56 protein-coding genes and 3 tRNA genes (1 of these 59 running past the window's edge) are annotated in these 55793 nt (G+C 70.8%); 20 read left to right on the forward strand and 39 right to left on the reverse strand.

The features are described 5' to 3' along the window. The 9 genes from G6G98_RS11145 to hpt form a co-directional block, all read right to left on the reverse strand. Positions 1-1969: PH domain-containing protein (locus G6G98_RS11145; protein ID WP_208321475.1), on the reverse strand; the 1969-nt coding region annotated here is incomplete at its 3' end. Continuing rightward, positions 1966-2571, reverse strand: coding sequence for a PH domain-containing protein (locus G6G98_RS11150; RefSeq protein WP_164234277.1), 606 nt, complete (start codon positions 2569-2571; stop codon positions 1966-1968). The genes G6G98_RS11145 and G6G98_RS11150, both read right to left, overlap by 4 nt. Beyond that, positions 2510-3004: a DUF3180 domain-containing protein gene (locus G6G98_RS11155; RefSeq protein ID WP_164234276.1), complete on the reverse strand. Its 495-nt coding sequence runs from the start codon at positions 3002-3004 to the stop codon at positions 2510-2512. Before G6G98_RS11155 ends, G6G98_RS11150 begins: the two co-directional genes overlap by 62 nt. Beyond that, positions 3001-3540, reverse strand: a complete 540-nt coding sequence (gene folK, locus G6G98_RS11160) for a 2-amino-4-hydroxy-6-hydroxymethyldihydropteridine diphosphokinase (protein WP_164234275.1) — start codon at positions 3538-3540, stop codon at positions 3001-3003. Before folK ends, G6G98_RS11155 begins: the two co-directional genes overlap by 4 nt. Further along, positions 3537-3932, reverse strand: a complete 396-nt coding sequence (gene folB, locus G6G98_RS11165) for a dihydroneopterin aldolase (protein ID WP_164234274.1) — start codon at positions 3930-3932, stop codon at positions 3537-3539. Before folB ends, folK begins: the two co-directional genes overlap by 4 nt. A 4-nt stretch (positions 3933-3936) precedes the next feature. Then, positions 3937-4731: a dihydropteroate synthase gene (gene folP, locus G6G98_RS11170; RefSeq protein WP_164234273.1), complete on the reverse strand. Its 795-nt coding sequence runs from the start codon at positions 4729-4731 to the stop codon at positions 3937-3939. Then, positions 4728-5336 (reverse strand): GTP cyclohydrolase I, encoded by a 609-nt coding sequence (folE, locus tag G6G98_RS11175; protein ID WP_164234272.1) that lies wholly within the window; start codon positions 5334-5336, stop codon positions 4728-4730. Before folE ends, folP begins: the two co-directional genes overlap by 4 nt. A gap of 2 nt (positions 5337-5338) precedes the next feature. Then, positions 5339-7339 (reverse strand): ATP-dependent zinc metalloprotease FtsH, encoded by a 2001-nt coding sequence (gene ftsH, locus G6G98_RS11180; protein ID WP_164234271.1) that lies wholly within the window; start codon positions 7337-7339, stop codon positions 5339-5341. Positions 7340-7416: 77 nt separating this feature from the next. Next, complete coding sequence (hpt, locus tag G6G98_RS11185) at positions 7417-7968, reverse strand: hypoxanthine phosphoribosyltransferase (RefSeq protein ID WP_067355838.1); 552 nt, start codon at positions 7966-7968, stop codon at positions 7417-7419. Between the two features lie 70 nt (positions 7969-8038). Here hpt and G6G98_RS11190 point away from each other — a divergent pair, with 70 nt between their 5' ends. Continuing rightward, positions 8039-8632, forward strand: coding sequence for a DUF937 domain-containing protein (locus tag G6G98_RS11190; RefSeq protein WP_164234270.1), 594 nt, complete (start codon positions 8039-8041; stop codon positions 8630-8632). Positions 8633-8746: 114 nt separating this feature from the next. On the opposite strand, the gene tilS is transcribed toward G6G98_RS11190, so the two are convergent. The 3 genes from tilS to G6G98_RS11205 are packed head-to-tail and all read right to left on the reverse strand — an operon-like array spanning position 8747 to position 11914. Continuing rightward, positions 8747-9739, reverse strand: coding sequence for a tRNA lysidine(34) synthetase TilS (tilS, locus tag G6G98_RS11195; protein WP_164234269.1), 993 nt, complete (start codon positions 9737-9739; stop codon positions 8747-8749). Between the two features lie 34 nt (positions 9740-9773). Beyond that, positions 9774-10547: a 3-hydroxybutyrate dehydrogenase gene (locus tag G6G98_RS11200; RefSeq protein ID WP_067355848.1), complete on the reverse strand. Its 774-nt coding sequence runs from the start codon at positions 10545-10547 to the stop codon at positions 9774-9776. Next, positions 10544-11914, reverse strand: coding sequence for an MFS transporter (locus G6G98_RS11205; protein WP_164234268.1), 1371 nt, complete (start codon positions 11912-11914; stop codon positions 10544-10546). The genes G6G98_RS11200 and G6G98_RS11205 overlap by 4 nt, the downstream gene beginning before the upstream one ends. A gap of 164 nt (positions 11915-12078) precedes the next feature. On the opposite strand from G6G98_RS11205, the gene G6G98_RS11210 reads away from it, so the two are divergent. Beyond that, complete coding sequence (locus tag G6G98_RS11210; protein WP_243842099.1) at positions 12079-13011, forward strand: LysR family transcriptional regulator; 933 nt, start codon at positions 12079-12081, stop codon at positions 13009-13011. Between the two features lie 82 nt (positions 13012-13093). After that, on the forward strand, positions 13094-13585 hold the full coding sequence (locus tag G6G98_RS11215) for an inorganic diphosphatase (protein ID WP_164234266.1): 492 nt from the start codon (positions 13094-13096) through the stop codon (positions 13583-13585). A gap of 93 nt (positions 13586-13678) precedes the next feature. On the opposite strand, the gene G6G98_RS11220 is transcribed toward G6G98_RS11215, so the two are convergent. Continuing rightward, complete coding sequence (locus tag G6G98_RS11220; protein ID WP_243842100.1) at positions 13679-15025, reverse strand: M23 family metallopeptidase; 1347 nt, start codon at positions 15023-15025, stop codon at positions 13679-13681. Positions 15026-15236: 211 nt separating this feature from the next. Between G6G98_RS11220 and G6G98_RS11225 the strand changes: the two genes are divergently transcribed. From G6G98_RS11225 to G6G98_RS11235, 3 genes are all read left to right on the forward strand, one after another. Next, positions 15237-15309, forward strand: a tRNA-Glu gene (locus G6G98_RS11225). 29 nt (positions 15310-15338) lie between these two features. Continuing rightward, positions 15339-15412 (forward strand) — tRNA-Asp (locus G6G98_RS11230). A gap of 66 nt (positions 15413-15478) precedes the next feature. Continuing rightward, positions 15479-15551, forward strand: a tRNA-Phe gene (locus G6G98_RS11235). 128 nt (positions 15552-15679) lie between these two features. Here G6G98_RS11235 and G6G98_RS11240 read toward each other — a convergent pair. Next, positions 15680-17044: a VCBS repeat domain-containing M23 family metallopeptidase gene (locus G6G98_RS11240; RefSeq protein WP_164234265.1), complete on the reverse strand. Its 1365-nt coding sequence runs from the start codon at positions 17042-17044 to the stop codon at positions 15680-15682. Between the two features lie 48 nt (positions 17045-17092). On the opposite strand from G6G98_RS11240, the gene G6G98_RS11245 reads away from it, so the two are divergent. From G6G98_RS11245 to G6G98_RS11265, 5 genes are all read left to right on the forward strand, one after another. Beyond that, positions 17093-18013 carry an AEC family transporter gene (locus tag G6G98_RS11245; RefSeq protein ID WP_164234264.1) on the forward strand — a complete coding sequence of 307 codons (921 nt, stop codon included), beginning with the start codon at positions 17093-17095 and terminating at the stop codon, positions 18011-18013. A 49-nt stretch (positions 18014-18062) separates the two neighbouring features. Next, positions 18063-18464: a VOC family protein gene (locus tag G6G98_RS11250; RefSeq protein WP_164234263.1), complete on the forward strand. Its 402-nt coding sequence runs from the start codon at positions 18063-18065 to the stop codon at positions 18462-18464. 9 nt (positions 18465-18473) lie between these two features. Beyond that, positions 18474-18989, forward strand: a complete 516-nt coding sequence (locus G6G98_RS11255) for a hypothetical protein (protein ID WP_164234262.1) — start codon at positions 18474-18476, stop codon at positions 18987-18989. 161 nt (positions 18990-19150) lie between these two features. Next, positions 19151-20620, forward strand: coding sequence for a DivIVA domain-containing protein (locus G6G98_RS11260; protein ID WP_164234261.1), 1470 nt, complete (start codon positions 19151-19153; stop codon positions 20618-20620). 194 nt (positions 20621-20814) lie between these two features. Beyond that, entirely contained in the window at positions 20815-21279 is a 465-nt protein-coding gene (locus G6G98_RS11265; protein ID WP_067355876.1) for a hypothetical protein, read from the forward strand. A 9-nt stretch (positions 21280-21288) separates the two neighbouring features. Here the strand turns inward: G6G98_RS11265 and G6G98_RS11270 are convergent, their stop codons facing one another. The 4 genes from G6G98_RS11270 to G6G98_RS11285 form a co-directional block, all read right to left on the reverse strand. Further along, complete coding sequence (locus tag G6G98_RS11270) at positions 21289-22359, reverse strand: fatty acid desaturase family protein (protein WP_432207072.1); 1071 nt, start codon at positions 22357-22359, stop codon at positions 21289-21291. 189 nt (positions 22360-22548) lie between these two features. Beyond that, positions 22549-22833 (reverse strand): hypothetical protein, encoded by a 285-nt coding sequence (locus G6G98_RS11275; protein WP_067355883.1) that lies wholly within the window; start codon positions 22831-22833, stop codon positions 22549-22551. A gap of 232 nt (positions 22834-23065) precedes the next feature. Continuing rightward, on the reverse strand, positions 23066-23971 hold the full coding sequence (locus G6G98_RS11280) for an intradiol ring-cleavage dioxygenase (protein ID WP_067355886.1): 906 nt from the start codon (positions 23969-23971) through the stop codon (positions 23066-23068). 94 nt (positions 23972-24065) lie between these two features. Beyond that, the gene (locus tag G6G98_RS11285; protein WP_243842129.1) at positions 24066-25250 is read right to left on the reverse strand and encodes a low temperature requirement protein A; all 1185 of its coding nucleotides are present in this window, start codon (positions 25248-25250) and stop codon (positions 24066-24068) included. A gap of 72 nt (positions 25251-25322) precedes the next feature. Here G6G98_RS11285 and rfbA point away from each other — a divergent pair, with 72 nt between their 5' ends. From rfbA to G6G98_RS11300, 3 genes are read left to right on the forward strand one after another with little or no spacing between them, the layout of a single operon-like run. Continuing rightward, entirely contained in the window at positions 25323-26195 is an 873-nt protein-coding gene (gene rfbA / locus G6G98_RS11290; protein ID WP_164234260.1) for a glucose-1-phosphate thymidylyltransferase RfbA, read from the forward strand. Next, complete coding sequence (gene rfbB / locus G6G98_RS11295; RefSeq protein WP_067355892.1) at positions 26192-27190, forward strand: dTDP-glucose 4,6-dehydratase; 999 nt, start codon at positions 26192-26194, stop codon at positions 27188-27190. The genes rfbA and rfbB overlap by 4 nt, the downstream gene beginning before the upstream one ends. Beyond that, positions 27190-28614 (forward strand): sugar nucleotide-binding protein, encoded by a 1425-nt coding sequence (locus G6G98_RS11300; RefSeq protein ID WP_067357169.1) that lies wholly within the window; start codon positions 27190-27192, stop codon positions 28612-28614. Before rfbB ends, G6G98_RS11300 begins: the two co-directional genes overlap by 1 nt. Here G6G98_RS11300 and G6G98_RS11305 read toward each other — a convergent pair. Next, on the reverse strand, positions 28611-29786 hold the full coding sequence (locus G6G98_RS11305; RefSeq protein ID WP_243842101.1) for a glycosyltransferase: 1176 nt from the start codon (positions 29784-29786) through the stop codon (positions 28611-28613). The two genes, G6G98_RS11300 and G6G98_RS11305, sit on opposite strands and share 4 nt — an antisense overlap. Positions 29787-29926: 140 nt before the next feature. Here G6G98_RS11305 and G6G98_RS11310 point away from each other — a divergent pair, with 140 nt between their 5' ends. Both G6G98_RS11310 and G6G98_RS11315 read left to right on the forward strand, forming a co-directional pair. Next, positions 29927-30187, forward strand: coding sequence for a glutaredoxin domain-containing protein (locus G6G98_RS11310; RefSeq protein WP_067355898.1), 261 nt, complete (start codon positions 29927-29929; stop codon positions 30185-30187). 58 nt (positions 30188-30245) lie between these two features. Further along, positions 30246-32018, forward strand: coding sequence for an aldehyde dehydrogenase family protein (locus tag G6G98_RS11315; RefSeq protein WP_164234259.1), 1773 nt, complete (start codon positions 30246-30248; stop codon positions 32016-32018). A 149-nt stretch (positions 32019-32167) separates the two neighbouring features. Here G6G98_RS11315 and pip read toward each other — a convergent pair whose 3' ends face one another. Both pip and ypfJ read right to left on the reverse strand, forming a co-directional pair. After that, on the reverse strand, positions 32168-33136 hold the full coding sequence (gene pip, locus G6G98_RS11320) for a prolyl aminopeptidase (RefSeq protein WP_067355902.1): 969 nt from the start codon (positions 33134-33136) through the stop codon (positions 32168-32170). 73 nt (positions 33137-33209) lie between these two features. Beyond that, positions 33210-34085 carry a KPN_02809 family neutral zinc metallopeptidase gene (gene ypfJ / locus G6G98_RS11325; protein ID WP_067355905.1) on the reverse strand — a complete coding sequence of 292 codons (876 nt, stop codon included), beginning with the start codon at positions 34083-34085 and terminating at the stop codon, positions 33210-33212. A gap of 82 nt (positions 34086-34167) precedes the next feature. Between ypfJ and G6G98_RS11330 the strand changes: the two genes are divergently transcribed. Continuing rightward, a complete protein-coding gene (locus tag G6G98_RS11330; RefSeq protein ID WP_067355908.1) occupies positions 34168-35157 on the forward strand; it encodes a malate dehydrogenase in 990 nt (329 codons plus the stop codon). A gap of 53 nt (positions 35158-35210) precedes the next feature. Further along, complete coding sequence (locus tag G6G98_RS11335; protein WP_166706096.1) at positions 35211-35681, forward strand: recombinase family protein; 471 nt, start codon at positions 35211-35213, stop codon at positions 35679-35681. A gap of 26 nt (positions 35682-35707) precedes the next feature. Here G6G98_RS11335 and G6G98_RS11340 read toward each other — a convergent pair whose 3' ends face one another. The 13 genes from G6G98_RS11340 to G6G98_RS11400 form a co-directional block, all read right to left on the reverse strand. Beyond that, positions 35708-36202, reverse strand: a complete 495-nt coding sequence (locus tag G6G98_RS11340) for a DUF6630 family protein (RefSeq protein ID WP_164234257.1) — start codon at positions 36200-36202, stop codon at positions 35708-35710. A 7-nt stretch (positions 36203-36209) separates the two neighbouring features. Then, a complete protein-coding gene (locus G6G98_RS11345) occupies positions 36210-37130 on the reverse strand; it encodes a hypothetical protein (protein ID WP_164234256.1) in 921 nt (306 codons plus the stop codon). 33 nt (positions 37131-37163) lie between these two features. Beyond that, positions 37164-37922, reverse strand: coding sequence for a PoNe immunity protein domain-containing protein (locus tag G6G98_RS11350; protein ID WP_067355919.1), 759 nt, complete (start codon positions 37920-37922; stop codon positions 37164-37166). A 98-nt stretch (positions 37923-38020) separates the two neighbouring features. After that, the gene (locus G6G98_RS11355; protein ID WP_067355922.1) at positions 38021-38503 is read right to left on the reverse strand and encodes a hypothetical protein; all 483 of its coding nucleotides are present in this window, start codon (positions 38501-38503) and stop codon (positions 38021-38023) included. After that, positions 38487-38810, reverse strand: coding sequence for a glycohydrolase toxin TNT-related protein (locus G6G98_RS11360; protein ID WP_164234254.1), 324 nt, complete (start codon positions 38808-38810; stop codon positions 38487-38489). Before G6G98_RS11360 ends, G6G98_RS11355 begins: the two co-directional genes overlap by 17 nt. Positions 38811-38961: 151 nt before the next feature. Beyond that, the gene (locus tag G6G98_RS11365; RefSeq protein ID WP_164234253.1) at positions 38962-39558 is read right to left on the reverse strand and encodes a hypothetical protein; all 597 of its coding nucleotides are present in this window, start codon (positions 39556-39558) and stop codon (positions 38962-38964) included. Continuing rightward, the gene (locus tag G6G98_RS11370) at positions 39558-43118 is read right to left on the reverse strand and encodes a glycohydrolase toxin TNT-related protein (protein ID WP_164234252.1); all 3561 of its coding nucleotides are present in this window, start codon (positions 43116-43118) and stop codon (positions 39558-39560) included. Before G6G98_RS11370 ends, G6G98_RS11365 begins: the two co-directional genes overlap by 1 nt. 4 nt (positions 43119-43122) lie before the next feature. Beyond that, positions 43123-43413, reverse strand: coding sequence for a hypothetical protein (locus tag G6G98_RS11375; protein WP_067355934.1), 291 nt, complete (start codon positions 43411-43413; stop codon positions 43123-43125). Next, positions 43410-43880 (reverse strand): WXG100 family type VII secretion target, encoded by a 471-nt coding sequence (locus tag G6G98_RS11380; RefSeq protein ID WP_067355938.1) that lies wholly within the window; start codon positions 43878-43880, stop codon positions 43410-43412. The genes G6G98_RS11375 and G6G98_RS11380 overlap by 4 nt, the downstream gene beginning before the upstream one ends. Positions 43881-43933: 53 nt before the next feature. Further along, on the reverse strand, positions 43934-44227 hold the full coding sequence (locus G6G98_RS11385) for a WXG100 family type VII secretion target (RefSeq protein WP_067355941.1): 294 nt from the start codon (positions 44225-44227) through the stop codon (positions 43934-43936). A 139-nt stretch (positions 44228-44366) separates the two neighbouring features. Beyond that, the gene (locus G6G98_RS11390; protein ID WP_164234251.1) at positions 44367-45032 is read right to left on the reverse strand and encodes an FHA domain-containing protein; all 666 of its coding nucleotides are present in this window, start codon (positions 45030-45032) and stop codon (positions 44367-44369) included. 77 nt (positions 45033-45109) lie between these two features. Beyond that, positions 45110-49450, reverse strand: a complete 4341-nt coding sequence (locus tag G6G98_RS11395; RefSeq protein WP_164234250.1) for an FtsK/SpoIIIE domain-containing protein — start codon at positions 49448-49450, stop codon at positions 45110-45112. Next, on the reverse strand, positions 49447-50481 hold the full coding sequence (locus G6G98_RS11400) for a hypothetical protein (protein ID WP_164234249.1): 1035 nt from the start codon (positions 50479-50481) through the stop codon (positions 49447-49449). Before G6G98_RS11400 ends, G6G98_RS11395 begins: the two co-directional genes overlap by 4 nt. A 76-nt stretch (positions 50482-50557) precedes the next feature. Here G6G98_RS11400 and G6G98_RS11405 point away from each other — a divergent pair, with 76 nt between their 5' ends. Together G6G98_RS11405 and G6G98_RS11410 are read left to right on the forward strand one after the other, a co-directional pair. Next, positions 50558-51223 (forward strand): hypothetical protein, encoded by a 666-nt coding sequence (locus G6G98_RS11405; RefSeq protein ID WP_067355954.1) that lies wholly within the window; start codon positions 50558-50560, stop codon positions 51221-51223. After that, complete coding sequence (locus G6G98_RS11410) at positions 51207-51920, forward strand: hypothetical protein (RefSeq protein ID WP_164234248.1); 714 nt, start codon at positions 51207-51209, stop codon at positions 51918-51920. Before G6G98_RS11405 ends, G6G98_RS11410 begins: the two co-directional genes overlap by 17 nt. 14 nt (positions 51921-51934) lie before the next feature. On the opposite strand, the gene G6G98_RS11415 is transcribed toward G6G98_RS11410, so the two are convergent. The 5 genes in view from G6G98_RS11415 to G6G98_RS11435 are tightly spaced (each overlapping or abutting the next) and all read right to left on the reverse strand, a layout consistent with a single transcriptional unit that may run on beyond the window. Beyond that, the gene (locus G6G98_RS11415; RefSeq protein ID WP_067355960.1) at positions 51935-52267 is read right to left on the reverse strand and encodes a hypothetical protein; all 333 of its coding nucleotides are present in this window, start codon (positions 52265-52267) and stop codon (positions 51935-51937) included. Further along, positions 52264-53055, reverse strand: a complete 792-nt coding sequence (locus G6G98_RS11420; RefSeq protein WP_164234247.1) for a hypothetical protein — start codon at positions 53053-53055, stop codon at positions 52264-52266. The genes G6G98_RS11415 and G6G98_RS11420 overlap by 4 nt, the downstream gene beginning before the upstream one ends. Continuing rightward, the gene (locus tag G6G98_RS11425; protein WP_067355965.1) at positions 53048-53767 is read right to left on the reverse strand and encodes a hypothetical protein; all 720 of its coding nucleotides are present in this window, start codon (positions 53765-53767) and stop codon (positions 53048-53050) included. The genes G6G98_RS11420 and G6G98_RS11425 overlap by 8 nt, the downstream gene beginning before the upstream one ends. Then, a complete protein-coding gene (locus tag G6G98_RS11430; RefSeq protein ID WP_164234245.1) occupies positions 53764-55389 on the reverse strand; it encodes a serine/threonine-protein kinase in 1626 nt (541 codons plus the stop codon). The genes G6G98_RS11425 and G6G98_RS11430 overlap by 4 nt, the downstream gene beginning before the upstream one ends. Then, a protein-coding gene (locus G6G98_RS11435; RefSeq protein WP_164234244.1) for an FHA domain-containing protein crosses the window boundary here: on the reverse strand, positions 55386-55793 show its 3' portion. The gene runs 1071 nt beyond the window's last position; 408 of the gene's 1479 nt are visible here — the last part of the coding sequence; its start codon lies off the right edge, out of view — the gene reads right to left on this strand; the stop codon is at positions 55386-55388. Before G6G98_RS11435 ends, G6G98_RS11430 begins: the two co-directional genes overlap by 4 nt.

Consider the following 55793-nt stretch of genomic DNA (forward strand, 5'->3'; position numbering starts at 1 on the left):
CTGCGGGCGGGGCCGGGGGCACGGCGGGCTGCGCCGGCGGCACTACCGGCGCTGCCGGCGGGACCGGCGCCCCGACCGGCGGCGCCGGAGGCGCCCCGACCGGCGGAACCGGAGCAGAGACCGGCGGCACCGGAGGCGGCCCGACCGGAGCGGCGGGCGGCGCCGGCGGCGGGAACGCGGCAGGAGCCGAGCCGGGCACGGGAGGCGGCGAGACCGCCGGGTACCCTGCGGGCGGAGCGAGCGGCACGGCCGGACCGGAGGGCGGCGCGACCGGGTTGCCCGAGGAGCCGGCTGCGACGGCATCCGCCTCGTGCTCACCCCAGCGGTGCGTGTGGTCGCGTGCGGCGGCGAGCACCGCGGCGCGGCTCACGCCGTCGAGGAGCTGCAGTGCATCGGCTCGCTCGAGCCCCGAGAGGTTGCCCGTGATCGGCCCCTGCACCGAGTGCACCTGGGCCCCGGAGACGCGCTGGGCGCGGTCGATCGGCCCCTGCGACAGCGAGACGCCCTGCAGGCGGGCGAGCGGGAAGATCGCGAGCTTGCGCCAGATCGTGCCACGGCGCAGCAGCAGCCCGAAGTCGGTGACCGCGTAGCCGTGGCGCTTCCACGACAGCGGGCGACGCCACCACGCACGCGCGGGGATCGTGCGGTACGGGTCGCCTGCCACCGGTCCGAGGATCCCGTGCTCCCAGACGAGCGGGATGTCGGATGCCGGGGCGTCAGGCAGGATCAGGCCGAGCACGCGCTCGACGTCGGCGCGCTTGCCGACGGGCAGCACGACGTTGAACTGCTGGGCGTTGCCGTTCTGCTGCTGCGCGGCGCTCTTGCCGCCCATGCGGTTGATCCGGATGGTCCACCAGCCGAAGGGCCGCCACAGCAGCGACTGCGACACCTCGACGGCGAAGATCCGCCCGGGCGGCAGCGTCTCCGTCACGGTGGTGAGCAGTCCGTACGTGATGCGCACGCCGTCCGGCGTGGGGGCGATGGAGTAGCGCAGCGACTTGGAGATCTGCGCCCAGGTGATGCCGACCACGGCGATGACGATCGGGATGCCCATGCCGAGCCCCAGGCCGACGCCGATGATGCCGAGCTCGGGCTCGTCGTCGAGGATCGCGCCGATCAGCACGCCGCCCATCGCGAGGAGGAAGATCGCACCGAAGAACACGATCCACAGCACGCTCGCGATGAGCTGAGATCCGATGAGACGTCCGGTCGGGATCTTCACGACGCTCTCCGGCGCGACATCGGCGAGGTCGACGCCGGCGATCAGGCCGTTGACGCCGTCGTTCACGGAGCCGACGAGCTGCGCGCGGGCGGATGCGGGTGCGCCGGGGACCACCGGCGCCCCCTGGGGCTCGCCGATCGCCGCCTGCCGCGCCGCCCTGGCGCCGGAGGCGAGCCGCAGGATGTCGGCGCGCACGGATTCGGCGCGGCCGGTCGCGAGGTACTCGAGCTCGACGTTCGCGTCGTTGCCGGCGCCGACGACCTCGAGCTTCGCGAGGCCGATCAGGCGGGCGGGGAACGGGCGGGTGAGGTTCACGCCCTGCACCCGGTCGAGCGGGGCGCGCCGGTGCGAGCGGAACACGATGCCCTTGCGCACCTCGACGTGATCGCCGGTGATCCGGAACTGCTGGAAGCGCCAGACGAACCAGAAGATCACGACCAGCACGACGACGAGCACGAGCACGCCGATCAGCGCGACCAGGGCGAAGTTGTTGCTGATCACCCAGTCCACGGGATCGCCGCCGTACTCGTCGTAGCCCACCCCTGGCTCGAAGAGGGCGACGAACCAGGCGATCAGGCGATCGCGCATGTTGGCGATGAGGAAGCCGCCGATGATGATCAGCGCCAGCCCGCCCTTGAAGAGCGGGGTGAGCGGATGCATCCGATGCCACTCGCCGTCGGCGAGCGTGTCGGAAGCGGATGACTGCGGCGGGGCGCTCGGCGCCGGCGGGAGCTGCTGGTCGCTCACAGGCCGGTCCGGCGGGTCTCGGCCACCTCGATGAGCCGGTCGCGCAGCGCCTCGGCCGCATCCTGGCTGAGACCGGGGATCTGCACGCCGGTGGTGGCGGCCGCGGTGACCATCTTCAGCTGGGAGATGCCGAAGGCCCGGTCGAGCGGGCCCTGGGTGATGTCCACGAGCTGCATGCGGCCGTAGGGAACGGCGATCATCCGCTGCCAGAGGATGCCCTTGCGGAAGACGATGTCGTCGGCGCGGAGCATGTACCCGATCGCCCGCGCCTGACGCGGCAGGATGATGAGCGTGATCAGGGTGAGCACCGTGATGACGCCCGCCGGGATCCACGCCCAGGTCTGCTCCGCGACGATGCTGATCACCAGCGCGACGACGAGGATGAACGCGATGAAGAGCAGGTTCTGCACGAACTGGGACGCCACGTAGCGCGGCGAGATCTGGTGCCACACTCCGTCGAGCTCGAGTCGCGCGTCGCTGCGGACGGTGCGCAGCTGCGTGTACGTCCCCTGATCGAGCGGGTCTGCGCCCTGGATCCGGTCAGGAAGGGCCGAACTCGGGTTCGCCGGGTTCAGGGGATCGATCTCGGGGTGCTGAGTCATCAGGATCCTTCGGAAGGGTGCAGAACTGTTCGGCGACGAGGGCGGCGATCACGAGCACCACAGAGCTCCCGATCAGGGCCAGCATCGCCACAGTCGACCCTACCTGGGGATCGATCGGGCGGGAGAGGAGGAACGCGAGGAGGCCGGCGCCGACGCCGGCCATGATCGCGCCGAGCAGGCTCGAGGCCCGCGCCAGCGTCGCGGCGCGCAGCGCGCGGAACGGATCGATGCGGATGCCGCTGCGCACGCTTCGTCGCACCGGCCAGGCCAGCGCGAGGGCGGCCGCGGCGATCAGGAGCAGCAGGACCGGCAGGAGCAGCGACGGGGTGAAGGTCGCCCGGCCGGTGGCGGTGAGCACCTGGTCCAGCAGGAATCCCGCCCCCGCGCCGAGCAGCGCGAGGACGGCGAGGAGGCCGCCCGAGGTGCGCTTCATCCTTCTCCTCGCGCACGCAGGTCGGCGACGAGGTCGGCGACGCGGCCGTGACCGGGGAGCACCGCGTCGGGGTCGAGGTCCAGCCAGGGCTCGAGCACGAAGAGACGCTCGGCGGCACGCGGATGCGGGAGCTGCAGCCGCGGATCGTCGGAGGCCTCCTCCCCGTAGACGATGAGGTCGAGGTCGAGGGTGCGGTCGCCCCAGCGCTCGTGCCGCTCGCGGCCGTTCTCGTCCTCGATCGCGTGCAGCATGCCGAGGAGGATCTGCGGTGCCAGCCTGGTCGTGACGAACGCCACGGCGTTGACGTAGCCGGGCGCGTCCGGGTCGTACCCGTCGATGCGCAGCGCGACGGTCTCGAACAGGCGCGAGAGTCGCACGTCGCTCACCAGCGGCAGCCGCGCGATGCGCTCGGCGGCGTGCCGGATGGTCTCCGCGCGGTCGCCGAGGTTGGCCCCGAAGGCGACGACGGCCACGGCATCCTCCCGTCCGGTCTTGGACGGCGGGACGTCGGGCGGGATCGTGAGATTGCGGCTCATGGTGCCGAGAACTCCACCGGCGGATGCGGACGGCCCCGGTTCACGGTCACGGCCACGTCGGCGAACGTCAGCGGGATCGGCGCGTGCGGCTTGTGCACGGTGACGCTGACGTGCAGCACTCGCTCGTCCTCGAGGACGACGTCGGCGATCCGCTCCGCGAGAGTCTCGATGAGGTTCACCGGCTCGCCTGCGACGACGGCGGCGACGCGCTCGGCGAGCTCGCCGTAGTGCACGGTGTCGGCGACGTCGTCGGATGCCGCGGCCTCCCGCAGCGGAAGCCCGAGGCGCAGGTCGATGGTGAACTCCTGGCCGTTCTCGCGCTCGTGGTCGAACACGCCGTGGCGGCCGAAGACGGTGAGCCCGGTGAGGGCGATCTGGTCCATGAAGTCCATGTCTCTATCCTTCCCAGGCGCGGGCGATGGCGATGGCATCCCGGGTGGCGGCGACGTCGTGCACGCGCACGGCCCAGACCCCGGCCCTGACGGCGAGGGCGCTGGTGACCGCGGTCGCGAGGTCGCGACGGGCCTCGGACACGTCCTCCCCGGGGAGGGTCTCGGCGAGGAACCTCTTGCGCGAGGTGCCGATCAGCACCCGCGGACCGAGGGCCACGATCTCGTCGAGGCCGCGCAGCACGTCCCAGTTCTGCGCCCCCGCCTTCGCGAACCCGATGCCGGGGTCCACGATGAGACGCGAAGGGGCGATGCCGGATGCCGCGGCCTCGCCGATGCGGTCCTGCAGCTCCCCCGCGACCTCCCGGGCGGCACGACGATACTCGGCGTGCGCGTACATGTCGGCGGAGAAGCCGCGCCAGTGCCCGACGGCGTAGTCGGCGCCGGACTCGGCCACGGCCGCGCGCATCTCGGGGTCGGCGAGGCCGCCGGAGACGTCGTTCACGATGCGGGCGCCGGCGCGCACGGCGGCGGCCGCCGTGGACGCGTTGAGGGTGTCGATGCTCACCGGGGCGCCGGCGGCGGCGAGCTGCTCGATGACGGGGATCACGCGCTGCTGCTCGACGTCCGCACCGACCCGCTCGGCGCCGGGGCGGGTGGACTCGCCGCCCACGTCGAGCACCGTGGCCCCGTCGGCGCGCAGCCGAAGGCCGTGCGCGACGGCGCTGTCGACGTCGAGGTACCGCCCGCCGTCGCTGAACGAGTCGGGCGTGACGTTCACGATGCCCCAGATGCCGGTCATCGGTTCGCGGTCCCGGTGCTCGTCGAGGCGCCGATCAGGGCGATGAGCTCGGTGCGGGCGACGGCATCCGCGTACTCGCCGCGCGCCGCGATCGTGAGGGTGGACGCCTCGGGCTGCCGGCCGCCGCGCATCGTGACGCAGCCGTGGCTCGCGTCCAGCACGACCAGCACACCGCGGGTGTCGAGGTTCTCTGCGATCGTGTCGGCGATCTGCTCGCCGAGCCGCTCCTGCACCTGCGGGCGGGCCGCGAGGATCTCCACGACCTTCACGAGGGCGCCCAGGCCCACGACCTGCTCCCCCGGCAGGTACGCGATGTGCGCGTGGCCGGCGAACGGCAGCAGATGGTGCTCGCAGACGGAGCGGAAGCGGATGTCGCGCAGCAGCACCGCCCCGGAGGGGAGCGTGTCCGGTGCCGGTCCGCGGGTGACGCTGATGGTGTGCGCGAGAGGCGCCGCGGCATCCTCCCCCACCCCGGAGAAGAACTCCGAGTACAGGTCGCCCATGCGGGTCGGGGTCTGCCTCAGACCCGGGCGGTCGGGGTCCTCTCCGATGGCCTCGAGCAGCTCGCGGGTGAGCCGTTCGACGCGCGCGCGGTCGACGGCCACGGTCACGCCGTCGCGGGACGGGGGTGACCGGCGCCGGCCGATCCCTGTTGCGCCCGCGGGGACGCGGAGGGAGCCTCGACGGATGCCGCGAGCGAGACGTCCTTCTTGGGCACCTCGATCGGCGGGCGCTCCGAGACCGGCCGGTCCTCGCTGGAGAGCCAGAGCGGACGCTCGGGGAGCTTCTTCACCTCGGTGAAGATCTCGGCGATGCGGTTGTGGTCGAGGGTCTCCTCCTCGAGCAGCGCGAGCGCGAGCTTGTCGAGGATGTCGCGGTTCTCGCTGATCACCTTGTAGGCCTCGTTGTGCGCCTGCTCGATGAGGGCGCGGACCTCGGCGTCGACGCGCTCGGCGACGCGCTCGGAGTACTCGCGGCCGCGGCCCATGTCGCGACCGGCGAAGGGCTCGCCGCCCTCGGAGCCGAGCTTCACCGGGCCGACCTCGGTCGTCATGCCGTACTCGATGACCATCTTGCGGGCGATCGAGGTCGCCTTCTCGATGTCGTTCGAGGCGCCGGTGGTCGGGTCGTGGAAGACGATCTCCTCGGCGACGCGGCCGCCCATGGCGTAGGTGAGCTGGTCCTGCAGCTCGTTGCGTGTCACGGAGTACTTGTCGTCCAGCGGCAGCACCATCGTGTAGCCGAGGGCCCGGCCGCGCGGGAGGATCGTGATCTTGGTGACCGGGTCGGTGTAGTTCATCGCCGCCGCGGCGAGGGCGTGACCGCCCTCGTGGTACGCGGTGATGAGCTTCTCCTTGTCCTTCATCACGCGTGTGCGGCGCTGCGGGCCGGCGATCACGCGGTCGATGGCCTCGTCGAGGGCGCGGTTGTCGATGAGCTGCGCGTTCGACCGCGCGGTGAGCAGGGCGGCCTCGTTGAGGACGTTCGCGAGGTCGGCGCCGGTGAAGCCGGGGGTCTTGCGGGCGACGACCTCGAGGTCGACGCTCTTCGACAGCGGCTTGCCCTTCGCGTGCACCTCGAGGATGCGCTGGCGGCCCTTGAGGTCGGGGGCGTCGACGCCGATCTGACGGTCGAAGCGACCGGGGCGCAGCAGTGCCGGGTCGAGGATGTCGGGACGGTTGGTCGCCGCGATCACGATGACGTTCGCGTTCGGGTCGAAGCCGTCCATCTCGACGAGCATCTGGTTGAGGGTCTGCTCGCGCTCGTCGTTGCCGCCACCGAGGCCGGCGCCGCGGTGACGGCCGACGGCGTCGATCTCGTCGATGAAGATGATCGCGGGGGCGTTCTCCTTGGCCTGGTTGAACAGGTCGCGCACGCGGGAGGCGCCGACGCCGACGAACATCTCGACGAAGTCGGAGCCGGAGATCGAGTAGAAGGGGGCGCCTGCCTCGCCGGCGACCGCGCGGGCGAGGAGGGTCTTGCCGGTTCCGGGAGGGCCGTACAGCAGCACGCCCTTCGGGATGCGGGCGCCGATGGCCTGGAACTTGGCGGGGTCCTGCAGGAACTCCTTGATCTCGTGGAGCTCCTCGATGGCCTCGTCGGCACCGGCGACGTCGCCGAAGGTGACCGTGGGGGTCTCCTTGTTGACGAGCTTCGCCTTGGACTTGCCGAACTGCATGACCTTGCCGCCGCCGCCCTGCATCGAGGAGAGCAGCCACCAGAACAGCAGGCCGAGCAGCACGAGCGGGAGCAGGAGCGAGAGGAAGCCGTCGAACCAGGTCGCTCGCGGGACGGCATCGTTGTAGCCGTCCTTCGGCTCGGCGGCGTTGATCGCCTTCACGACCTCGGCAGCGCGCGCCTCGACGTAGTAGAACTGGACGGACTCGGATCCCTCGAACGGCTTCGACAGCTTCATGTCGACGCGCTGGTCGCCGTCGGTGTTCACGACCTCGGTCACCGTGCTGCCGGACAGCAGCTCGAGACCCTCCTGCGTGGTGATCTGCTTGGGGGCGCCGAGGTTCGAGATCAGCAGGAAGCCGCCGAAGAGCAGCAGCCCGATCAGGGCGACATAGATCAGCGGATTCCGGGTGAGCTTCTTCACGTCCATGGTCGGATCAGCGTATCGCGCGAGCCCTAGGCGGGGGCTGTGCGTTCACCCACGGCGTACCGCCGCGCGGCGATGCGTCAGGAGTAGACGTGCGGTGCGAGGACGGCCACGTCGCGCAGGTTGCGGTAGCGCTCGGCGTAGTCGAGCCCGTAGCCGACCACGAACTCGGTGGGGATGTCGAACCCCACGTAGCGGCAGTCGATCTCGACCTTCGCCGCCTCGGGCTTGCGCAGCAGAGCGAGCACCTCGATCGACTCGGCGCCGCGCGACTCGAAGTTCTCCAGCAGCCAGCTGAGCGTCAGGCCGGAGTCGATGATGTCCTCGACGATGAGCACGTGCTTGCCGTTCAGGTCGGTGTCGAGGTCCTTCCGGATCTGCACGACACCGCTCGACTTCGTGCTCGCGCCGTAGCTGGAGACGGCCATCCAGTCCATCGGCGCGTGGAACGGCAGCGCGCGGGCGAAGTCGGCCATCACCATGATCGCGCCCTTGAGCACGCCGACGAGGAGCAGATCCTTGCCCTCGTAGTCCCGCGCGACCTGCGCGGCGAGCTCCTCCAGTTTCGCGAGGATCTCCTCCTCGGTGACGAGGATCTGAGAAAGGTCGTCCTGGATCTCCGCGGCGCGCATGGATCGATATTAGCTTCCCCGCTACTGTGAGGCTGAGACGGGCCCGCGCCCACCGACGGAAGGATTCCACATGGCTCTTGACGACATCCTCACCCAGGTGCCGATCGACGACATCGCCGCGAAGCTCGGCGTCTCGCAGGAGGAGGCCAAGGCGGCGGTCGAGCAGGGCGGCGCGGTGCTGCTGAGCGGACTCGCGAAGAACGCGTCGACGAGCGAGGGCTCCTCCGCGATCGAGGAGGCGCTGAAGCGGCACGAGGGCGCGACGCCTGCGACGAAGGTCGACGAGATCGACCAGAACGACGGCGGCAAGATCGTCACCCACATCCTCGGCGCGAAGGAGAAGGAGGTGACCGATCAGCTCACGCAGTCGAAGGAGACCGCCGGCATCGACTTCGGCAAGCTTCTCCCGATCCTCGCGCCGATCATCATGGGCCTCATCGCCAACGCCAACAAGGGCAAGCAGACGGATGCCGGCGGCGAGCAGTCCGGCGGCGGACTCGGTGACATCATCGGCGGTCTGCTGGGCGGCGGCAGCGGCTCCGGCGGCGCGGGCGCGGGCGGAGGGCTCGGCGACATCATCGGCGGCCTGATCGGCGGCGGCAGCGGCTCCTCCGGCGGAGGCATCGGCGACATCCTCGGCGGGCTCTTCGGCGGCAAGAAGTAGCAGGGCACCACCCGGTCGTTGAGCGAGGGATCGAAGCGACCGAGACGAAACGCCCCTTCACAACCATGACCTCGGTCAGGTCACTGAAGGGGCGTTTCGTCTCGCTTCGCTCGCTCAGCGACCGGCCGCGGTGAAGACGATCCGCCCGCCGAGGCGCGCGGCGGAGCATCCGGGCAGGTCGATCGGGCCCTGTCCCGACCAGTCCGTGACCAGCCGGGCGACCTCGACGGTCTGAGTGCGGGTGAGACTCGTCCCGAACTCGCTGTCCACGACGAGGCGGATGATCCGGTTGCGCAGGGCGGCCGGGTTCGCGGCGAGGGCGGCGACGCTCACCGAGATTCCCGCCTCGGCATGCTCGACGATGTCCTCGATCGTCTCGTGGATCATCTCGTCGAAGGCCTCGGCGTCCTCCCGGAGCTGCTCGGCGGTGCGGGCGAGCGCCTCGGCGATGCCGGGGCCGAGCTCCTCCTCCAGCACCGGCAGCACGCGCTCGCGCACGCGCACCCGCGCGAAGCGGCCCTCGGCGTTGTGCGGGTCGTCCCAGGGATCCAGATCGGATGCCGCGCAGAAGGCCCGGGTGGTCTCGCGCCGCACACCCAGCAGCGGGCGCACCCACCGGAGACCCCGCTCGTCTTCGCGCACCGGAGCCATGCCCTGCAGGCTCGCGGCGCCGGAGCCGCGGGCCAGGCCGAGCAGCACCGTCTCCGCCTGGTCGTCGAGCGTGTGTCCGAGCAGGACGGCGGCGGCTCCCGCGTCGGCGGCGGCATCGCGCAGCACGCCGTAGCGCGCCTCGCGTGCGGCGGCCTCGGGGCCGCCCTCGACGCCCACCTCGACCTTCACGATGAGCGCGTCCAGTCCGAGTCCGGCGGCAGTGCGTGCAGCCGCCGCGGCGACGGCATCCGACCCCTCCTGCAATCCGTGATCGACCGTGAGGGTTCCCGCCCGAAGGCCGAGCTTCGACGCCTCGAAGGCGGTCGCTGCGGCGAGCGCGAGCGAATCGGCCCCTCCGGAGAGAGCGACGACGACGGTCGAGCCCTCGGGGAGGTCGGCGAGCGCGGTGCGCACGGCGAGGCGGATCTCGGCGATGGCGGGGTTCAGCGAGGGCACGGCTCCACGCTACTGCGCGGCGCCGTCCCCACCGCTAACGGGCGGACCAGCCGCCGTCCATCGTGTAGCTCGCGCCGGTGACCATCGCGGCCTCGGCGCCGGCCAGCCACGCCACCAGGGACGCGACCTCTGCCGGCTCCACCAGCCGCTTGACGGCGCTCTCGGTGAGCATGATCCGCTCGAGCACCTCGGCCTCGGGGATGCCGTGGACGCGCGCCTGATCGGCCAGCTGCTTCTCGACCAGCGGGGTGCGCACGTAGCCGGGGTTGACGCAGTTGCTGGTCACGCCATGTGCACCGCCCTCGAGCGCGGTCACCTTCGACAGCCCCTCGAGCCCGTGCTTGGCCGCCACGTAGGCGGACTTGTACGGCGATGCGCGCAGGCCGTGCACGGAGGAGACGTTCACGATCCGCCCGAAACCACGCGCGTACATGCCGGGGAGGGCTGCCCGGACCAGGAGGAACGGCACCTCCAGCATGAGCGTGATGATCCGCCGGAAGTCCTGCGGGGCGAAGTCCTCGATCGGGCTCACGTGCTGGATCCCCGCGTTGTTCACGAGGATGTCGACCCCGGCCAGCGCCTCCGCCAGCCGGTCGTCGGCGACCGCCGCCGGGTCGAGCAGGTCCACCGCCCAGCTCGATCCCCCGACGGCCATCGCCGCCTCCTCGCAGCCGGCACGATCCCGGTCGGCGACCACCACGTGGGCGCCGCGCGCGGCGAGCTCCTGCACGACGGCGAAGCCGATGCCGCTCGCGCCGCCGGTGACGAGCGCGCGCCGGCCGGACAGCGGCCCGTCCGCCGGGGTCATCCGCCGACCTTCGCGGTCGCGAGGCCGTGCCGGCGGGCATCCGCCTCGTCGACCTGGAGCAGCGAGATGCCTCGGGTCTCCTTCATGGTGAGGACGGCGACCGCGGTGACGGCGCAGGCGGCGGCGACGTAGACGGCGACCGGCGTCCAGGAGCCGGAATCCTGCAGCAGCGCCGTCGCGATGATCGGCGCCAGCGAGCCGGCGACGATCGAGGTGACCTGGTAGCCGAGGGAGACGCCGGAGTACCGCATCCGCGTCGGGAACATCTCGGCCATGATCGCCGGCTGGCCCGCGTACATCAACGCGTGGAAGCACAGGCCGATCGTGATCGCCGCGATGATGATGATCGGGTTCGTGGTGTCGAACATCGGGAAGGCGAAGAACGCCCAGGTCGCCCCGAGCACGGCGCCGGCGAGGTAGACGGGGCGGCGACCGATCGCATCCGAGAGCCGGCCCACCTGCGGGATGACGAGGAAGTGGATGACGTGCGCCACGAGCAGGGCGAGCAGCAGCTGGCTGGTGTCGTACGCGTGCACGGTCTTCAGGTAGACGATCGAGAACGACACGATGATGTAGTACAGGATGTTCTCGGCGAACCGCAGGCCCATGGCGCCGAAGATGCCCCGCGGGTAGCGCTTGACTACCTCGAGCACGCCGTAGCCGGCCGCCTTGTCGGCCTCGACCTGGGCGCGGGCCTCGAGGAAGATGGGCGCCTCGCTGACGTGCGTGCGGATGTAGTAGCCGATGACCACGACGATCGCCGAGACCCAGAAGGCCACGCGCCAGCCCCAGCCGAGGAACTGGTCGGACGGCAGGATCCAGGACATCCCGAGCAGAACCAGGGTGGCGAGCAGGTTGCCCACCGGAACGGCCGCCTGCGGCCAGCTGGACCAGAACCCGCGCGAGCGGTCGGGGCTGTGCTCGGCCACCAGCAGCACGGCACCACCCCATTCGCCGCCGACGGCGAAGCCCTGGATGAAGCGCAGAGCCACGAGCAGCACCGGCGCCCAGTACCCGATGGTGTCGAAGCCGGGAAGGCAGCCCATCAGGAAGGTGGCGACGCCGACGAGGATGATCGTGATCTGCAGCGTGTGCTTGCGGCCGAGCCGGTCGCCGATCTGGCCGAACACGATGCCGCCGAGGGGACGCGCGACGAACCCGACGGCGTACGTCAGGAACGCGGCGATGATGCCGTCGAGCTCGGTTCCGGCGTTCGGGAAGAAGTAGGCGCCGAAGACGAGGGACGCGGCGGTGGCGTAGAGGAAGAACTCGTACCACTCGACGACGGTGCCCACCATCGACGCGGCGACGATCCTCTTCAAGCCGGATGTCTCCGTGGCCGGGGCGGTCTGCTTGCTGGCGCTCATGGGGGTGCACTCCTTCGTGTTCCGCTTCGGGTTCGGCAGAGTCCGCATCGACGTCTGCCCGCCACCCCGGCATGTTCCGGCGGGGCGGCCTCAGTCAGTATGGGCAGACGCGCTCATCTGCATCAATGACCAGTCCGGCAGATGTCGTGTGCAGAATTGCAGATATGAATCAGGCACTCGGCGTCAGGGGACCGAACCCCGACGACCTGCTCATCCTCCTCGCCGTCGCGCGCACGGGTCGCTTCACCACGGCCGGCGACGGCCTCGGTCTCAACCACACCACCGTCGCACGGCGGATCGCCGCTCTCGATGATGACCTCGGCGGCCGCACGCTCGCCCGCGCCGCCGGCGGCTGGGAGCTCACCGATCTCGGCCGCCGGGCGATGCGGGCCGCGGAGGACGTGGAGGCCGCCGTGGCCACCATCCACGGCGACGATGCGCAGCCGGACCAGATCGCCGGGGTGGTGCGGATGTCCGCCACCGACGGCTTCAGCGCCTTCGTCGTGGCGCCCGCGGTGGCAGACCTGCGGCGGCGGCATCCGCGGCTGAGCGTCGAGATCGTCAACGTCACCCGGCGAGCCCTGCAGCATCGCTCCGGCCTGGACCTGGAGGTCGTGGTCGGGCACCCGCAGGTGCATCGCGCGGAGGCGGTCCGGCTGGGCGATTACACGCTCGGGATGTACGCTTCCCGGGCGTACCTCGACGAGTACGGCACTCCCGCCGGGATCGCCGAGCTCAGTGAGCATCCGCTCGTGTACTTCGTGGACTCGATGCTGCAGGTCGACGACCTCGACGCGCCGCGACGGCTCGTGCCGGGGATGCTGGACTCGCTGAGCTCCACGAACGTCTTCGTCCACGTCGAGGCCACGCGCGCCGGCGCGGGGATCGGCTTCCTCCCCTGCTTCATGGCCGACCGGCACGACGACCTCGTGCGGCTGCTGCCGGAGGAGTTCGCCGAGCGCCTGCCGTACTGGATGGTGCTGCGCCCCGACTCGCTGCGCCAGCCCGCGGTCGCGGCGGTCGCCGAGGCGCTGCGCCGGCGCACGATCGCCGTGCAGGATGCGCTCCTGGGTCTTGCGCCGCTGACGCGGAGCTGACGGCCCGCACGGCATTCGCGGGACGCGAGGCCCGAGTAGGCTGGTCGGCGGCATCCAACCCGTCATTCTGAGGAGCACACGCATGGGCGCACACGACGCCGTCATCGAGATCCCGCGCGGCAGCCGCGTGAAGTACGAGGTCGACCACGAGACCGGGCGAGTCCACCTCGACCGCGTCCTCTACACGACGTTCGGCTACCCGGCCGACTACGGCTACTTCGACAACACGCTCGGCGAGGACGGCGACCCGCTCGACGTGCTCGTGCTCCTGGACCACGCCATCTACCCCGGCGTCGTCGTGAACGTGCGTCCTGTCGCCGTGCTGAAGATGAGCGACGAGGCCGGCGGCGACGACAAGCTCGTCGCAGTCCTCTCGAAGGACCCGCGCTGGGCGCACATCCAGGGCATCGGCGACATCGCCGAGTACACGAAGAAGGAGATCGAGCACTTCTTCGAGCACTACAAGGACCTCGAGCCCAACAAGTGGGTCAAGGTCGACGCCTGGGGCGACGCGGCCGAGGCGCAGCGCATCCTCGACGAGGCGATCGTCCGCTTCGGCGAGCAGGGTCACTGACCCCGCCCTCGGGCCACTGAGCCCGCACGCCACGCAGAAGACCCCCGGTTCCGCTCAGCGGCCGGGGGTCTTCTCGATGTCAGAAGCGGATGCTCAGATGCTCACGCCACGGGCGGACATGAAGTTCGACGGGTTGACCGGGGCGCCGTTGATGTACACCTCGAAGTGCAGGTGACATCCGGCCGACGCACCCGTGTTGCCGGCGTAGGCGATGACCTGGCCGGCGTTCACCCAGTCGCCGCTGCGCACAGCGAAGCCCCCCGGCTTGATGTGCGCATAGCCGGTGGCGACGCCGCCGCCGTGCTGGATGCGTACGTAGTTGCCGTAGCCGCCGTTCTCCCAGGCGTAGTCCACCGTGCCCGACTGCGCCGCATAGATCGCGGCACCGCAGCCGTTCGCGAGGTCGACACCCCGGTGATAGGTGGAGCATCCGCTGCAGGGAGCAGGGCGAGGACCGTAGCCGGCACTGCGGTAGCCGCCGTGCGGCCGGCACCAGCCGCCGCTGCCCTGGGAGCCGCCACCGCCGCTGTTGCCGCCGGCGGCGGCCGCGGCCTCCGCGGCTTCGCGCTCGCGACGCGCCTTCGCCTCCGCCTCGACACCCGCCTTGTAGCCGGCGATGGTGGTCGCCGTGGCGTCCTTGAGCGCGGCGAGCTGCGCCTGCATGGTGGCGAGGTTCGCGGTCTGCTCGTCGAGCGCCGCCTGCGCGGCATCCGCCGCGGCCTGCGCCGCGATCATCTTCTGCTCGGCGACCTGCTGCAGCCGGTCGCGCTCGTTGCGGGCGACGACGGCCTGGTCGCTGAGCGACTGTGCGCTGTCGCGGGCCGCGACGGCGTTGTCGTACACCGTCTGGTTGTACTGGTACAGCTTGTCCATCGAGCCGAGGCGCGAGAGCAGCTCGTCGGCGTTGTCGGCGGAGCCCGCGAAGAACAGCTCGAGGGCGGTGTCGTCGCCGCCGTTGCGGTAGAGCTGGGCGGCCACCTGTCCGGCCTTGCGGATCGCGTCGTCGGCGACCACGGCCTGCGCGTCGGCCTGCGCCTGCAGGGCCTCGGCCTCGGCGATCGCGTCGAAGTACTCCTGCTGGGCGACGTAGAACTCGTCGGAGGCGACCTTCGCCGCCGCCTGCGTCTCGGAGACCTTCTGGGTGAGGGACGCGATGAGCCCCTCGATACGGGAGACCTCGGCAGCCTTGGCGGCCTGGTTGTTCATGGCGGCCTGCACGTCGTCCCAGCTCGGGTACGACGCGGCGTAGGCGGCGGAGACGCCGGAGGTGATGCCGAAGGCGCTGAGCGCGGCGACGCTGAGGGCACCGAGGCCCAAAGCACTGCGACGGGTCAGGGTGGTGTTCTTCCAGAACGCCCGGCTCTCGGCGGGCGTGGGCGCGCAACCGCAGTCGGCGGATGCCGCCTCTGCAGCATCCGCGATGGATGGCTTCTTGTTCACGCGGCCCCTTCCGCCGGTTTCACACATGCCACAGTAACAACATCTTTCACATCCGCAACAGGGCTGGGGACGGATGCGCGGCACGGCGAACTTCTCCCATAGTCCTCCGGAACACGCCCGGGCGGAAGAGGACTCGCCCTCGATTCGCGATTTGCGTGATTCATCCCTTATGCTTGAGCGTCGGCAAGGAAGTCCTCCGGGACAGACCTTCGGCCCCATCGTTTAGCGGCCTAGGACGCCGCCCTTTCACGGCGGTAGCACGGGTTCGAATCCCGTTGGGGTCACCCAATCCGATACAATTGAAAACAAGTATGGCCCTGTAGCGCAGTTGGTTAGCGTGCCGCCCTGTCACGGCGGAGGTCGCGGGTTCAAGTCCCGTCAGGGTCGCTCTAAGCGACGGGCCTTCTTTCGAGAAGGCCTTTCGTCTGGATGCGACAGGTTCGCCGGTCGCACGGCTCTGTAGCTCAGTTGGTAGAGCGCACGACTGAAAATCGTGAGGTCACGGGATCGACGCCCGTCGGAGCCACAAGGCTGATCATTACAATCAGCCCAGAAACCCTCGCGTAGCTTCTACATCGCGGGGGTTTTGCTTTTGCCCCGAACGATCATGGGCGACGGCTGAGATCTGCGCCGCCGGCAGGAGTGGCCTCGAGCTCATTCCAGCAGGATGGAGCCCGTCGGGATCGAGCCCACGCTGCGAGGCGCCGAGAAGCCGCCCGCTCCGTCACCGGGGTAGACGAGGAGTTCTCCCGATGTCGTGACGGCGATCAGGTCGGCACGGCCGTCGCCGGAGTAGTCCACCCCTCCGGTGAGCCCTGCGAAGGTCGACCAGCCGGGGCCGATCCGCCGCCGATCCCCGAAGGCCGTTCCGGTCCCGGGATAGAAGTAGAGGCTCCCTGCGTCGTCGACGGCCATGACGTCTCCGCGGCCGTCGCCGTTGAAATCGCCCCCGACGATATGCCGCATCACCTGCCATCCGCTCCCGGCTGTGAGGGAGCCGGCGAGGCCTGAGCCATCGAAACGGTGGATGAGCAGAGTCCCGGATGGCGTCACCGCGAGGAGGTCGTGCCGTCCGTCGCCGGAGTAGTCGGCGCCCGAGGCGACCTGGCGCAGGTCGTACCAGCCGGTGCCGATGATGTCGTGACCGTCGAAACCGCGACCTCCGCTCCCCGAGTACAGCTCGAGGGCTCCGTCGCTGCGAACGACGAGCATGTCCGCATGACCGTCGGCGTCGAGGTCCGCGTGGGTGAGATGGCGTTTGGCGCCCCACGCCGAGGTGATGATCTCGGCAGCCCCGAAACCGCCGCCAGCCGCCCCCGGGAAGATCTGGAGGTCGCTGTCGGCCGCGACCACGAGGAGGTCGCTCCTGCCGTCTCCGTTGTAATCGGCGATCAGCGGCTTCGCCGGGACGCCTGTTCCGAGACCCGGGAAGGACGTCGGGATCACCGTGCCGCTCGTGACGCGCGTGAGGCACGTGAAGCCGTCGTTGATCGCCGCGTACACCGAACCGTTGCGCCACACCTCGAAGTGCAGGTGGAACGCCGTCGCGTTCCCCGTCTTGCCGACCGCGCCGATGGACTGCCCGCGCTCCACCCGCGTCCCGGGTGCGTACGTGCCGGGGGCGGCCATGTGCGCGTAGCGGGTGACGTAGCCGCCCGCGTGCTCGACGTCGGTGAAGTACCCGTATCCGGAGTTCACGGAACGCGTCTTGATCACCCCGTCGTACGCCGCGCGGATCGGCTGCCCGCCATCACCGGCGATGTCGATGCCCTGGTGAGAGGGGCGGACGTTGCCGTAGCATCCGTCTCCCACCCTCGACGTGATGGTCCCCGATATGGGGACGATCATCTGCCCGTCCGTGGCCGCCGTGGCCGGGGAGGGATCCGAGACCACGGGGACCAGCGCCGCAGCGCCGAGCGCGACGGCCAGCGCCGCCCCGACGCCGGCGCGACGGAGCCGCGAACGCACCGTGGCCCAGGTCGGCCCGATCCTCCGCGAGCTGGCAGTCGTATTACGCATCGGCGCCACCGTATCAGTGCGGCACGGTCCCCTCGATACGCTCGAACCATGCTCGAGACCCTCACCGGATTCGCCGTCGTGGCGGTCGCGATCGCGGTGGGCTGGATCATCGGGCGCATCGACCTGCTCGGCCCGCACGCGCGGCACGTGCTGGGGCGGCTCATCTTCTTCGTCCTCTCGCCGTTCCTCCTCTTCACGGTGCTTGCGCACGCCGACGCGAAGATGCTGTTCTCCGCACTGCTCCCGGTCTCGGCGATCGCGGCGGTCGCCGTCATCGCGGCGTACGCGCTGATCGCCCGCTACGGGTGGAAGCGCTCGATCGGCGAGACCGTGATCGGGGCGCTGTCCGCGGGACAGGTGAACTCGAACAACATCGGCATCCCGCTCTCCCTGTACCTGCTGGGCAGCGCCGCCTACCCGGCGCCGGTCATCCTCATGCAGCTGCTCGTGTTCACCCCGATCTCGCTGACGATCCTCGACGCGGTGACGAGCGACCGGGTCTCGCTGCGCCGCACGCTCACGCGCACGGCGACGAACCCGATCATCATCGGGTCGCTCCTGGGCACGCTCGTCTCGGTGTTCGAGATCCCGGTGCCCGCGCTCATCATGGACCCGGCGCAGCTCATCGCCGACGCCGCCGTACCGGTGCTGCTGATCAGCTACGGCATCTCCCTGCACGGGCAGCGTGTGCTGGGCACGCGGGGACACCGCCGCGACGTCATCCTCGCCACGGCCCTGAAGCTCCTCGTCATGCCGACGATCGCCTGGGCGGTCGCGGAGTTCGTCTTCGGCCTGTCGGATGCCGAGGTGCTGATCGTCGTCGTGCTCGCCGCGCTCCCCACCGCGCAGAACGTCTTCAACTACTCCCAGCGCTACGACGTCGGCGAGACGATCTCACGTGACAGCGTGTTCCTCACAACCATCGGATGCCTTCCGGTGCTGGTCGGCATCATGATGCTGCTGGGCTGACCGCCACCACCCCGTTGCACCTCGGCCTCCACCGACCTAACGTCGGGGGATGCTCATCGTCGGCTCCATCGTCATCCGCGTCCGCGATCTGCAGCGGCAGATCGCGTTCTGGACGTCCGCGCTGCACTACGAGCCCCGCGAGCCGATGCAGGAGGACTTCGTCGTCCTGCAGCCGCTGGACGGCAGGGGAACGCAGATCTCGCTCGACGTCATGCCGTCCGAGCGCGTCCTGCCCCCGCGCATCCACCTGGACCTCTACGCAGAGGACCAACAGGCTGAGGTCCGGCGGCTGACGGCGCTCGGTGCCGCCGAGGTGCACTGGGACCGGCGACCGGCCGACGCCGACTACGTGATCATGGAGGATCCCGAAGGGAACCGCTTCTGCGTGATCGACGCACGGGAGTGGCCGGGGTGGGAGGCGCGGCGCAGCACAGGGCCCCGCCGACCGTAGGTTGGATCCGTGGACAACCCGCTGATCTTCTTCGCGATCATCATCGCCATCGTCATCATCGCGATCCTCATGCCCCGCTGGATCGGCCGTTCCACTCGCGCCGCAGGCTCCCGCACCGGGAGGAGGTTCGAGGATCGGGAGCGTGAGCGAACGCTCCACGAGCTCGGTACGACGATCGTGATCCACGCTCCGGCATCCGTCGCACGAGAGATCGTCGACGAGGTCGTCCGGCGGCAGCCGCGGAAGTTCACGGTGCTCGGGGACCGCGGCTACGGCATCCGCTTCGTCGAGGAGGACGACGCGATCGCCCGGCTGGCCCCCGACCCTGACGGCACCCGCCTGCAGATCGAGCAGTCGCGCGAGCACCTCGGGATGCCGAAGGGCGCGCGGTTCTGGAAGGACCTCCGCGATCGCGTCGCCTCCGAGGCAGGAGCCCGCGAGATCTCGGTCGCCGAGGGCGTGCGCAACGGGTTCCGCTCCGACGGCGGCCGGCCGGCGGTGTGGGGGCGCGCCGAGGACGAGTGACCCCGGCGATCTCCCCGCGAACCGCCCCTGCAACTCCCAGCCTGCGAAGCTAGGCTGGAGCCTGCGCCACCGCACGAACCAGCCTTCGTCGCGGCTGCGCTCCCTCCTCCTTCGGCCTGCGCCTCCCCACCTGCGCCACGGCCCTGCCAGAAAGGCTGACCATGACCGACTCCACTGCCGGCGACGACCGCGCTCCCGACTTCTTCGACAAGCTGATCGAAGAGGCGCCCCGCGAGCAGTCCCCCTCCACGTTCACGCAGGCGTTCCGCGGCTACGACAAGGCCGAGGTCGACTCCGCGCTGAGCTCCCTGCGCAACCAGCTGCAGCAGCTGAAGGCGGACCTCGCCGACGCCGAGGTGCGCCACGAGGACGCCCTGGACTCGGCGCTCGAGTCGGTGCGCTCCGAGGAGCGCGCCACCCGCGAGGCGCTCGAGGCCCAGCTGACCGCCGCGAAGGCCAGGGCGGCGGATGCCGAGCAGCAGGTCTCCACGCTCACCAACGAGCTCGTCGACACCCCGCGCGCCGAGGGCCAGGACGCCCCCTCGCGCGAGCAGTTCGAGGCCATCCTGCGCGTCGCCGAGGAGCAGGCGAACGTCCTCATCCAGAACGCCGCCGTTCAGGCAGACCGGCTCATGGCCGCGGCCCGTGAGGAGGTCACCGCGCAGCGCGCCGAGGCGGAGGCCGACGCTGCCCGCATCATCTCTCAGGCGCAGCACGACGCCGACCAGATCCGCCTGAAGATCGACACCGAGTACACCGCCCACCAGGCGACCGTCGAGCGAGAGGCTGCGCACGCCGCCGAAAAGGTGCACCAGGCGTCGCAGGAGGCCACCGCGATCCGCACCGAGGCCGAGAAGGGCGCCGCCGCCCTCCGATCGCTGGTCACCCGCGAGACGGCTCAGCTGCGGGCGGACGCCGAGCGGGACGTCCGCGAGATGAACGCCCGGGTGCTCGAGTTCGAGGAGACCCTGACGCGCCGCCAGGACGACGCGCAGCAGGAGTTCCTGGTGCTGCACAACCAGGCCGTCGCGCACGCCGAGCGCATCACGACCGACGCCAACGAGCAGGTCGCCGCCTCGCTGGATCACGCCCAGCGCATCTCCGCGAAGGCCGACGACTACGAGCGCCTGATGCGCTCGCAGGCCGCCGCGATCGAGGCGGACGCCCAGGTGCGCGCCCGCGACACGCTCGACCGCGCCCGCGTCAAGGCGCAGAAGATCGTCGACTCGGTGACCGGCCACACGTCGAACGTGCTGCGCGACGCCGAGGACCACGCCCGCAAGCTGCGCTGGCAGCAGCAGCAGCTCGCCAGCTTCATGGCCGAGGTGCGCGAGCTCATCCGGCCCGAGGGCATCTTCACCGACGAGGCATCCGAGTCCGACGTCGCCATCCCGTCCGTCGCGACGGTGACCGCTGAGACGGCGGATCAGACGGATGCCGCAGCGGATGCGGAGACCGACGAGGTCATCGAGGCCGAGACGTTCGAGGCGGAGATCATCGAACCGGACCCCGCAGACGTGTTCCTCGGCGACGAGGTCCTCGAGGACGAGCTCCTCGACGACGAGACCGCCACCATCGAGGGCAAGATCACCATCGACGTCGTCGAAGCCGAGGAGCCGACCTCGCGCTGAGCGACTTCAGACGCCGGAGGGGCGTGTGCGGGTTCTCCCGCTCACGCCCCTCCGCTGTGTGCGGGCGGTGATTCGCAGCGCGGCCGTCGCCATGACTCCGGAGATCCGGGGCGGTCACGCGCGGAAACCGCCGGACAGCGCGCGACGAACGGGTTTCTCCGGAGTTGCGGCGGGGAGCGTGCGATGATCGCGTCATGAACCGGAACCGGCGTGGTCTCGCCCTCGGTCTCGCGTGCGCAACGCTCATGCTCTCCGGATGCTCGAGCACGCTCGGAGTGACGACGCACACCTGCATCGACTGGATCGCCTTCGAGACTCCGGCGGATGCTGCCGAGGAGGCCGATGCCGTCGTCGTCGGACGGATCTCCGGCCAGGCCGGGACCACGACTTACATGGGGATGACAGCGACGACCTGGAACGTCGAGGCCGACACCTGGCTCGAGGGCAAGGGCGAACACGAACTGGTCGTCACCTCGCTCCCGCGCAGTTGCGACGACCCCGGCGACACGATGTCTCGCCTGCAGGGCACAGAGCCGCTGGTGTTGTTTCTGCGCGACGCATCTTCGGGGTGGGAGATCGTCACCCCTTGGCAGGGCGTCGTTCCGGCGACGCCGGACGGCGGCATCCCGCCCGAATGGCCCGCCGACGTATATGAGTGACGTCGTCGGCTATGCGCGCACGAACCGCGCCGCGGCGGGGCAGTCGAAGGGGTCGGCGCCGGCGGCGAGACCGACGCGGTTGAGGTACTCGATCACGATCGCGTAGGAGCGGCCGAGGCTGGTCTCGGTGTACGGCACGTCGTTCGCCGCGCAGTAGTCGCGGACGATCTCGCGGGCCTTCGAGAGGTGCGGTCGGGGCATGTTCGGGAACAGGTGGTGCTCGACCTGGTAGTTCAGTCCGCCCATGAGCGTCGTCGCCCACCAGCCACCGCGGATGTTGCGCGAGGTGCGCACCTGCTTCGAGAAGAAGTCCAGGCGGGCGTTCGGGTCGATGATCGGCATGCCCTTGTGGTTCGGCGCGAAGGAAGCGCCCATGTACACGCCGAACACGGCGAGCTGCACGCCCATGAAGGCGAACGCCATCCCGAGGGGCAGCAGGAGGAAGACGGGGACGAGGATGATCGCGAAGCGGAGCGCGATGATGCCGAGCTCGGTCCAGCGGCCCTTGACGTTCCTCTTCGTCAGCAGGTGCTTCAGGCCGATGTAGTGCAGGTTCAGGCCCTCGAGGGTGAGGAGGGGGAAGAACAGCCATCCCTGCCTGCGGGTGATCAGGCGGATCAGGCCGCGGGACTTCGCCGCGTCCTCCTCGAGGAACGAGATCGTGTCGACCTCGATGTCCGGGTCCTTGCCGACCTGGTTCGGGTTGCCGTGATGCTTGGTGTGCTTGGAGTCCCACCAGGAGTAGCTCATGCCGATGCTGCCGGCGAGGATGCGGGCGAGCTTGAAGTTGGCCGGGCCGGAGGTCAGGATCTGACGGTGGGCGGCCTCGTGGGAGAGGAACGCGATCTGCGTGAAGATGATGCCGAGGGCACCGGCGATGAGCAGCTGGAACCAGCTGTCGCCGAGGAGGATGAAGCCGGTGACCGCCCCGCCGAGCGCGAGCACGATGCCCGAGCCGACGAGGATGTAGAACCAGGTGGCGCGACGCAGCAGCCCGGTCTCCTTGACGACCTGCGAGACCTGCTTGTAGGCCTGCGCCATCGGCGGGAACTCCGCGTTGCCGGAGTAGGTCTGGCGCACAGGCCCGAGCGTGGTGGTCGTTTCGACCTCTGAGATGGAGATGGTGCTCTCCTGCCGATCGGGAGCCCTTGAGCTGCGGAAGCCAAGGGCGGATGCCGTTCGCTCTCCTCAGGGTAACCCTCCCCGCATACGCGGGAAGGCATACGATCCGGGGTTCCGACAGCCTCGACGGGGCCGCGCGAACCCGGATCAGGCGCGGGCGCGGCGGGGCCGGCGGCGCAGGACGCGCGGCAGGCTCAGCGGGAACAGGGACGCGCGGCGCGCCGGCTCCTGCGAGCCCTCGAGCGCACGGAAGGCGTCGTCGAGGGTCGGGAAGGCGCCGACCTCGGCGCCCTGATGGTCATGGACGAGGTGGGCGGTGCCGTCGAACTCGACGAAACCGGCGAACTCGCCGTCGCGCGTGGCGACGTGCACATCGGCGTCTGCCTGCTTCCAGGTCAGCGGATCGAACGGGGGATAGGTGGTGGTGCTCATGGTGATGCTCATTGCTGTGGGGCGGGCGCGCTTCGGCGCGCCTCGCAAGACGTGCGATCGAGGGCGGATGCCGCGCGCGTCGATGCACGCGGTCCGGAATGGGCCCTGATCAGTGGCGACGTGGCGGCCGAGAGGGGCACAGCACACACGTTGCATCACCAGTGTAGCAGAGTCGACGACGGCGACCCGAGACGCCCCTCCCGCAGGAGCGCTCGGGCCGCATGCGCCCCGCTCAGTTCGCCGGCGGCGTCGCCGTGTCCACCCCGACCACGAGGGTCGCGGAGTAGCCGTCGGCGGTGTTCCCCGTGATCGTCGCGAGCTGCGAGGCGCCCGCGTCGTCGCCGAAGACGTTGTCGCCAGCCAGAGTCACCTGAGCGAGGTTGCCGGAGCTGCCGGCGTACCCGGAGCCGGCGTACACCTCGGCGCAGCTCGCCTCGGGGAGCGCCAGCTGCGAGGTCGCGATCGCGTTCTCGGCATCGGTGATCGCGTCGGCCCCGGGGTACACCTCGAAGTGGATGTGCGGCCAGCGGCCCGAGTAGCAGCCGGGGAAGATCGACATGAACGAGACTCGACCCTCGGCATCCGCCACCTGCACGCCACGCAGATAGGTGACGTCCTCCAGCCCCGGCGAGTACATCGAGTACTCCCCCTGTGCCGTGCAGTGCCAGGCGTAGACCGCCACGCCCTCGAACGGGACGCCGCCGTTCGCGAGGTCGAGGATCTGCAGCTCGAAGGTGAGCGGCACGCCCTCGGCGGTGGCAGTGCCGTCGATCGACGAACGGATGTCCTGCCGCACGATGCCGGCCTGCTCGAGGATGTCCGGGCCGTTCGACCCGTCACCCGGATAGGGCCCTGCGGTCTCGTCGGGGATCTCCGCGGTGCCGGCCGCGGTGCCGCTGCCGGAGTCCGTCGTCGGGGTGGCCGTCGCTCCGCCACCGGACGCCGCAGGTGCGCAGGCCGCGAGGACGACGGCCCCCGCACCGAGCCCGGCCAGTCCGAGAACGCTCCGTCGGGAGATGAGGGTGCGCAGATCGAACGCCGCGCCCTGGTCGACGACCTCCTCGTCTGGGCGATCGAGGAGACGACCCTCATAGGCGGGTCCGTCGGGTGTGCGGATCGGCTCGGGGATGCGGGTCATGATCGTGCTCCTCTCGGGAACGGCTCGGGGTGATGGGTGAAGCCCATGGTTCCGGAGGAGGCGATCAGTGGACCATGCCCCGCCTATGCGGAGACTATGAAGCCTTCCCCGAGGTCGAGAGCGAGTCGCGGGGCACCGGCGGCCGGATGACGAGCACGACGACGATCGCCACCATCACGGCCGCGGTGATCGCGATCGGGATCGGCAGAATCGGGTCGAGCAGCACGAGCAGAGCGCCGAGCGGCACCACGGTGTTCACGACGCGGTCGGCGTTGTCGCGGATCCCGATCCACCAGATCCCGATCAGGAAGAGCGCGATCGGGATCGACACGGTGAGGGAGGCCTGGAGGGTCGTGAGGTGGCTCTCGTGGGTGAGGACGTCGATCTCCACCTCGATGCCGGCCGAGAACGCCGCGGCCGCGGCGAACACGAGGTAGTGCGTGTAGCCGTAGCGCAGCGAGCGGCCGAACGTCGTGATCGCCCTGTGGTGCGGCGGCCAGAAGTAGATCCACCACAGAGACGCGGTGACCACGAGGGTGAGCACGGCGATCGCGATGAGCGGGCCCAGCGCGTCGACCTTGTCGAGGGCCCCGATGATCGCATTGGCCGAGGCGAGCAGGCTCTCGCCGAGCACGATGAGTGTGAACAGGCCGTACCGCTCGGTGATGTGATGCGGATGCCACGGCGTCTGGTGCCTGAACTCCGCGAACACCGGGACGCCGATCTCGATCAGCGCGAAGACCACGAAAGCGACGAGCTGGAGCGGACCGGCGGGGATCAGGAGGAACAGGACCCAGAGCACCTGCACCGCCGCGATGCCCCCGGCGTACCGGATCGTGGCCGTGCGCAGTTCGGGCCCTGCTGACCGGCTCGCACGCAACCACTGCGTGATCATCGCGATGCGCATCACGACGTAGCCGATCACCGGCACCGTGAAGTCTCCGTGGAACGCCGCAGGAATGCCGGCCGCGAGGATCAGCACGCCGCCCATCTGCACGATCGTCGTCACCCGGTAGAGCCAGTCGTCGGTGTCGAACGAGGTCGCGAACCAGGTGAAGTTCATCCACGCCCACCAGATCGCGAAGAACACCATCGCGTAGGACGTGATGCCGTGGACGAAATCGCCGTGGCTCATCGCGTGGTGCAGCTGCACGGCCGCGGTGCTCACGGCGACGACGAACACCAGATCGAAGAAGAGCTCGAGAGTGCTGGCGGTGCGGTGCGTCTGGGCCGGGTCGCGCGGCAGCATCCTGGCGAGCCGGAAGCGGGGCGTGGTCATATCGGTCACCGCAACAGGCTAGTGCGGGAGCGGGCGCACCGGTAACGCTCCAGCTGTGCCACTCTGGTGTCTGTGAAGGGGATCATTCTCGCCGGGGGATCGGGATCGCGACTGCACCCGATCACGCTGGGCGTGTCGAAGCAGCTCATCCCGGTCTACGACAAGCCGATGATCTACTACCCGCTGTCGACGCTGATGCTGGCCGGCATCCGCGACATCCTCGTGATCACCACCCCTCACGACGCCGCGCACTTCGAGCGGCTCCTCGGCGACGGCTCGCAGTTCGGCATCCGCCTCTCGTTCGCGCAGCAGCCTTCCCCTGACGGCCTCGCCCAGGCGTTCACCATCGGCGCGGACTTCGTCGGCGACGACAGCGTGGCCCTCGTCCTCGGCGACAATCTGCTCTACGGCCCCGGTCTCGGCACGCAGCTCAAGCGCTTCGCCGACATCGAGGGCGGCTCGATCTTCGCGTACTGGGTGGCGGAGCCGCAGGCGTACGGAGTGGTGTCCTTCGACGATGCGGGGCGGGTGCTGTCCCTCGAGGAGAAACCGCGGAACCCCACCAGCAATTACGCCGTCCCCGGTCTCTACTTCTACGACAACGACGTGCTGGAGATCGCCGCCGCTCTGGAACCCAGCGCGCGCGGCGAGTACGAGATCACCGACGTGAACCTCGAGTACCTCCGGCGCGGCCGGCTGCAGGTCGAGGTGCTTCCCCGCGGGACCGCCTGGCTCGACACGGGGACCTTCGATCAGATGACGGATGCCGCCGACTACGTGCGCACGATGGAGCGACGCACGGGGATGAAGATCGGCGTGCCCGAGGAGGTCGCCTGGCGTCAGGGCTTCCTGAACGACGCCGAGCTGCAGGCGCGCGCCGAGACGCTCGTGAAGTCCGGCTACGGCGCCTACCTTCTCGATCTGCTGACCAGGGGGCTCCGATGACGCGCCTGCTGGTCACCGGCGGTGCGGGCTTCATCGGCTCCAACTTCGTGCATCACGTGATCGAGAACACCGACGCGCACGTGACGGTCCTCGACAAGCTCACCTATGCGGGCAACCGGGCGTCGCTGGCCGGGCTGCCCGACGATCGCGTGCGCTTCGTCCAGGGTGACATCGCCGACGCCGAGCTGGTCGACTCCCTGTTCGCCGAGGTCGACGCGGTCGTGCACTATGCCGCGGAGTCCCACAACGACAATTCACTGCACGACCCGCGCCCCTTCCTCGACACGAACATCGTGGGCACGTACACGCTGCTGGAAGCAGCGCGACGGCACCAGCGCCGCTTCCACCACATCTCCACCGACGAGGTCTACGGAGACCTGGAGCTCGATGATCCGCAGCGCTTCACCGAGTCGACGCCCTACAACCCGTCCTCGCCGTACTCGTCCACCAAGGCCGGAAGCGACCTGCTGGTCCGCGCCTGGGTGCGCTCCTTCGGCGTGCATGCCACGATCTCGAACTGCTCGAACAACTACGGCCCGTATCAGCACGTGGAGAAGTTCATCCCCCGCCAGATCACGAACGTGCTCCGCGGCATCCGCCCGAAGCTCTACGGCGCCGGACGCAACGTCCGCGACTGGATCCATGCCGACGACCATTCCTCGGCCGTGCTGGCGATCCTCGAGAAGGGCGTCATCGGCGAGACATACCTGATCGGCGCGGACGGCGAGCGGGACAACCGATCGGTCGTCGAGCTCATCCTCGCGGAGATGGGGCAGCCGGCCGACGCCTACGACCTCGTGGCCGACCGCGCTGGGCACGACCTCCGCTACGCGATCGACTCCACCAAGCTCCGCACCGAGCTGGGATGGGCGCCGCGATACGGCGACTTCGCCGCGGGCCTCGCCGCGACGATCGCCTGGTACCGCGACAACGAGGACTGGTGGGCGCCGTCGAAGGACGCCACCGAGTCCTTCTACGCCGCGAGGGGCCAGTGATGACCGAGTTCGGCAAGGCGCTCAGCGTCACGGAGACGCCGATCCCGGGGCTGCTCCTCGCCGAGCTGCCGGTGCACGGCGACTCCCGCGGCTGGTTCAAGGAGAACTGGCAGCGCGAGAAGATGGTCGCCGAAGGACTCCCCGACTTCGGTCCTGTGCAGAACAGCGTCGCGTTCAACGATGAGCGGGGAACGACTCGCGGCATCCACGCCGAACCCTGGGACAAATGGGTCTCGGTCGCCACCGGGAGGATCTTCGGCGCCTGGGTCGACCTGCGTGAGGGCGAGACGTTCGGCACGGTGTTCACCGCGGAGCTCGATCCGTCGCGCGCGATCTTCGTGCCGCGAGGTGTGGGCAACTCGTACCAGACGCTGGAGGCGGGCACGGCGTACGTCTACCTCGTGAACGACCACTGGTCTCCGGACGCCGATTACACGTTCCTGAACCTGGCCGACGAGACCGCCGGGATCAACTGGCCGATCCCGATCGACGAGGCGATCATCTCCGACAAGGACAGGGAGCACCCGCGACTCGCGGACGTCGCCCCGATCACGCCGAGGAAGACGCTGGTGCTCGGTGCGTCCGGGCAGCTCGGCCGCGCACTGCGCAATCGACTCGGCGACGCCGCGCATGTCGAGTACGCCACCAGGGAGGACCTGGACCTGCGCGCCGCCGACCTCGCCGGGGCCCGCCGCTGGCGCGACTACGACACGATCATCAACGCCGCAGCCTACACGGCCGTCGACGCGGCGGAGACCCCGGAGGGACGCGCCGAGGCCTGGGCCGCGAACACGACCGGCGTCGCGAGCCTCGCCCGGATCGCGGCCGAGAACCGCATCACCCTCGTGCACGTCTCCAGCGACTACGTCTTCGACGGCACCCAGGAGGCGCCCTACACGGAGACCGCCCCGGTGACCCCGCTCGGCGTCTACGGCCAGACCAAGGCGGCTGCCGACGCTGTCGTCTCCGCCGTTCCGAGGCACTACGTCGTGAGGACGTCGTGGGTGATCGGCGACGGGCGCAACTTCGTGCGCACCATGGCGTCGCTCGCCGACCGCGGCGTCTCCCCTCGCGTCGTCGGCGACCAGGTCGGGCGGCTCACCTTCGCCTCCGACCTCGCGGCGGCCATCCTGCACCTGCTCCGCACGGGGGCGCCTTTCGGCGTGTACAACGTCACCGGCGCCGGCGCCCCGCAATCCTGGGCCGACATCGCCCGCGCGGTGTACCGCGGCACCGGGCACGACGACGCACAGGTGACCGACGTGACCACGGCCGAGTACTTCGCCGGGCAGCCGGGACCGATCGCGCCGCGACCGCGGAACAGCGTGCTGGATCTCACGAAGATCATCGCGACGGGCTGGCAGCCGTCCGAAGGCGGAGAGGCCCTCGACGCCTACCTCGCCGCGGAAGGCGTCGACGCCTAGAGCTCCCCCGGGCGCATCGCCTCGGCGTCGATGGCGCGCAGCACGCGCCGCGCCGCGGTGTCGGTCGAGGGCTCGCCCTCGGCATCCGTCCTGCGGCGCCCGCGCGGCGCGTAGACGACCAGCGAGTGGAACAGGAACCGCGCGAAGAACGCCACGACGAGCGACAGGCCGGTGGCGAGCACGCTGGAGATGTGCCAGGTCTCCACCATCAGCGCCATCACCGGGATGCGCAGGGCCGCCTCGACGTTGTTGAACGCGAAGGACGTCAGGAATCGGGTGCCGAGCGCGCGGGCGTCGGTGCGCATGTCGGCGAACACGAAGCGCTCCTGGAGGAGGAAGTTCCCCACGATCGTGACCTCGGCGCCGATGATCGCCGCCCAGATGTAGGGAACCCCCAAGGTCGTCAGCAGCCACATGATGCCGAGGTTCGCGACGGCGCCGACCGCGCCGATCAGGGCGAACAGCGACATCTTGCCGAAACGCAGGCGGCCGAGATGCGCCACGAAGGTTGCGCCCTGCCGCAGGCTCGCCTTCGACGTGCCGTGCCGGCGCTCGGCGAACGCCATCGGCACCTCGGCGACGCGCAGGTCGGTGCGGGCGAGGATCTCGAGGAGGATCTTGAACCCCTGCGGCTTCAGGACGTCGATGTCGAGGCGCGTGCGGTCGACGAGGAAGAAGCCGGTCATCGGGTCGGTGCTGCGGGCCAGCCGGATGGGGAACATGGCGCGGGTGAGCCAGGTGGCGGCCCGGGAGACGCCGAATCGCACCGCGGTGCCGAGCCCGCTGGTGTCGCCGCCGCCGATGTAACGGGACGCCGCGACGACGTCTGCGCCGCCCTCCTCGTGCCTCGCGAGGAGGGCGGGGAGCAGCTCGGGGGGATGCTGCAGGTCGCCGTCCATCACGATGCACAGATCGGATGCCGCGGCCTGGAGCCCGACGACCACGGCCCCGCCGAGCCCTCCCGTGTTGGCCGTGCGGTGGATGACGCGGACGGGGAGCGCGGCATCGGCGGCGACGCGCTCGACCTCGGCCGCCGTGTCGTCGCTGCTGTCGTCGATGAAGAGGATCTCGGCGTCCCACGCGGCGAGCGCGCGTGCGGTGCGTTCGACGAGCTCCGCGACGTTGTCGCGCTCGTTGTACGTCGGCACGATGACCGTGACCCCTGTGCCCACGTGCTCCCCTTCTCCGGCGTGCGCTCGGCTGCGGCCTCCATCGTGCCATGGCTTGTTGTGAGCGGGAAACGGCTGCCCACGAGCAGGGAAGGCGCCTCGCACTCGGCGCCCTCCCTGCCAGAGGCCTTTACCCTGGAAGCATGACCTCTGCAGCATCCACGATCACGATGTTCGGCGCCGACTGGTGCCGCGACTGCATCCGCACCAAGAAGCAGCTCGACGAGCTCGGCATCGAGTACGAGTACGTCGACCTCGTGGCCGACCCCGCCGCCGCGGACGTGGCCAAGGAGATCTCCGGCCGCACGAACATCCCCGTCGTCGTCTACCCGGACGCCTCGCACCACGTCGAGCCGTCGAACGCCGACGTCGAGTCGAAGCTGCGCGAGCTCGCCCTGATCTGAGACGGGGTCTCACCAGGCCTGAGACCGTAAGCTGGGGAACCCGCCTGAGGAGACGCCGATGACTTCTGCGACCACGCCGCATTCCGCTGTGAAGACCGCGGAGAAGTCCGCCGTCTCGGGACTCGGGGACGGCGAGCGCGAGCGCCTCGACGCTGCCGTCGCCGACCTGCACGCCGGCACGTCGGTGTGGACGGCGCTGACCCTCGCCCAGCGCGCGACGCTGCTTCGCGCCGTGCGTGCGAGCGTGGCCGCCGTGGCCGAGGACTGGGCGACGACCGCCGCCGCGTCGAAGAGCCTCGAGGGCCGGCATCCGCTTCGCGGCGAGGAATGGCTCAGCGGCCCGTACAGCGTGCTGGGCGCCCTCGACGCGTACATCGAGACCGTCTCCCGCCTCGCGAGCGGCACCAATCCCCTCGAAGGCGTCCGCATCGATCGGGCGCCCGGCGGCCGCACCCGCGTGCACGCGTTCCCCCTGACCGGCATCGACCGGTTCCTGCTCTCCGGCTTCACCGGCGAGGTGTGGCTCGAGCCGGGCGTCACCCCGAACGGAGCGCGCGCCGGGGCCGGGCTCGCGCAGCGCACCCCGCAGGTCTCCGGCGGCGTCGGCCTGGTGCTCGGCGCCGGCAACATCACCTCGATCCCCGTGCTCGACGTGCTGTACGAGCTGCTCGCGCACAACCGCACCGCACTGCTGAAGGTCAACCCCACGCAGGACGCCCTCGTGCCCGTCTACAAGCGCGCCTTCGCTCCCCTCATCGAGATCGGGCTGCTGCGCATCGTCCGCGGCGGGCCCGCGGCCGGCGCCTATCTCACCGGACACCCCGGCCTCTCGCACGTGCACATCACGGGCTCCGCGGCGACCTTCGACGCGATCGTCTGGGGCACCGGAGCTGCGGCGAAGCGCCGCCGCCGGGAGGGTCGCCCACAGCTGAAGAAGCCGATCACGGCCGAGCTGGGCGGGGTCTCCCCGATCATCGTCGTACCGGGCGAGTGGACGGATGCCGACATCACCTACCAGGCGGAGCACATCGTCACGATGCGCCTGCAGAACGGCGGCCACAACTGCATCGCGGGCCAGGTCGTCATCCTCTCGTCCGACTGGGCGCAGGCGGATGCCTTCCGCGCCGCCCTCCGCCGCGCGTACGCGAAGGCCCCGGAGCGGCCGGTCTGGTATCCGGGATCACCGTCGCGGATGCAGCAGGCGGCGGACGCCTACCCCGAGGCTCTCGTGCTCGGCGACCGGCTGCTCGTCGAGATCGGCCACGGCGAAGATCCGGAGGCGCTGCAGCGCACCGAATACTTCGCGCCGGTGCTGGGCGTCGTCACCGTGCCTGGCACCGGTCAGGAGTTCCTCGACGCCGCCGTGGCCCACGCGAACGAGAAGCTGCAGGGCACGCTGGGCGCGAACCTGCTCATCGATCCGGCGACGGAGCGCGCGCTCGGCACCGGGTTCGAGCGCGCCGTCGCGAACCTCCGCTATGGGTCCATCGCGATCAACGGCTGGACGGCCTTCGGCTTCATCACTCCGACCATGACCTGGGGCGCTTTCCCCGGCAGCACGATCGACGACGTCGGCAGCGGCATCGGCGTGGTGCACAACGCTCTGCTCCTCGATCGGGTGGAGCGCTCGGTGATCCGCGGCCCCTTCCGGCCGTTCCCGCGATCGCTTCCCGTGGCGAACGGGGGCGGACGGCTGACGATCCTGCCGAAGCCGCCGTGGTTCGTCTCCGCCCGCACCGGCGCCGAGGTGAGCGAGGGCCTCACCCGCTTCCGCGTCGACGGCCGGATGCTCGGCCTCGCGCAGACGCTGCTGAAGGCGCTGCGCGCCTGACCCCGCCCCGCTCGCCCCGGCGCCCGGCCGCGCCTGCGCTCGGCGTCGACGGCCGCTCTTCCCGCTCCGGTCGCAGTTCGGCACAGTGACGCCCGCCGGCACTGTGCCGAAGTGCGACGGGAACGTGGGACAGTGGGCCGGACGGGCGTTCAGCCGGCGAAGCGGTCGGTGGCGGCGCGCAGCGCGCGCTGGATGCCGGGTTCCGCTGCCGAGTGACCGGCATCGTCGACCACGACGAACTCGGCCTCCGGCCAGGCCCGATGGAGGTCCCACGCGGTCATCATCGGCGTGCAGACATCATGACGCCCCTGGATGATCACGGTCGGGATGTGCCGGACGGCGTCGACACCGGCGATCAGCTGCCCCTCCTCCCACCAGCCGCGGTGGATGAAGAAGTGGTTCTCGATGCGGGCGAACGCGGTCGCCGTGCGCGGATCGGACATCGCGGCGATCTGCTCGGCATCCGGCTCCAGGGTCACCGTCGACGCCTCCCAGGTCGACCAGGCGATCGCGGCGGGCACGTGCACCGCCGGATCCGGGTCGAACAGCCGCCGGTGGTACGCCTCGATCATCCGCGTGCGCTCGAGCACGGGGATCGGCGCGATGAAGTCCTCCCAGAGGTCGGGGAACAGCGCCGCCGCCCCGCCCTCGTAGAACCACTCCAGCTCCTCGCGGCGCAGGGTGAAGATGCCGCGCAGGACGAGCTCGGTGACGACATCCGGATGCGCCTGCGCGTAGGCGAGGGCCAAGGCGCTCCCCCAGGAGCCGCCGAAGACCTGCCACCGCTCGATGCCGAGATTCTTGCGCAGCAGCTCGATGTCGGCGATCAGGTGCGCCGTGGTGATGTAGCGGAGGTCGGCGTCCGGTTCGCTCGCGTGCGGGGTGCTCCGGCCGCAGCCGCGCTGGTCCAGCAGCACGATCCGGTAGACGTCCGGGTCGAAGAAGCGCCGCTGCCAGGGCGAGGTCCCGCTGCCGGGGCCGCCGTGCAGGAACACGACCGGCTTCCCCTCGGGGTTGCCGCTGACCTCCCAGTGCATCCGGTGGCCGTCGCCCACGAGGAGGTCGCCCTCGTCGTACGGCTCGATCGGCGGATACAGCCCGTCCAGATTCATCGTCATCGATCCCCCGGTCACAGCCAACATCACTGGCTCCACGCTAGCGCGCCGGCGCCGGAATCGCCGAAGCGGCGGACTACAGCTGGTCGCCGGCGACCGCGAAGGTGTCGCAGACGCCGAGGCCGTTCTGGTACCCGTTCGCGAACCAGTACTTGCGCTGCTCGCTCGACCCGTGCGTCCAGCTCTCCGGGTTGACGAAGCCGGACTGCTCCTGGATGTGGTCGTCGCCGACGGTGAACGCCGCGTTCAGCGCGTCGTCCAGCTGCGCCTCGGTCGGCTTCAGCAGGTACGGGTCGCCGTCGGCATCCGTCTGCTCCGTCATCCGTCCGATCCACGCACCGGCGTAGCAGTCGGCCTGCAGCTCCATGCGCACGCCGTTGCTGTCGGGGCCGGTGCCGTTGTTCGGGTGGCGCTCCATGACGCCGGTGATGTTCTGGATGTGGTGGCCCCACTCGTGACCCACGATGTAGAGCTGCGCCAGATCATCGGCGGATGCCCCGAACTGCTGTCGCATGAGGTCGAAGAACGTCGGGTCGAGGTACACACCCTCCTCGGGCGGGCAGTAGAACGGGCCGACCGAGTTGGATGCCGTGCCGCACTGCGTCGGCGTCGAGCCGTCCACGACGGTGAGCTGCGGCGCGCGATAGCCGTCGACGTTCTCGGCCCAGAACGCGTCGAGTGCGACCTGCGCGCCGGCCATGCGGCAGTCGACGTTCTCGTTGGCATCCTGTCCGGTCTTGCAGTCCTCGATCACCGATGCGCCGGTGCCGGTGCCTCCGCCGGGATCGCTCACGCCGCCGAGCAGCGGCGTGAGGTCGATGCCGAGAAGGGGGCCCGCGATGAGCGCGATGATGCCGAGCACGCCGACGCCACCCGCGCCGGCGATCACGGCGCCGCGACCGCTGCGCCGGGTCGTGGTGGTCGAGATGTCGGCATCCGGATTGAACGTCATGGCTCGAGGGTACTCCGCGTGCCGCACGGTGCGGGAGGCGCATCGGTGACGCTGACGGCCTCAGCGGTCGTAGGCTCAGGGCATGAGCACCACGATCACCCTCACCGGAGCCGGCGGACAGATCGGATACGCGCTGCTGTTCCGCATCGCGGCCGGCGACATGCTGGGCCCGGACGAGAAGGTCCGGCTGCGCCTGCTGGAGATCCCGCAGGGGCTCGCCGCGGCGGAAGGCGCGGCCCTCGAGCTGCAGGACGGCGCGTTCGGCCTGCTGGAGCACGTCGAGGTGACGGATGACGCGGCGGTCGGCTTCGACGGCTGCGATCTCGCGCTGCTCGTCGGCGCCCGGCCCCGCGGCCCCGGCATGGAGCGCGGAGACCTGCTCGCCGCGAACGGCGGCATCTTCGGCCCGCAGGGTGCCGCGATCGCCGCGAACGCGGCGCCGGGCGTGCGGGTCGCCGTGGTGGGCAACCCGGCGAACACCAACGCGCTGATCGCCGCGGCATCCGCCGACGGGGTTCCCGCGGAGCGCTTCACGGCGCTCACACGCCTGGATGAGAACCGGGCGCGCGCGCAACTGGCGCTGACACTCGGGGTGCCCGTCGACACGGTCCGCCGGGTGCCCATCTGGGGCAACCATTCCGCCACGCAGTTCCCGGACGTCTCGCACGCCACCGTCGGCGGCAAGCCGGTCGTGGAGGCGCTGGAGCAGATCGTCGGCGACGTGCCGGCGTGGCTGGAGGGCACCTTCATCCCGCGGGTCGCCAAGCGCGGAGCCGAGATCATCCAGGTGCGCGGGTCGTCGTCGGTGGCGTCCGCGGCGAGCGCGACGATCGACCACGTGCGGGACTGGGTGCGGGGCACGGACGACTGGACCTCGGCCGGCGTCGTGTCGCACGGCGAGTACGGGGTCCCCGAGGGCCTGATCTCCTCGTTCCCCGTCACATCGGAAGGCGGCGAGTGGCGCATCGTCGAAGGACTGGAGCTCAGCGACTGGGCGCGGGCCCGCATCGACGCCTCGGTCGCCGAGCTCGTCGAAGAGCGCGACACGGTGCGTGCGCTCGGCCTGCTCTGACACGGTCACCGGCGCACCCCCGGGCAGGGCAGAATGGATGCAGGAGGTGCGCGATGAGCGAGACGACGGATTCCACGAAGGCCGCGGCGTCGGTCGACGACGCCCTGACCAGCCCGCTGCACCTGCCGCACCCGGCCGCGGAGTGCCCGAAGTGCTTCACCGAGCTGCAGAAGAACCGCGACTTCTGGTCCGCCCGGCCCGACGGCTCCCGCCTGGTAGGCCTCGTCGTCGCCCGCGAGGGGATGCCGTCGGTGGTGGAGCAGCGTGACGCCCTCACCCGCTTCGGCGTGCCGATCGAGGGCTTCCGGGATCCGGCCCCGGAGATCCTGGAGAGCTGGTCCGACCGCCTGGCGCGCCTCATCGCGACCCTGAAGACCGGTGACGTCCTGGTCGTGGCGAACATCCAGGCGCTGGGCCGGGATGCCGAGGAGGGAGCCCGCACGGTCGCCGAGCTCCGCCGTCACGGCATCATGGTGAAGGTGCTGGCGCACAACGCCCGGCACCTCGCGGACGCCGCCCGCTGACCTGCGCCCGCCGGTCGTCTCGGGCGTCAGCCGAACGTGCGCGCCTCGTACCCGAGTCGCGCGGAGATCTCGATGATCTCCGCGGCGTGCGCGGACGGCACCACCACGAGCGGGTACGCGTCGGAGTCCTCCTCCAGGTAGACCACGCGCAGCCCGCTGCCCGCCAGCAGCCGATCGGCGTGCGCCACGGCGGCCTCGAGGTCATCGATGTCTTCGACGGCGTCGAGGTCGATGCCCGCCCTGACCACCCGGGGAACCCCGGCGAGAGCCTGCGCGACCTCTGCCCCGGTGTCCTTCCAATCCAGGTACGCCAGGGCGCCGACGTCGTCGAGTCCGTCGATCAGCGCCAGCCACGGGTCGGTCTCGTCAGGGGACTCGATGCCGCGGTCGGCGAGTCGGTCTTCGTGCCGGCGGAAGTACTCCTCGGGATCGTCGGCGGCGAGCCGCACCTCGGCGGCGAGCTCGGCGTCGTCGTCCAGGAGTTCGCAGAGCCGACCCCAGTCGTTCGCTGTCGCAGTCACGGCTTTCTCAGATCAGCTCGTCGGGGAAGCGGTTGACCACGAAGTACTCGGGCACGACGCCCTGCGCCGGGACGAGGACGTCCTGCCGCGCCTCCACCGAGGCGAACGGCACCTGCGCCATGCGGCCGTCGTCCGCCTGGAGCACGTAGTAGTCGGCGCGGGGCACGAGCATGAGCGGGCCGGTGAGGGCTGCGTACGTGATCCGGTTCCCCTCGGCGTCCTCGGCGAGCGCGTGGTCGGCCACGAACACCCGCCGGCCCCCGGCCTCGTAGCCGGCCTGCACGACCGATCGGGCCGCCGCGTACTGCACGTTGTCCCAGCGACGCCGCAGCCGCCCCGCCTCGGAGGCGACGGCCTCCGGCCAGGTGAACGGCGCCCAGCCGTCTGCGGTGCGGACCAGCGGGGTGGCGGAGACCGGCCTCCCCGACTTCGACAGCGACTCCTCCGCCGCGCGCGCGAGCGACGCCAGCGAATCCGCGTCCTCGGCGTAGCCGACGACGACGATCCCGGGCTCCGGGACGATGATCACCGGCGTGCCGTTCGACGCCAGCTGAGACAGCGCCGCCGGGTTCAGCAGGACGGATGCCGCGAACGGCACGCCCTCGATCACGAGAGCCGAGCCGTACGAGCGCACCTCCGCCTCATCGTCCGCGCGATTCGCCCGGGCGGCCTCGACCACGACGTCGATCTCGACGCCCCAGGCCTCGAGCATGCTGCCGTTCACCGGTACGTCCGCCGTCGGCAGGTCGAGGCTCGCGCCGACGTAGTAGTCGGCCACGACGGGCAGCGCCGACGTCGCTGCGTCTGCGGCCCCCTGCAGCGCGAGGTGCTGAGCCCGGATCTGGAACGGGATCAGCCCGACGGGCCACGGTGTGAGGAGCGGGGTCGCCTCTGCCAGGGACCGCGGGATGTCGATCTGCGTGGTCATCACACTTCCTGCCTGCTCGTTCGTCGTTCGGGGTCAGACACCGGCGAGGTCGCGCGGGTAGTACTCATCGTCGCGGAACGATTCATCGTCGAGACCCAGCGCCTTCACCACGCCGAGAGCCTCGAAGGCCCAGTAGCCGTGATACTGGCGCTTCTTGACCTGCTCGTGGCCGCCCCAGCCCCAGGCGCCCTTCCACGCCGGATACCACGACGCGAGGTACTTCGCGACGGCGCCGGATGCCGCCGCCGGAGACGCCGCGTCGAAGGCCGCATCCAGCTTGCCGACGATCCGGGGGAAGGCCAGGGCCTCCCCCACCGGGCGCCCGGGGCGGCGCGACGCGATGAGCCGGTCGAGCAGCCGATCGCCCCACCCGAATTCGACCGCCGCGACGACCCGGTCGAAGGTCTCCTGGTCGACGTCGAAGACGAGCGAGAGTGAGACCAGCCACAGCCATTGGCGGTAGAAGTCCTTGTTCTTGCCGAGTTCGAACCGTTTCGCCAGATAGTCGGCGGGCAGATGCTCCGCAGAGAGCCGGCGTGCGCGCTCGGCTGCGGACAGCAGCACGTCGAACTCCTCCCGGAGTCCGTTGAGCGACGCACCTTGCGAATAGAGGCTGGTGAACAGATCCCACTGCTTGTTCATCGCGTTGGCGGCGCTCAGGCCGAGGATCTCGGGCTTGTTGAACGTCTCGACCGGGCGCGCCAACCGCGCATCCTCCGAACCGCAGATGCCTCGGAGGTACTCCACGACCCCGTCGAAGTACTCCTGATCAGCCCTGGTGTCCCGAAGCATCCTCACCCTGCCTTCCTTCACTCCGCTGTCGACGCCTCTGCGCGATGGCTCGGTGCGCAGTCATGCGCGAGAGTCCAGACGATCGACGACCCGGTTCCTCACGGCGCCCCCGGCTCTCCGAGTACGGCGTCGAGGACTTCCGCCACGTTCGGCCTCCAGTACCTCGAGAACGCGACCGCCGCCCCCTCGTTGCCGCGGCCGAAGCCGGCCCAGTCCCCGGAGCCGTCCGCGTGCAGGAACACGCCGTCGGGATCGGAGAGGTCGAGACGGAAGCCCGCGCCGAGATTCTCCGCCGACGCCGGGGCATGCACGTCAGGCAGCCCTCGCCGGTAGCGGATGAGACGTGCAGTCCAGTAGGCGACGTAAGCCTGCGCCCATTGCGGGCTGGGCGTCCACATCTTCATCGCCGGGGCCCCGCGCGTGACCCTGCGAGCCACCTGGATGTACTCGGGGCGCTGCAGGATCAGGAAACCGCGGGCGTAGTCACCGATCACCCATTCGTCCTCGGAGCGCGGTCGGCGCGCGGACCACTCGAGTTCGGAGAACGGCGTCGCGAACGCGGGGTCAAGCGGGAAGCTCACGGATCACCCCCGCGTCCAGCAGCTCGAACACATTCATCTGCGCGCCGTTCGCACCGAGCACGAGGACATACCGCGCCCCGCCGCTGCGGCCGAACAGGGGCGCCGTCGTGCCCACCTCGATCCGCCACCCGTCCGGCAGCACACCGGTGAACTCGTAGCGGTGCAGCCGTTCCGAGGTGTCGGACGGCAACAGGGACCGCTGATCGAACGTCCCGCCGAGGATGGTGAGGAACGCGTCATCGGGAGCGCCGAGACGATCGACCTGCGCCGGAAAGACATCGAGGAATGCTGCGATGTCGTCGAACACGACCCGCTGGCCCGCGACGGCGCCGTTGTTCGGCGCAGGTCGCAGGTCCCCGTGTTCATCGAGGTATCGCGCCGCCCACTCTTCGCGCGTCAACGCCTGGTTCACAGCTCCACCACTCTCATCCATCCCAACTTAGCCGGACCCGGGGACATCAGTCCTGCCGCGAGGCGAGCCAGGCGCGCCAGCTGTCATGATCCAGAACGGCGGAGGATGCGCCCGATGAACGCTGTTCCCGTCGCACAGCTTCCGCCGGTGCGAACAGGGGCGAACCGTCTGCCGAACGCACCGACGACTCGAGTTCGTCGTCTGAGGCGGTGATCAGCTGCATCAGCGGCAGCGCGTGCGTGAAGGACGCCCTGCCGGGGAACCATGCCCAGGACTCACCTGCCCAGCTCAAGCGCGTGCCCTCAGCATCGGAGGAGACCTCAACGCCCGGAACCTCACCGAACGAGGCCACCCTGAGGGCGGGAGCGAGCGACGACCGCAGCAGTTCGAGCATCGGAAGACGCAATGCGTTCGACTGCATGACCGTGCGCGGAGCTCCGTGGTCCCACACCCGCCACTCGAACAGTCCCTGCTCTGGTTGCGCCATGGCGCTCCCCGAGAGGAGATCGCCCTGCTCCAGTACGCCGTCGTGATTGACGAGAGCCGTCTGCTCCACGGTCAGGTCGAGAGCGCGCAACGGTGCCCACGACAGGATCTCCCCGGCCAGCGGACCCGCGTCACGCCGGATGCTGACCTTTCGCATCACCACGTGTCGATCTCGAAGAGATCAGCGGCGATATCGCTGTCGAGCCTCACATCGTCGCCGTCCGGATTCCGCACGACGAGCTGCAGCCCCCCGCCGTCACGCCCATAGGCGTCGGCGATGAGCCCGATCTCGATCGTGTAGCCCGGCGGCAGCTGCGCTCCCTGACGGAAGGCGATCGCGGAGTACTGATCGGTCATGCGCTGCCCCGGGGGAAGCGCCCGATCATTGAACGATCCGCCGCCGATCCCCAGGAATCCGCCGCTCAGCCCGCCGAGCCTGTCGATGCGAAGGTTCCCGAACTCGCGAAGGAACGCATCGAGGTCATCGAACTGCACGCGTGTCCCCGGAACAGCTCCGAAGTTCGGTGCGAAATGCATGTTGCCATAGGTGTTGCCATCGGCGTCCGGCGTGGCGTTGGGATCGCGATCGACGTACCGCTCGCTCCAGGATGCCTCGGTGTGCTCCGGACCGTTGAATCCGTCGTGACCCCACGGCTGCCCGTCGAAGTCGATCAGCACGGCGCCGCCTCCCGGAGGAAGGTGCGGCTTCGGGCCGAACGCCGGGTTCATCGTCCCAGGATCGGGCCGCGGCTGGTTGTACCCGTTGAGGTCGGCGATGATCTCCGGGGTCTCCACGACCCTGGTCCAACCCGGACCGGAGTCTGCGGTGCCCGCGATGATCTCCTGCTGCTCCGGCGTCAGGTCCTGTAGTTCGGCCGGGTCATAGGGGGGCGTTGCAGGCGGAGTCGTCCCGTCATCGACGGGTCCGTCACCGCCATCGTCCCCGCTGCCCGCATCCGCGTCACCGGGCGCGTCGTCTCCGTCTCCCGCGCCCGTTCCGGCATCGGTCCCGCCGGTGCTGGTGCCGTCGGCGTCGTCTGCCGCATCAGCGACGTCCGCGTCATCGGATGCTCCGGATGCCGTCTGCTCGGAACCGCTCGGCGGGGTGGAGGCGTCGCCGTCGCCGACAGGTCCGGATCCCGGCTTCGCAGGCCCGCGGCTTCCGCCGTCGCCATCGGCGCCGGATGGCCCGTCGCTGTCCGGGCGGCTCCCGGCGAAGGCATCGGCCGAGTTCCGGACGACATACCCGTCGGAATCGAGCTGGCGAACGTGCACGTCGCCGTCAGGCGTCACGCGGATCACGCCGCTGCCCAGTTCGCCGGAGTCGAGTGCATCCTTCACGCCGTCGACGTGCACCTGATCGACACCGTCCATCGCGCCGTCGATCCGGTTCGCGATCCAGAGATCGCTCATCTGGCGGCCGTCTTCGGTGTTCCCCAGGCGGGCGGTGTTGTACTTCGCCTCGATCACGGCGTATTCGTTGGTGCCGTCCGCACGTTCGCGGACGTAGACGCCGTCGATCCCGTTCGCGTTCGTGTTGTGCGAGCCGTCGGCGCCGGCGTCGATGCGCGTCCAGCCCTGGCTCTCCATGTAGTCCTGCGCGACGAGCTCGCCGTACTCGCCCTTGTTCGCATTGAGCGGCGCGTCGGGGTCGCCGTGCTGCGTGTTCCAGTCGTCGAAGGACAGCCGCTCGCCGTCGGGGCCGTACAGCGTGTCCATCCGCGGGTTGAGCGGATCACCGTCGCCGTCTGCGCCATCGCCGTCCGGGTCGGCACCGTCGGCGTCGTCCTCGGGCGTGCCATCGCCGTCTGCGTCTGCGTCGTCCTCGGGCGTTCCGTCGCCCTCGCCCTCGGCGTCGTCGCCGCGCGGGGTCTCGGCCTCCCCGTCATCCGGAGTGTTCCGCGGCTGGTCCGTGCGACCGCCGGGGTTCGCCTCGGCATCCGGGTCGGACTCGGGGGTCGGGTTCGACTCGGGGGTCGGGTTCGACTCCGGGCTCGGGTTCGATTCCGGGGACGGGTTCGACTCCGGGCTCGGGTTCGACTCCGGCGTCGGGTTCGACTCCGGCGTCGGGTTCGACTCCGGCGTCGGGTTCGACTCCGGGGTCGGGTTCGACTCCGGCGTCGGGTTCGACTCGGGGGTCGGGTTCGACTCGGGGGTCGGGTTCGACTCGGGGGTCGGGTTCGACTCCGGCGTCGGGTTCGATTCGGGGGTGACGTGGATCTCCGGGCTGGTCGGCGCATCGCCGTGGTCGGTGGGAGCGCCGCCGCCGTCACCGCCGCCGGGGCCGATCTCGTTGCCGGCGCCCATCGGCCCGTCGTAGTCCGTCTTGATGTCGTTGCCGTCGACCCCGGGACCGTTCACGTCGCCGCCGACACCGGCGGGGATGTCGGCATCCGGAGCGTCCACGTGCCCGTCGACCGTGGTCGACCCCGGACCCTTGCGGCTCGGGAACTTGCCCGACATCGCGACACCGAGGCCGGCGCTCATGGCGAGCGCCGCCGGGGTGATCTCGTCGCCGCGGATGCTGAGATCCACCGCGGTCCCGCCCACGCCGCCCGCGCCGTTCGACAGGGCGCGCACGAGGAACTTCTTGCCCGCGTTCCCGAACGGCGCGGTCATCGCGGCGGTGATGCCGCCGCCGGCGAATCCGCCCGCGAACGCCGCGAGGAAGTTGGGGTTCGGGTCGGCGAGCTCGGCGGCACCGGCACCGGTGGTTCCGGCGACGACCTCGATCGCGACCTTGGTCAGCTTGGGGAACTTCGTGCCCGCCGCCCGCAGGCCGACGATGATCGCCTTGAGCGCACGGGAGAGGTCCATGGCCTTGTCCACGCACTTCTGCACGAAGATGGCGATCCTCGCCGCCACGTTCGCGATGCGGATGGCGATGCCGGAGCCCGCGACGACGGCGGACGCGCCGAACGTCACCACGGAGAGCAGACCGCCGACCGCCATCGCCGCGACGATCTCGATCACCAGCTGCGCCAGCATCTGGCGGGTCTCGCGGTGGGTCTCCTCGATCTGGTCCGCGTAGTCGCGGCAGATGTTGTCGATCTTGCCGATTCCCTCATCGTCCGAGAGGAACTTCAGGATGCCCTCGGAGAAGTCGTCGACCTTGCCCTGGATGCCGGAGATCTCGCCGCTCTCGATGCTTCCGAGCGGAGCATCCGCGCTGGCGATCGAGGTGCTCAGCGAACGGATGTCGCCCTGGATCCCGCGCCAGGCCGAACCGGCCTCGCGCAGCTTGTCGGGGTCGCCGTCCGGGAACAGCATGCCGACGATGTTGAGGATCTGGTCCCAGATCCAGACCGCGGCGGAGTCGAGCCCGTCGACCATCGTGTCCGGCCGGCCGCCGAACGCCGAGGGCGGGGGCGAGACGCAGCTCTCCGTCAGCTTCGGCCGCAGCACATAGGCGGCGGATGCGTCGTAGACGATGTAGCCCGCGTTCGCGTTCGCCTGGGCGTGCGTTCCCGCGCTGGCCATGAGGCCGCGGTCCATGTCGCGCGCCGACACGCCCACGTCGTCGAAGCACTGCAGCGCCGCGGCGGCCATCGCGTCGTACGCCTCCGCGAACGCCTCGCCGCCCGGGTCGGTGCCCGCCATGCCGCCGTAGCCGCTCAGCATCCCCCTCGCCGACGAGCCGTACTGGAACGACTGCGTCGAGACGGCGTTGAAGTTGTCCGCCGCCTCGCGGAACTTCTCCGGATCGATCCTCACCATGTCCCTACGCCCAACTGGATTTCATCGAGGTCTGCGCCTGCTCGTACTGGGTCGCCGCGTACCCCGCCCAGGTGGCGAGGTACTCGGCGTGCGCGGTGAGCAGGGTCGCGCCGACCTGCCAGGTCTGTACCGCGTTGACGAACTCGGCGTTCGCGAGACCCTGCCACTGGCCGCTGACCGCGGTCGTGGCCGCCATCGCCTGCGCCTGCAGGTCGCCGCAGTAGCCGTGCAGCTGCTTGAGCGCCGACTCCAGCCCGCGGATGTCGCCGATCTCGTACTCGTGCTTGCCGGTCACGCGTCAGCGCTCCCCTCGTCGTCCCACGCCGCGTCCGCCCTCTTGATCTGCTCCTGCAGCTCGGTGAGGTCGGCCTGCGAGTCGGTGACGCTCGCCTCGAGCGACACCTTGACCTTCTTGTCGTCCTCGGTGCCGAGCTGCCCGTCCTTGCCGGGCTGGGTGATCGTCACCCGCGCGGTCCTGGACGCGGCGACCAGCTGGCCCTCCGTGACCTCGTAGGTGTTCTGCGCCCCCTGCAGCCGCACCGCGATGCTCATCAGCGCCGTCCGGGTGACCGTGGCGCTCGCGACGAACGCCGTCCACTCCTGGACGAAGGCGTCCGCCGCGTCGCCGGTCCACGTGCCGCCGGCGACGGCGTCGACGACCCCCTGCGCCTGCGCGATCTGCATGTCGAGCAGCGCCGCCGCGTCCATCATGGACGCTGCCGAGAAGCCGAGCGACGGAGTGCTCACCACGAAGTGCACCATGCGGTACCCCCCTCACCGTGACGACGACGGACCCTCCGGGATCCGCGGATGGATTACTGGCGGAAGCTGTTGCCGATGTTCTGCTCGGACTCCTCGTAGGCGAGGGAGGCCTTGTTCAGCTGGTCGCTGATGCCGGTGAGGGACTCCTTGAGCTGGAGGCCGGCGGCATCCCACTGCTCGTAGAGCTCGTTGAAGGTCTCCGAGGCCGAGCCGCCCCAGTCGCCGGCGATGAGACCCTGCACGAGCGACTTCAGGTTGCCGAGCTGCGACTCGATCGAGGACGCGCCGTTGGCGAGCTGGCTCGCGACACCTGCGAGTGATTCTGAGGTGACCTTGATCTCGGCCATTTCATACCCCCTGGGTTGCGCGGCGTCGCCGCTGGTTTGATGTACAGAACATTCCTAACACAGCGGCGGATGCTCCTCCGATGGGGAGAACTCCCCACTGCGGACCCCGCTTCGGCGGGGTGTGAAACGCCGGCAGGGGTCAGACGACGGACAGGGTCACGTCGCCGAGAAGCAGGCGGTCCCCCGGGACGAGCGCGCTGGCGGTGCCCGCGACGAGGGCGTACTGGACGCCGTCGCGCTCCAGCAGCGTCCCGTTCGCCGACCCGGGATCCGTGGCGGTCACGGCCCCGTTCACGGGCCGGAGGACGAGATGCACCCGCGACATCGCCCGGCCGGGGTCGTCCAGGCGCACCGGGACGCCGTCGTGCGCCGGAGCGCCCTGCTCCGGCGAGCGGCCGAACACCAGGACCCGGTCCAGGTCGAGACGGCGCCCATCCGGCAGCACCACCGACGTGGGCACGGCGGGAGCGGCCTTCGCGGCGGGCTTCGCGGCCGCAGGGGCGGCGGCATCCGCGGCGGGGGCCTCCGCTGCGGCGGCGCCGGCGGACGGCGCCTTGGTCGACGGCCGGCGGGCGGGCTCGGGGCGCTTCGCACCGGATGCCGGACGAGGCGCCGGCAGCGGCACGGGAGCGAGCGTGGGCGCCGGGGCCGCGGGCGCGGAGGGCGACTCCGGGTTCGCCGCGGGAGCGCGACCGGGGAACGGCGGCACCGCGCCGCCGACGGCTCCGATGAGCTGGCCGCACGCGGGGCAGAACATGCTGTCCGGCCGTACGGCTTCACCGCAATAGCGGCACTGCGTGCTCATCGTTCGCCCTCCTCGATCGTGCCCGTCGTCCGGCGCGAGCACCGCGTCAGTCTAACCCGCCCCCGGGGGCGCCTCGCTCAGGCCGTGACGTCGGGGACCTGCACCGGCATGTAGGAGCCGTCCGAGAAGAACATGCCCGAGCCGGGGGCCCCGCGGCCGACGTGCGTGCGAGCGAGCTGGACGCCGAACACCTGGGTGCCGATGATCGTGGAGGTCGGCGAGAGCAGCAGGCCCGCGCGTCCCTTCTTCGCCTCGGTGAGGGCCGTCGTGATGGACGCGCCGGCCGACTCGGCGCCGATCCCCACGATGAATCGCGTGTGCTGGCGCGCGGCGGCGAGGGCGCGGTCGAGAGCCGAGTCGCGGATGCCCTCGCTGTCGTCGACGACGACGGTGAGCGGCTCCTCGCCCGCGGCCAGCGCCGCCGCGAGGTCGGCATCCGCGCTCTGCGGCGTGAGCACCGGCAGCCCGTGGCTGCGCGCGACGTCGGAGAGCAGCGTCCCCTCGCGGGCGACGGCGACGACGACCCTCGTCCCGTGCCAGGCGAGCTGGTGGGTGATCGACGCCAGCGCCGAGGTCTTGCCGCTGCGGCGGTCGCCGGCCACGACGAACCCGCCGACCGACGGCCAGTCCACCGTGATCCTGGACAGGCGGTCGCCGCCCACGGCCACCACCGGCGCCTGCGCCGTGCAGCCCTCGAGCAGCGGGAGCGCCGCGGTCTCGCTGAGGCCGATGCGCACAGGGAGCGGGTCGACGCGGAACGCCTGCGGCAGCTCCGCGAGCTGCGGGAACTGCGCGTAGTGCGAGCCGACGTACTCCACGATGCCGCGTGCGGCGGCGGTCTGCCCCTCGCCCGTCGTGTCGGCGGAGAGCACCGCGAACTGCACCTCGGTCCCGTCGGAGCCGAAGAGCGCCCTGCCCGGCGGCATCTCCGAGGGGATCTCCCTGACCATGATTCCGGCCCCGCGGTAGTCGTTGACGTCGCGCATCGGGAGCGCGTACCGCGTGTCGATGAAGCTCGCCACCTTGTCGGCGGCCACGGAGCGGTCGGCGGTGAGGACCACCCGCAGACCCGTCGACGGGCCCTCGCGGAGCAGTCGGAGCACCTGGTCGCGCACGGCGACCATGTCGTCCGCGCTCATCGAGGCGGACAGGCGCTCCCAGCCGTCGATGACGAACACCGCGTACGAGAGCGCGTCCCTGGCGTCGGCGCCGGCCCGCTGCTCCGCGATGCTGCCGACTCCTGCCGCCGCCAGCACGGCCTGACGCCGCGAGAGTTCCGCCCCCATCCGGTCCAGCAGCCGCGGCAGTCGCCCGGCGTCCTGCGGAGTGACCACCGCGCCGGTGTGCGGAGCCGCCGCGAAGGGCAGCAGCGCCCCGGTGCCGTAGTCGACGGCGTAGACGTGGAGGTCCGCCGGGGTGAACCGCTGCACGGCCTGCGCCAGCAGCGTGCGCACGGCCGTGGTGCGGCCCGACCTGCTGCCTCCGAAGAACAGCAGGTGCGAGTCGGTGTGGACGTTCCACAGCAGCGGCCTCTGCGTCTGACGGCTCGGCACGTCGACGAGGCCGAGCACGACCGCGCCCTCCGGCGCCGCATCCTGGTCGAACCGGTCCAGCGGCAGCACGTCGGGCAGCGGCAGCAGCCACGGCGACGGGCTGCGCTCGACGCCGAGGGCCGCGGCTGCCCTGCCTGCGAGCTGGACGAGGCCGCGCAGGTCGGTGTCGTCCTGGTCGGGACGATGCGCCGCCTTCTCCGTCACCGGGAAGCGCGGCGGCAGGCCCACGGTCTGCCAGTCGTAGCGCGCCGCCGGAGGGAGCACGCGCGTCATGCGCTGGTGCCCGAGCCGCAGGCCGGCGACCCGCGCCGTCTGGAACACGATCGGCGCGGCGTCCTGCCCTGCGCGGATGTACCCGCGTCCCGGCGTCGCCGCGGAGATCAGCGCCGCGTCCGGGGTGCCGATCACGTCGGTGGAGTCGGAGCGGTCGGTGACGCGCAGCGCGATGCGCAGGTTGACGTTGGACTGCATCTCCGGAGTGATCACGCCGGAGGGGCGCTGGGTCGCGAGGACCAGGTTGACGCCGAGCGAGCGTCCGACGCGCGCGATGCGCACGAGCCCGTTGATGAAGTCGGGGAGCTCGGTCTTCAGCTCGGCGAACTCGTCGACGACGATCATGAGCCGGGCGAGACCCAGGCGCGCGGCGGCATCCGCGTCCTTCTCCCAGGCGGCGTCGACGTCCTTCGCGCCGATGTCGTCGCGGAGCACCCGCTCGCGGCGCTTGAGCTCGGCGTCCAGGGAGGCCAGCGCCCGCTCCGTCTCGCGTGCGTCGAGGTTCGTGACCATGCCGACGGTGTGCGGGAGCCGGGCGCAGTCGGCGAAGGCGGAGCCGCCCTTGTAGTCGATGAGCACGAAGTTCAGCGCGTCGGGCCGGTTCGCCAGGGCGAGCGAGACCACGAGGGCCTGCAGGAACTCCGACTTGCCCGATCCGGTCGTGCCGGCGACGAGCGCATGCGGGCCGTCTGCGGCGATGTCGATCGCGCACTCGCCCTCGCTGCCGGCGCCGATCACCACGTACGACTGCCGCGGTGCGACCCGCCACTGCTCGACGATCGGCTGCGGGTCGTCCAGGTCGATGCCGAGCAGCTCCGTGTAGCGGACGCTCGTGGGAACGGTGGAGTCGTCGCCGACCCCGCGGACGTGCTCGATCGAGCACATGTGCCGTGCCAGCTCCTCGGCGTACGCGACGCTGACCTGATCGAGCAGGACGGGAGAGTGATAGGCGTCGTTCGACTCGACCCGCCCGAGCAGCGGGTCGCCGGGATCGGCCACCACGACGGTCGACGCCTCCTCGGGAAGTCGGGAGCGGTCGCTGTCGATCGCGATCACGTGGATGCCGTGAGCGGAGCCCTGCTCCAGCAGGGCCACCATCCCCGGGAGCATCCGGTAGCGCCGTGCGCCGTCCACGACGAGCACGACGTGGGACTCCGTGTCGAGCTGCCGGTTGCGCCCGATGCGCTGACGGACGTCGAGGAGCGCGCCGATCTCGCGCACGCGCTCCCTCCTCGTCAGGTCGGTGTTGCCGATCAGCGCGACGGGGCCCACGCCGGGCTGCGCATGCGGCAGCCACTGCACCCACGACCAGGCGTGCTCCTGATCGCGGTCGCAGAGCACCACCACCTGGAGGTCGCGCGGGGAGCGCAGCGCGGTCAGCGCCGTGAGCATGGAGCGCACGACGCCCGCGGTGATGTCGGCGGGGCCGGCGACGCCGACCGGTCCGCTCTCGAGGTCGACCGACACGGGGGACGGCGACACGCCCACCCGGCGCTCATCCCGCCGCTCCTTCTGCGGGCCGCCCTCGAACCGGACGTCGAGCGGGACGTCCGCCACGCCGACCCGGATGCTGAGCGCGTCGGACTCGGAGCGCCTGCGCTCCCAGAGCCGGGACAGGGGGCGGGTGACGACGTCCCTGATGTACACGGGGTCGAGGTGGTGGTACCAGCTGCTGAGCCGCTGCTGGCGCACGTGCACGGCGATCCGCTCCCGGGCGGACTCGATCTCCTCGATCCACTCCGCCTGGGTCTTCTCCCCCTTGCGCTTGGCGATCTTCTTGTTCGCGAAGAACGAGCCGATCACCATGATCGGAGACGCCGCGGCCATCAGCAGCATGATCGGGCGCTGGAACACGAACGCCAGCGTCACGCCGAGGACGACGGGGACGATGGCCGACAGCCACGGCAGCGGCGAGGCGTCCGCCTCCTCCGGCTCGTCGCCGGGGAGGGCGATCGTCGGCGGCGTGGCGGCGGGGCGGATGCGTGAGGGGCGGTTGAACGCGCGCTTGCCGAGCTCGTCCACGGTGATGTCGGCGTCGGATGCCGGGGCGACGCCGAGGCGCACCACGCTGCTGCCGAGCTGCACGAGGTCGGCGGGGACGATCTCGGCGTCGCGCTCGCCGTCGACGCCGTTCACCACGAGGTTGCCGTCGGCGCCGACGAGCTCGAGATGCGCGGAGAGCGGCAGCGGGGACCCGTCGGCGGCGAGACCGCCGGAGACCGTCATCGTCATGTGCTCGTCCTGCAGGTGCGGGTCGGCGATCTTGATCGACGCCCGCGGCCCGCGGCCGATGAGCAGCTGCTCACCCGGTGCGACGGCGACCGACTCCCCCGCGAAGGGGCCGGCGACGAACTCCAGGCGTATCGTGCCGGGGGGCAGCACCACCGGCACGCTGCTCGGCACCACGCCGCCGCTGCGCAGCGAGGCGGACGCGAAGGACGCGGACGGCTCGGCGCCCGGTGCGAGTACCTCGGCGGGGACGTTCAGCGCCTCGCCGATCTCGGACACGGTCGTCGCCTCGTCGACCTTCACGAACCAGGACTCTGCGTGCGATCCGCCGGGGCGATCGGCGACGGTCAACCGGAGGCTCATCGTCCGGACATCCCTTCCAGGAGAAGCGAGAGCGGACCCAGGAGGGAGCCGCTCACATCGGCGGAATCCTCGCCCGCCGGCGGATAGACGAGGTGCAGGGGGGCCTCATCGGCCCAGGACGGCGCGGCGGGCTCATCGCCCTCCAGCGACTCGTCGACGGTGATGCTGCCCCAGCCGTCCTCGCCGTCCGCGGCGATGACGCGGAACAGGAACTGGGCGGGCCCGCCGCCGTCGCCGGAGAGCTCGGCCGCCCCGTCGGGCTCGCACGTGAGACCGTCGGGCTGCGGGCCGGTGCACAGGATCACCCGGTCCTCGCCCCAGGAGAGGGAGGCGAGATCCCACTCGGATGCCGGCGATACGATGTGCAGCGCCGAGGCCCGGTCCACGCCGCCCTCGACGAACGACACCGTGAGCTCGGCCGTGGTCTGCTGACCGGCGTCATCGGTGACCCGCAGCGGGATCGCGACGTCGCCGGCCGCGGAGCCGCGCAGCGACAGGTGCGTGGCGCTGACGCCCGCGGCGAACCCCGGCGGCAGCGTCCCGACCTCGATCGTGGCGCCGCCCTCCTCAGAGCAGACCGCGCAGGTGATCCCCAGCGCCGACAGCGGCACCATCGCCTGCTCGCCGACCCGCACCGGCAGGTCGAGCCGGTCGACGGCCATCTCCGGGGCGGGAGGGGGCCCGAGCCGCACCGAGTACGTGACCTCGAGGCGCGCCGACGCGGACACCAGCTCCACCGCGAGCGGGCGCTCACCCCAGTCGGGGTCGTAGCCCTCCGCGGTGAGCGAGATGCCGTCGGGCTCGCACGCCACGGTGACGCCGTCGAGCTCTCCCAGGCGGCCGCAGTCGATGAGCCACCCCTCACCGGGGCGGATGTCCCCGGTCTCCTGGAACGGGATCTCCACCGCGCCGTTGGGAGGCGGGCCGTCCCCTTCGCCCTCGTCCGCGGCCGTGAGCACCCCGAACGCCGCCGGCAGCGCCAGCGCGAGGAGCGCAGAAGCTCCACGACGCCACGGCTGATACGAACGCATGCGACTCCAAGATTCCGGGGCAGACCACGACTAGGATAGACGGGCCTGATGACCAGAGAGAATCCGCACTGAATCGATGAGCGACATCCCGCGCACGCGCCGAGAGCGCAGCACCTCGCCCGACGGAGATCTCACCGGCCGGACGGCGCTCATCACGACGACCCCCGTCTCCTGGGGCCGCCCCGCCGCCGTCACTCCGCCGGCGATGTCCGGGCAGGTCGGCTGGGACGCGGCGCGTCCGAGCCTGGAGCAGGTCCACGGCGCAATCCGCCCGCTGGAGACCTCCGGCAGCGTCCTCCCCGAGCTCGAGGACTCCCCCGAGACGCGCAGGCGCCCGCTCTGGCGGCATCCGGCGTTCCTGGTCTCCGCGGGCACCACGCTGCTCGCCCTCATCGTCCTCGTCGTCCTGCTCCTCATCGGAGCGTTCGGCACGAAGTCGGCGGCCTCCGACCTCCGCTTCGAGGTCACAGAGAACGTCGTGCGGGCGTCCTGGAGCGGCCCCGACGTCCCGTACCAGGTCATCGTCGTCGACGGCCCGGGCGGTCCCGCCGTCGACGTCTCCCAGCGGGTCACCGGCACCGAGGTGTGGCTCCCGCTCGCCGCGGGGCTCATCGACGAGGGCTCATGCCTGATCGTGCGTCCGGCGGAGGGGAACGAGAAGGCCGAGGCCTCCCTCGATCGCGGAGCGCTCGAGCAGCAGGGAGCGGTCTCCGGGTGCGTGGCGGATGCGTCGGACGGCTGATCGGCGCCGCGGCCTCGCTCCCGTCGCGGTGGCGCTGCTCGCTCTGACCGGATGCTCGAGCGCGCCGTCCGTCCCCGTGTCGACCCCGACGCACATCGATCTCGGGAAGGAGTGGCCGGAGGACGTCGGCAACGGCATCTCGCTGCTGGGCACGGCCGACGCCAGGGCCACCGTGATCGACGCGATGCGGGCGGCCGGCGGCGCGACGATGACCGGGACCTTCGTGGACGCCGCAGGGCGGCGACTGGCGATCGACGTGTCCGGAGGACCGGCGCAGGTCGTCGCCGAGTTCACGGCCGACGAGGAGACGACGCGCATCGCCGTGATCGACCAGGTCGCCTACGTGCTGCCCTCCCCGGCGGTCGCCGCCGCCCACGAGCTCGACGAGGACGTGTACTCGTGCCTCGCGCTGGACGACCCCGCGCTGCGGCAGTGGGAGATGCTGCTCGAGCCGATGCACGCCGTGTCCGAGCTCACGCGTGACGCGAGCGCGATCGCGGATGCCGCAGGGGACGGCGCCAACCTCATCCTCGGAGAGGAGGGCGCCCTCGGCGTGCTCACCGTGCAGCGGGAGGGGGAACCGCTCCCGATCCGCCTGGTCCGGGGGGATGCGGCCGGCACGGTGGATCTGACCTTCTCCGACTGGGGCCCGCCGGAGAGGATCGAGCAGCCGTCACCGCTCGGCGACGGCTGCTGAGCCCGCGCCCAGCGTCACCAGCGCGGCAGGCCCGCGCATGCGGCCGACACCCGGTACACGCCGGTCACCGGGTCGGCGAACGCCAGCCACACGGCCTTCTTGTCCTTGCGCTCGGCCGCCTCGATGATGCGGCGGAAGGTCGCCGGCGCGGCGCCGGCCCATTCGATGTAGGCGGCGTCGTCGATGCCGAACGACCCCATCTCGGCGACGTCGAGCACCTTCTCGGCCGCCCGGATCACGTCGTCGAAGTCGTCGAGGTTGCCCACCTGGGACGCCAGCACGGATGCCGTGAGGTCGATGATGGGCTGCACCATCCGCTCGCAGCGCTCGGCTCTCAGATCAGTCATCTCGTTCCTTCCGTCTCGCCGGGCCTTCTGCCCCGCCATATCGCCATGATCGTGGTGTGCATCACCGACGGCTCGCTCGAGACGATGACGGGCACCCCCGCATCCCCCGCGCTGACCCGCACCGCCGTGGTGAAAGGGTCGACGCTCTCGGGCTCCACCCCCCATTCCAGGGCCACCCGCGGGCCGCCGGAGCCCATCGACACGAAGAACGAGCCGCGCACCGCGCCCGGAGCCCTGTCCCGGTACTCGCGGACGGTGCCCTGATCGACGCCGAGGAGCAGCTGCACGCGGGAGTAGCCGGCGGCGCGCATGAGGCGCGCCGTGAGCTTCCGGATGCCGGCGAACCGGGTGCCGCGCTCGTCGATCACCAGGCCGCCCACCACGTGGGCCCAGGGGAAGTCGATGCCGGCGTAGCGCATACCGGCCTGCGACACCGCGAGGTACTCGTCCGGTGCGTCGCGGATGGCCGCCAGGAGGCGGCGGATGGACGCGATCCTGATGAAGGCCGCGATCGCGGCGATGGCCACGACCACGAGGAGCACGTAGGTCAGCGGCCGCCCCGCGTCCGCGGCGAAGAGCCAGACGGCGACGACCGCCGCCGCGACGACCAGCCCGCCGAGCACGGCGAGCAGCGTCGTGTTCGCACGGAGGCGGCGCGCCGACAGCTCGCGCGCGACGGGGAGGGCGAACACCTCGCCGCGTTCGAAGAAGGCGCGCCAGTGCGCGGCGATGCGCGCGTCGACCGGTCGCGGCTGGAGCGGCGACACGGCCCCGGTGCCGTCACTCATCGTTCTCCGGCACCTCGTGGACGGCGTCGAGCAGCGGGAGGTCCTCCCTGGTGACGAGACGCGACGCGACGACGTGCTCGACGAGGCGGGCGCGACGGTTCGTCGCGACGCTCCGCTGGCCCCCGCGCATGCCGGGCACGCCGATGCGGTCGAACTTGTCGCACACGTTGTCGAGCTTGCGGTTGAACCGCGTCACGGTCCAGCCGAGCCGCTCGGCCGCCTTCGCCGAGGTGGGGATCTCGCTCATCCCGGTGCCGTCACGGCGCAGCTGCGGCTCGGCGAGGGCGAGGATGAGGAGCTTCTGGCTGAGCGTGAGGGGCACCTCGCCGATGGTCGAGGCTCCGCCGTCGTCGGGTTCTCGGCGCGTGGCCCGGAAGGTCGGCTCCGCGGCGTGCAGCGTGAGCTCATAGGTCGTGGGGCCCGCGCTGAACACGACGGTCGTCTTCTCGAACACGAGCGGGAGACGGGCGCCGGGAGCGAGCCAGGCCTGCACGCCCCCGGCCGAGTCGGTGACGGTCGCGCTGAGACGCGTGCCCACGTTCGACAGCCACCAGAGCCCGTCGGCATCCGTGATCTCCAGGAAGTGACGGTGCAGGAACAGGTTGTCGTCGAGCTCGAGGTCGCCCTCGCGACCGACCACGAACCTGCCGCCGCGCTCGATCGGGAAGTACTCGCCCGCGAACTCGACCGTGACGCCTCCGTCTGCGCTCATTCCACGCACCCCCGCTCCTCCTCCGATGCGCGACCGTCCGCCCGACGCAGCATGACGGCGATGCACACCTCGCCGGGCTCGGCCGTGAACTCCGCCTTCGGCTCCTCCGCCGTCTGCGGATCGACCTCGCCGGACCCGTCGACGACGCTCCAGATGTAGGAGTCGCCCTCCTGCGGATCCTCGTTCTTCCAGGTGAAGACGACCTGGTCGCCCTGCCGAGAGCCGGCGATGTCGGTGACCTTGGGCACGAAGTCGGAGACGACGTCGATCGGCTCGGGCGAATCGACGGTCTCGGGCGGGCTCTCGATGCCGGCCACGAGGATGTTGAGCGCGACGATCGCACCGATCACGAGCACGGCGGCGGCAGCGGAGAGCCCGATCCACAGGCCCTTGCGGCTGCGCGGCCCCGCGGGCGCGGAGGCGCTGTCTGCGGTCGCGGGGGCGGGGGCCGCCGCCGGCGCGGCGGTCTGGGCTGCGAGCGGCTGCACGATCATGGGCGGCCGGGCGATGGTCCGGTCGTCGGCGTCGGGACGCGGCGCGGCCGGCGCCGCCGGAGACCGCAGCTGCGTGGCCTCGTCCACGGGCTCCGCGGCGGGCGGCGGGTCGAAGCGCGGGACGACCGGGGACGCCGGCTGCTCCTTGCGCTGCGTCGTCGCCGAGGGGCGCGTGAAGGCCGCGACATCCGGGTCGATGCTGACGACCTGCCGCACCCGGGTGAGACCGTCGTCGTCGTCCTCGAGGTCCTCCGCCGGAGGGTGCTCGTCGACGATGTCGATGGGGGTGACCGAGTGCGACAGCTCGATCTGCACCTTCTGGAGCGCGCGTGCGAACGCGACGGCGCTGGGATAGCGGTCGTCCGGGTTCTTGGCCATCGCGCGCTCGAGGACGCGCTGCAGACTCTCCGGGGAGTCCGGGCGGCCGAGCGGCGGCAGCGCCGCCCTCTCGATCCGCTCGATGAGGTCGGCGCTGGAGTTGCGCTCCCCCGGGCGCTCGAACGGGGAGCGTCCGGCGAGGAGGGTGTAGATCGTGGCGCCGAGCGCCCACACGTCGGTGCGCGGGCCGCTCTGCGGGGGCTCCGCGAAAGACTCCGGGGGCGACCACGGTATCGACATGCCCGAGGCCTCGCCGATGGCGTCGGTCGTCGACGCGATGCCGAAGTCGGTCAGGGCGGGGCGGTTGTACTCGGTGACGAGGATGTTCGCCGGCTTGATGTCGCGGTGCAGCACCCCGGCACGGTGGGCGGTCTCGACGGCGCCGGCCACCTGCACGCCGACGCGCAGCGCCTCGGCGACGGAGAACGGCTCCCTGCGGGCGCGCAGCTGCAGGTTCGGCCGCGGGCAGTACTCCATGACGAGGTAGGGCCGGCCGTCGCCGGCGACGCCGGACTGGTAGATCGTGACGATGGCGGGATGCGTGGAGAGCATCGCCATCACGTTCGCCTCGTCCGCGAACTCCTTCGCGGCGCCGCTGGACGTCCGGTCGGCGAGCAGCACCTTCACCGCCACGCGGCGGCGCGGCATCTGCTGCTCGTAGAGGAAGACGTCCGCGAAGCCGCCGGTGCCCAGCGGCTCCAGGTACGTGAAGCCGGGCAGCTCCGGCGGCGGCGAGGGCCGACGACTCACGGCAGATCCTCGAAGGCGACGGTGACCCCGTCACCCAGATCGACCACGTCGCCGGACAGCACCAGGGTCTGCTCCCCCGGGTGCAGGCGCACCGGGTCGGCGCCGGGACGCAGCAGGGTCGAGCCGTTGGTCGTGTGCAGGTCGATCACGACGACGGTGTCGCCCTCAGGGCGGACCTCGAGGTGGCTGCGGGAGATGTCCTGCTGAGGGCTGTCCACCGCGACGAGGTGCGGCATGCTCGCGCCGCTGGCGCGGGTCGAGCGCGGGCGGCGGCCGATGATCACGGTGCGGTCCAGGTTCACCACCTGGCCGGTCGACACGCGGATGCGCCCGGTCGCACCGGCCTGCACCGGGATGACCTGCGTCGGCGCCTCGCTGGAGGCGGCGGGCGCCTGCTGGCGGAG

Source organism: Microbacterium hydrocarbonoxydans, from assembly GCF_011752045.1.
Taxonomy (GTDB): Bacteria; Actinomycetota; Actinomycetes; order Actinomycetales; family Microbacteriaceae; genus Microbacterium.

What these genes read in the sequence shown, in the direction of transcription:
- G6G98_RS11370 (WP_164234252.1), bottom strand. Translation starts at nt 43,118, where the DNA reads ATGGTGAGGATCGATCCGGAGAAGTTCCGCGAGGCGGCGGACAACTTC.
- G6G98_RS11330 (WP_067355908.1), top strand. Translation starts at nt 34,168, where the DNA reads ATGAGCACCACGATCACCCTCACCGGAGCCGGCGGACAGATCGGATAC.
- ftsH (WP_164234271.1), bottom strand. Translation starts at nt 7,339, where the DNA reads ATGGACGTGAAGAAGCTCACCCGGAATCCGCTGATCTATGTCGCCCTG.
- G6G98_RS11245 (WP_164234264.1), top strand. Translation starts at nt 17,093, where the DNA reads ATGCTCGAGACCCTCACCGGATTCGCCGTCGTGGCGGTCGCGATCGCG.
- G6G98_RS11390 (WP_164234251.1), bottom strand. Translation starts at nt 45,032, where the DNA reads ATGAGCACGCAGTGCCGCTATTGCGGTGAAGCCGTACGGCCGGACAGC.
- G6G98_RS11420 (WP_164234247.1), bottom strand. Translation starts at nt 53,055, where the DNA reads ATGAGTGACGGCACCGGGGCCGTGTCGCCGCTCCAGCCGCGACCGGTC.
- G6G98_RS11205 (WP_164234268.1), bottom strand. Translation starts at nt 11,914, where the DNA reads ATGAGCGCCAGCAAGCAGACCGCCCCGGCCACGGAGACATCCGGCTTG.
- G6G98_RS11240 (WP_164234265.1), bottom strand. Translation starts at nt 17,044, where the DNA reads ATGCGTAATACGACTGCCAGCTCGCGGAGGATCGGGCCGACCTGGGCC.
- G6G98_RS11350 (WP_067355919.1), bottom strand. Translation starts at nt 37,922, where the DNA reads ATGCTTCGGGACACCAGGGCTGATCAGGAGTACTTCGACGGGGTCGTG.
- pip (WP_067355902.1), bottom strand. Translation starts at nt 33,136, where the DNA reads ATGACGATGAATCTGGACGGGCTGTATCCGCCGATCGAGCCGTACGAC.
- G6G98_RS11380 (WP_067355938.1), bottom strand. Translation starts at nt 43,880, where the DNA reads ATGGTGCACTTCGTGGTGAGCACTCCGTCGCTCGGCTTCTCGGCAGCG.
- G6G98_RS11345 (WP_164234256.1), bottom strand. Translation starts at nt 37,130, where the DNA reads ATGACCACGCAGATCGACATCCCGCGGTCCCTGGCAGAGGCGACCCCG.
- G6G98_RS11215 (WP_164234266.1), top strand. Translation starts at nt 13,094, where the DNA reads ATGGGCGCACACGACGCCGTCATCGAGATCCCGCGCGGCAGCCGCGTG.
- G6G98_RS11405 (WP_067355954.1), top strand. Translation starts at nt 50,558, where the DNA reads ATGAGCGACATCCCGCGCACGCGCCGAGAGCGCAGCACCTCGCCCGAC.
- G6G98_RS11210 (WP_243842099.1), top strand. Translation starts at nt 12,079, where the DNA reads ATGAATCAGGCACTCGGCGTCAGGGGACCGAACCCCGACGACCTGCTC.
- G6G98_RS11285 (WP_243842129.1), bottom strand. Translation starts at nt 25,250, where the DNA reads ATGACCACGCCCCGCTTCCGGCTCGCCAGGATGCTGCCGCGCGACCCG.
- folB (WP_164234274.1), bottom strand. Translation starts at nt 3,932, where the DNA reads ATGGACTTCATGGACCAGATCGCCCTCACCGGGCTCACCGTCTTCGGC.
- G6G98_RS11300 (WP_067357169.1), top strand. Translation starts at nt 27,190, where the DNA reads ATGACCGAGTTCGGCAAGGCGCTCAGCGTCACGGAGACGCCGATCCCG.
- G6G98_RS11250 (WP_164234263.1), top strand. Translation starts at nt 18,063, where the DNA reads ATGCTCATCGTCGGCTCCATCGTCATCCGCGTCCGCGATCTGCAGCGG.
- G6G98_RS11415 (WP_067355960.1), bottom strand. Translation starts at nt 52,267, where the DNA reads ATGACTGATCTGAGAGCCGAGCGCTGCGAGCGGATGGTGCAGCCCATC.
- G6G98_RS11410 (WP_164234248.1), top strand. Translation starts at nt 51,207, where the DNA reads ATGCGTCGGACGGCTGATCGGCGCCGCGGCCTCGCTCCCGTCGCGGTG.
- G6G98_RS11310 (WP_067355898.1), top strand. Translation starts at nt 29,927, where the DNA reads ATGACCTCTGCAGCATCCACGATCACGATGTTCGGCGCCGACTGGTGC.
- G6G98_RS11280 (WP_067355886.1), bottom strand. Translation starts at nt 23,971, where the DNA reads ATGACCCGCATCCCCGAGCCGATCCGCACACCCGACGGACCCGCCTAT.
- G6G98_RS11365 (WP_164234253.1), bottom strand. Translation starts at nt 39,558, where the DNA reads ATGCGAAAGGTCAGCATCCGGCGTGACGCGGGTCCGCTGGCCGGGGAG.
- G6G98_RS11385 (WP_067355941.1), bottom strand. Translation starts at nt 44,227, where the DNA reads ATGGCCGAGATCAAGGTCACCTCAGAATCACTCGCAGGTGTCGCGAGC.
- G6G98_RS11400 (WP_164234249.1), bottom strand. Translation starts at nt 50,481, where the DNA reads ATGCGTTCGTATCAGCCGTGGCGTCGTGGAGCTTCTGCGCTCCTCGCG.
- rfbB (WP_067355892.1), top strand. Translation starts at nt 26,192, where the DNA reads ATGACGCGCCTGCTGGTCACCGGCGGTGCGGGCTTCATCGGCTCCAAC.
- hpt (WP_067355838.1), bottom strand. Translation starts at nt 7,968, where the DNA reads ATGCGCGCCGCGGAGATCCAGGACGACCTTTCTCAGATCCTCGTCACC.
- G6G98_RS11260 (WP_164234261.1), top strand. Translation starts at nt 19,151, where the DNA reads ATGACCGACTCCACTGCCGGCGACGACCGCGCTCCCGACTTCTTCGAC.
- G6G98_RS11155 (WP_164234276.1), bottom strand. Translation starts at nt 3,004, where the DNA reads ATGAAGCGCACCTCGGGCGGCCTCCTCGCCGTCCTCGCGCTGCTCGGC.
- G6G98_RS11275 (WP_067355883.1), bottom strand. Translation starts at nt 22,833, where the DNA reads ATGAGCACCACCACCTATCCCCCGTTCGATCCGCTGACCTGGAAGCAG.
- G6G98_RS11150 (WP_164234277.1), bottom strand. Translation starts at nt 2,571, where the DNA reads ATGACTCAGCACCCCGAGATCGATCCCCTGAACCCGGCGAACCCGAGT.
- G6G98_RS11395 (WP_164234250.1), bottom strand. Translation starts at nt 49,450, where the DNA reads ATGAGCCTCCGGTTGACCGTCGCCGATCGCCCCGGCGGATCGCACGCA.
- G6G98_RS11335 (WP_166706096.1), top strand. Translation starts at nt 35,211, where the DNA reads ATGAGCGAGACGACGGATTCCACGAAGGCCGCGGCGTCGGTCGACGAC.
- G6G98_RS11315 (WP_164234259.1), top strand. Translation starts at nt 30,246, where the DNA reads ATGACTTCTGCGACCACGCCGCATTCCGCTGTGAAGACCGCGGAGAAG.
- G6G98_RS11190 (WP_164234270.1), top strand. Translation starts at nt 8,039, where the DNA reads ATGGCTCTTGACGACATCCTCACCCAGGTGCCGATCGACGACATCGCC.
- folK (WP_164234275.1), bottom strand. Translation starts at nt 3,540, where the DNA reads ATGAGCCGCAATCTCACGATCCCGCCCGACGTCCCGCCGTCCAAGACC.
- G6G98_RS11425 (WP_067355965.1), bottom strand. Translation starts at nt 53,767, where the DNA reads ATGAGCGCAGACGGAGGCGTCACGGTCGAGTTCGCGGGCGAGTACTTC.
- folP (WP_164234273.1), bottom strand. Translation starts at nt 4,731, where the DNA reads ATGACCGGCATCTGGGGCATCGTGAACGTCACGCCCGACTCGTTCAGC.
- ypfJ (WP_067355905.1), bottom strand. Translation starts at nt 34,085, where the DNA reads ATGACGTTCAATCCGGATGCCGACATCTCGACCACCACGACCCGGCGC.
- G6G98_RS11200 (WP_067355848.1), bottom strand. Translation starts at nt 10,547, where the DNA reads ATGACCCCGGCGGACGGGCCGCTGTCCGGCCGGCGCGCGCTCGTCACC.
- G6G98_RS11265 (WP_067355876.1), top strand. Translation starts at nt 20,815, where the DNA reads ATGAACCGGAACCGGCGTGGTCTCGCCCTCGGTCTCGCGTGCGCAACG.